General features: G+C 36.3%; 51 protein-coding genes (2 of these 51 only partly in view). 16 read left to right on the top strand and 35 right to left on the bottom strand.

Annotated elements, in window-relative coordinates; genetic code table 11:
* The 7 genes from H560_RS0104345 to H560_RS0104315 all read right to left on the bottom strand — a co-directional run.
* A protein-coding gene (locus tag H560_RS0104345; protein ID WP_228372413.1) for a C45 family autoproteolytic acyltransferase/hydolase crosses the window boundary here: on the bottom strand, nt 1–1,624 show its 5' portion. 143 nt of this gene lie to the left of the window's left edge; only the first 1,624 of its 1,767 coding nucleotides appear in the window; its start codon is at nt 1,622–1,624; its stop codon lies beyond the left edge, outside the window.
* Nucleotides 1,608–3,152 (bottom strand): phytoene desaturase family protein, encoded by a 1,545-nt coding sequence (locus H560_RS21065; RefSeq protein WP_034752174.1) that lies wholly within the window; start codon nt 3,150–3,152, stop codon nt 1,608–1,610. Before H560_RS21065 ends, H560_RS0104345 begins: the two co-directional genes overlap by 17 nt.
* Before the next feature lie 180 nt (nt 3,153–3,332).
* Nucleotides 3,333–4,217 carry an LpxL/LpxP family acyltransferase gene (locus H560_RS0104335; RefSeq protein ID WP_027378908.1) on the bottom strand — a complete coding sequence of 295 codons (885 nt, stop codon included), beginning with the start codon at nt 4,215–4,217 and terminating at the stop codon, nt 3,333–3,335.
* 120 nt (nt 4,218–4,337) lie between these two features.
* Nucleotides 4,338–4,592, bottom strand: coding sequence for an acyl carrier protein (locus H560_RS0104330; protein WP_027378907.1), 255 nt, complete (start codon nt 4,590–4,592; stop codon nt 4,338–4,340).
* A 4-nt stretch (nt 4,593–4,596) separates the two neighbouring features.
* The gene (locus H560_RS0104325) at nt 4,597–5,817 is read right to left on the bottom strand and encodes a beta-ketoacyl-[acyl-carrier-protein] synthase family protein (protein ID WP_027378906.1); all 1,221 of its coding nucleotides are present in this window, start codon (nt 5,815–5,817) and stop codon (nt 4,597–4,599) included.
* A gap of 96 nt (nt 5,818–5,913) precedes the next feature.
* Nucleotides 5,914–6,645: a 3-oxoacyl-ACP reductase FabG gene (gene fabG, locus H560_RS0104320; protein ID WP_027378905.1), complete on the bottom strand. Its 732-nt coding sequence runs from the start codon at nt 6,643–6,645 to the stop codon at nt 5,914–5,916.
* Nucleotides 6,646–6,714: 69 nt separating this feature from the next.
* Nucleotides 6,715–8,244 (bottom strand): HAL/PAL/TAL family ammonia-lyase, encoded by a 1,530-nt coding sequence (locus tag H560_RS0104315; protein ID WP_027378904.1) that lies wholly within the window; start codon nt 8,242–8,244, stop codon nt 6,715–6,717.
* A gap of 95 nt (nt 8,245–8,339) precedes the next feature.
* Here H560_RS0104315 and H560_RS0104310 point away from each other — a divergent pair, with 95 nt between their 5' ends.
* Nucleotides 8,340–9,587, top strand: coding sequence for an NAD(P)/FAD-dependent oxidoreductase (locus H560_RS0104310; RefSeq protein WP_027378903.1), 1,248 nt, complete (start codon nt 8,340–8,342; stop codon nt 9,585–9,587).
* 29 nt (nt 9,588–9,616) lie between these two features.
* On the opposite strand, the gene H560_RS0104305 is transcribed toward H560_RS0104310, so the two are convergent.
* The 3 genes from H560_RS0104305 to H560_RS0104295 form a co-directional block, all read right to left on the bottom strand.
* On the bottom strand, nt 9,617–10,231 hold the full coding sequence (locus tag H560_RS0104305; RefSeq protein WP_027378902.1) for a hypothetical protein: 615 nt from the start codon (nt 10,229–10,231) through the stop codon (nt 9,617–9,619).
* A gap of 92 nt (nt 10,232–10,323) precedes the next feature.
* A complete protein-coding gene (locus tag H560_RS0104300; protein WP_027378901.1) occupies nt 10,324–11,616 on the bottom strand; it encodes a phenylacetate--CoA ligase family protein in 1,293 nt (430 codons plus the stop codon).
* Nucleotides 11,617–11,906: 290 nt separating this feature from the next.
* Nucleotides 11,907–13,586, bottom strand: coding sequence for a M23 family metallopeptidase (locus H560_RS0104295; RefSeq protein WP_027378900.1), 1,680 nt, complete (start codon nt 13,584–13,586; stop codon nt 11,907–11,909).
* A gap of 537 nt (nt 13,587–14,123) precedes the next feature.
* Here H560_RS0104295 and ileS point away from each other — a divergent pair.
* The 7 genes from ileS to trpS all read left to right on the top strand — a co-directional run bounded on the left by ileS (nt 14,124) and on the right by trpS (nt 20,949).
* Nucleotides 14,124–17,525, top strand: a complete 3,402-nt coding sequence (gene ileS, locus H560_RS0104290; RefSeq protein ID WP_027378899.1) for an isoleucine--tRNA ligase — start codon at nt 14,124–14,126, stop codon at nt 17,523–17,525.
* Between the two features lie 59 nt (nt 17,526–17,584).
* Entirely contained in the window at nt 17,585–17,965 is a 381-nt protein-coding gene (locus H560_RS0104285; protein ID WP_027378898.1) for a TraR/DksA family transcriptional regulator, read from the top strand.
* Nucleotides 17,966–18,046: 81 nt separating this feature from the next.
* Nucleotides 18,047–18,292 carry a DUF6576 domain-containing protein gene (locus H560_RS0104280; RefSeq protein ID WP_027378897.1) on the top strand — a complete coding sequence of 82 codons (246 nt, stop codon included), beginning with the start codon at nt 18,047–18,049 and terminating at the stop codon, nt 18,290–18,292.
* Between the two features lie 15 nt (nt 18,293–18,307).
* Nucleotides 18,308–18,499, top strand: a complete 192-nt coding sequence (locus H560_RS0104275; RefSeq protein WP_027378896.1) for a DUF2683 family protein — start codon at nt 18,308–18,310, stop codon at nt 18,497–18,499.
* The gene (locus H560_RS0104270; RefSeq protein WP_027378895.1) at nt 18,499–19,137 is read left to right on the top strand and encodes a lipoprotein signal peptidase; all 639 of its coding nucleotides are present in this window, start codon (nt 18,499–18,501) and stop codon (nt 19,135–19,137) included. Before H560_RS0104275 ends, H560_RS0104270 begins: the two co-directional genes overlap by 1 nt.
* 15 nt (nt 19,138–19,152) lie before the next feature.
* A complete protein-coding gene (locus H560_RS0104265; RefSeq protein WP_027378894.1) occupies nt 19,153–19,797 on the top strand; it encodes a SanA/YdcF family protein in 645 nt (214 codons plus the stop codon).
* 183 nt (nt 19,798–19,980) lie between these two features.
* Nucleotides 19,981–20,949, top strand: coding sequence for a tryptophan--tRNA ligase (gene trpS / locus H560_RS0104260; RefSeq protein WP_027378893.1), 969 nt, complete (start codon nt 19,981–19,983; stop codon nt 20,947–20,949).
* A 14-nt stretch (nt 20,950–20,963) separates the two neighbouring features.
* Here the strand turns inward: trpS and H560_RS0104255 are convergent, their stop codons facing one another.
* From H560_RS0104255 to H560_RS0104210, 9 genes are all read right to left on the bottom strand, one after another.
* Nucleotides 20,964–22,247 (bottom strand): sensor histidine kinase, encoded by a 1,284-nt coding sequence (locus tag H560_RS0104255; RefSeq protein ID WP_027378892.1) that lies wholly within the window; start codon nt 22,245–22,247, stop codon nt 20,964–20,966.
* Nucleotides 22,247–22,918, bottom strand: a complete 672-nt coding sequence (locus H560_RS0104250) for a response regulator transcription factor (RefSeq protein ID WP_027378891.1) — start codon at nt 22,916–22,918, stop codon at nt 22,247–22,249. Before H560_RS0104250 ends, H560_RS0104255 begins: the two co-directional genes overlap by 1 nt.
* Before the next feature lie 92 nt (nt 22,919–23,010).
* Nucleotides 23,011–23,250 (bottom strand): hypothetical protein, encoded by a 240-nt coding sequence (locus H560_RS0104245; RefSeq protein WP_155844955.1) that lies wholly within the window; start codon nt 23,248–23,250, stop codon nt 23,011–23,013.
* Nucleotides 23,251–23,279: 29 nt separating this feature from the next.
* Complete coding sequence (locus H560_RS0104240) at nt 23,280–23,729, bottom strand: PepSY-like domain-containing protein (RefSeq protein WP_051289136.1); 450 nt, start codon at nt 23,727–23,729, stop codon at nt 23,280–23,282.
* A gap of 85 nt (nt 23,730–23,814) precedes the next feature.
* Nucleotides 23,815–24,510, bottom strand: coding sequence for a YjjG family noncanonical pyrimidine nucleotidase (locus tag H560_RS0104235; protein ID WP_027378888.1), 696 nt, complete (start codon nt 24,508–24,510; stop codon nt 23,815–23,817).
* A 200-nt stretch (nt 24,511–24,710) separates the two neighbouring features.
* Nucleotides 24,711–25,301 carry an RNA polymerase sigma factor gene (locus H560_RS0104225; RefSeq protein ID WP_027378887.1) on the bottom strand — a complete coding sequence of 197 codons (591 nt, stop codon included), beginning with the start codon at nt 25,299–25,301 and terminating at the stop codon, nt 24,711–24,713.
* A 197-nt stretch (nt 25,302–25,498) separates the two neighbouring features.
* Entirely contained in the window at nt 25,499–25,990 is a 492-nt protein-coding gene (locus H560_RS0104220; RefSeq protein ID WP_027378886.1) for a hypothetical protein, read from the bottom strand.
* A 104-nt stretch (nt 25,991–26,094) separates the two neighbouring features.
* On the bottom strand, nt 26,095–27,375 hold the full coding sequence (gene metK / locus H560_RS0104215; protein ID WP_027378885.1) for a methionine adenosyltransferase: 1,281 nt from the start codon (nt 27,373–27,375) through the stop codon (nt 26,095–26,097).
* Between the two features lie 233 nt (nt 27,376–27,608).
* Nucleotides 27,609–28,559 carry a LysR substrate-binding domain-containing protein gene (locus H560_RS0104210; RefSeq protein ID WP_027378884.1) on the bottom strand — a complete coding sequence of 317 codons (951 nt, stop codon included), beginning with the start codon at nt 28,557–28,559 and terminating at the stop codon, nt 27,609–27,611.
* A gap of 131 nt (nt 28,560–28,690) precedes the next feature.
* On the opposite strand from H560_RS0104210, the gene H560_RS0104205 reads away from it, so the two are divergent.
* The 5 genes from H560_RS0104205 (at nt 28,691) to H560_RS0104185 (ending at nt 32,955) form a co-directional block, all read left to right on the top strand.
* Nucleotides 28,691–30,178: a catalase gene (locus H560_RS0104205; protein ID WP_027378883.1), complete on the top strand. Its 1,488-nt coding sequence runs from the start codon at nt 28,691–28,693 to the stop codon at nt 30,176–30,178.
* A 109-nt stretch (nt 30,179–30,287) separates the two neighbouring features.
* Entirely contained in the window at nt 30,288–31,055 is a 768-nt protein-coding gene (locus H560_RS0104200) for an enoyl-CoA hydratase-related protein (protein ID WP_027378882.1), read from the top strand.
* Nucleotides 31,056–31,099: 44 nt separating this feature from the next.
* Entirely contained in the window at nt 31,100–31,522 is a 423-nt protein-coding gene (locus H560_RS0104195) for a deoxycytidylate deaminase (protein ID WP_027378881.1), read from the top strand.
* A gap of 6 nt (nt 31,523–31,528) precedes the next feature.
* Nucleotides 31,529–32,443: a site-specific tyrosine recombinase XerD gene (xerD, locus tag H560_RS0104190; RefSeq protein ID WP_027378880.1), complete on the top strand. Its 915-nt coding sequence runs from the start codon at nt 31,529–31,531 to the stop codon at nt 32,441–32,443.
* Nucleotides 32,440–32,955, top strand: coding sequence for an NUDIX hydrolase (locus H560_RS0104185; RefSeq protein ID WP_027378879.1), 516 nt, complete (start codon nt 32,440–32,442; stop codon nt 32,953–32,955). The genes xerD and H560_RS0104185 overlap by 4 nt, the downstream gene beginning before the upstream one ends.
* Nucleotides 32,956–33,082: 127 nt before the next feature.
* Here H560_RS0104185 and H560_RS0104180 read toward each other — a convergent pair whose 3' ends face one another.
* The 9 genes from H560_RS0104180 to H560_RS0104140 form a co-directional block, all read right to left on the bottom strand.
* On the bottom strand, nt 33,083–33,541 hold the full coding sequence (locus H560_RS0104180; protein WP_027378878.1) for a heme-binding domain-containing protein: 459 nt from the start codon (nt 33,539–33,541) through the stop codon (nt 33,083–33,085).
* Nucleotides 33,541–35,283 (bottom strand): Ig-like domain-containing protein, encoded by a 1,743-nt coding sequence (locus tag H560_RS0104175; protein WP_027378877.1) that lies wholly within the window; start codon nt 35,281–35,283, stop codon nt 33,541–33,543. The genes H560_RS0104180 and H560_RS0104175 overlap by 1 nt, the downstream gene beginning before the upstream one ends.
* 25 nt (nt 35,284–35,308) lie before the next feature.
* Nucleotides 35,309–36,571, bottom strand: a complete 1,263-nt coding sequence (locus tag H560_RS0104170) for a serine hydrolase domain-containing protein (RefSeq protein WP_027378876.1) — start codon at nt 36,569–36,571, stop codon at nt 35,309–35,311.
* A gap of 126 nt (nt 36,572–36,697) precedes the next feature.
* Entirely contained in the window at nt 36,698–37,630 is a 933-nt protein-coding gene (locus H560_RS0104165) for a 2-hydroxyacid dehydrogenase (protein ID WP_027378875.1), read from the bottom strand.
* Between the two features lie 46 nt (nt 37,631–37,676).
* Nucleotides 37,677–38,069 (bottom strand): GxxExxY protein, encoded by a 393-nt coding sequence (locus H560_RS0104160; RefSeq protein ID WP_228372412.1) that lies wholly within the window; start codon nt 38,067–38,069, stop codon nt 37,677–37,679.
* A gap of 101 nt (nt 38,070–38,170) precedes the next feature.
* Complete coding sequence (locus H560_RS0104155) at nt 38,171–38,695, bottom strand: acyl-CoA thioesterase (RefSeq protein ID WP_027378873.1); 525 nt, start codon at nt 38,693–38,695, stop codon at nt 38,171–38,173.
* Nucleotides 38,683–39,453, bottom strand: a complete 771-nt coding sequence (locus H560_RS0104150; RefSeq protein WP_027378872.1) for a hypothetical protein — start codon at nt 39,451–39,453, stop codon at nt 38,683–38,685. Before H560_RS0104150 ends, H560_RS0104155 begins: the two co-directional genes overlap by 13 nt.
* Nucleotides 39,454–39,684: 231 nt before the next feature.
* Nucleotides 39,685–41,787 (bottom strand): TonB-dependent receptor, encoded by a 2,103-nt coding sequence (locus H560_RS0104145; protein WP_027378871.1) that lies wholly within the window; start codon nt 41,785–41,787, stop codon nt 39,685–39,687.
* A gap of 323 nt (nt 41,788–42,110) precedes the next feature.
* Nucleotides 42,111–42,881, bottom strand: a complete 771-nt coding sequence (locus tag H560_RS0104140; RefSeq protein WP_155844954.1) for a WG repeat-containing protein — start codon at nt 42,879–42,881, stop codon at nt 42,111–42,113.
* Between the two features lie 305 nt (nt 42,882–43,186).
* Here H560_RS0104140 and H560_RS0104135 point away from each other — a divergent pair, with 305 nt between their 5' ends.
* From H560_RS0104135 to H560_RS0104125, 3 genes are all read left to right on the top strand, one after another.
* Entirely contained in the window at nt 43,187–45,958 is a 2,772-nt protein-coding gene (locus H560_RS0104135; protein WP_027378869.1) for a bifunctional aconitate hydratase 2/2-methylisocitrate dehydratase, read from the top strand.
* A gap of 60 nt (nt 45,959–46,018) precedes the next feature.
* Nucleotides 46,019–48,289, top strand: coding sequence for an aconitate hydratase (locus H560_RS0104130; protein WP_027378868.1), 2,271 nt, complete (start codon nt 46,019–46,021; stop codon nt 48,287–48,289).
* A 204-nt stretch (nt 48,290–48,493) separates the two neighbouring features.
* A complete protein-coding gene (locus H560_RS0104125) occupies nt 48,494–50,725 on the top strand; it encodes a TonB-dependent receptor domain-containing protein (protein ID WP_027378867.1) in 2,232 nt (743 codons plus the stop codon).
* 64 nt (nt 50,726–50,789) lie between these two features.
* On the opposite strand, the gene H560_RS0104120 is transcribed toward H560_RS0104125, so the two are convergent.
* From H560_RS0104120 to H560_RS0104090, 7 genes are all read right to left on the bottom strand, one after another.
* Nucleotides 50,790–52,748, bottom strand: a complete 1,959-nt coding sequence (locus H560_RS0104120; protein WP_027378866.1) for an Ig-like domain-containing protein — start codon at nt 52,746–52,748, stop codon at nt 50,790–50,792.
* 244 nt (nt 52,749–52,992) lie between these two features.
* Entirely contained in the window at nt 52,993–53,703 is a 711-nt protein-coding gene (locus tag H560_RS0104115) for a HesA/MoeB/ThiF family protein (protein WP_027378865.1), read from the bottom strand.
* 164 nt (nt 53,704–53,867) lie between these two features.
* Nucleotides 53,868–54,986 (bottom strand): 2-iminoacetate synthase ThiH, encoded by a 1,119-nt coding sequence (gene thiH, locus H560_RS0104110; RefSeq protein ID WP_027378864.1) that lies wholly within the window; start codon nt 54,984–54,986, stop codon nt 53,868–53,870.
* Nucleotides 54,987–54,998: 12 nt separating this feature from the next.
* Nucleotides 54,999–55,775, bottom strand: coding sequence for a thiazole synthase (locus H560_RS0104105; protein ID WP_027378863.1), 777 nt, complete (start codon nt 55,773–55,775; stop codon nt 54,999–55,001).
* Nucleotides 55,772–56,386 carry a thiamine phosphate synthase gene (locus H560_RS0104100; protein ID WP_027378862.1) on the bottom strand — a complete coding sequence of 205 codons (615 nt, stop codon included), beginning with the start codon at nt 56,384–56,386 and terminating at the stop codon, nt 55,772–55,774. The genes H560_RS0104105 and H560_RS0104100 overlap by 4 nt, the downstream gene beginning before the upstream one ends.
* 116 nt (nt 56,387–56,502) lie before the next feature.
* The gene (locus H560_RS0104095; protein ID WP_051289134.1) at nt 56,503–57,222 is read right to left on the bottom strand and encodes a hydroxymethylpyrimidine/phosphomethylpyrimidine kinase; all 720 of its coding nucleotides are present in this window, start codon (nt 57,220–57,222) and stop codon (nt 56,503–56,505) included.
* Nucleotides 57,222–57,671 carry the 3' portion of a thiamine phosphate synthase gene (locus H560_RS0104090; RefSeq protein WP_027378860.1) on the bottom strand. 135 nt of this gene lie beyond the right edge of the window, so the window shows 450 of its 585 coding nt (coding positions 136–585); its start codon lies off the right edge, out of view; its stop codon occupies nt 57,222–57,224. The genes H560_RS0104095 and H560_RS0104090 overlap by 1 nt, the downstream gene beginning before the upstream one ends.

Raw genomic sequence — 57,671 nt, 5'->3', positions numbered from 1 at the left:
CCTGATAATAAACCATCCAAAAATCAGGATTTAATGACTGATAAAGTGGCAGAAAATCATCTGTAATAGCAATTTCTCCGTCAATAGCTTTATTCACTTCAGAGCTCATCATTTTATATTCTTCATAATTTTCAAATTCCTGAGAATCTACAAATGGATCTTTAGCAATATTTAATTCTGATTTTGAAAATTTTCCACTTTTTAAGCGATCATCCGAAAAAATTTCATTCAGGTCATAGCAAACAAACTCGCCTAACTGATAGGGATTCGAAGAGACCCAAACCAACTTTTTCTGAGGCGAGAAGATTACCGCATGATGCGCCAATAATTGATTAATTGCCTTTTCATTTCCATAGCCAATCTTTTCATTTTTAAGTCCGGATTTATCTCTTAAAATCGCCGCCATTTTTTCCGGATTCAGCTTTTTATTTTCCTGTAACAGCTCCTGTAATTTTTCATACCGGTATTCGGAATGGCTTTCTTCAATATGTTTTTTATTTCGTTTATCATCTTTATAAGCTTCAGACTGAAAATGATTGGTGCAAAAAACCCTGCTCGTATTCTCTACTTTATATACTCCGAAATTATCCGGCGAAACTTCAATAATCACCGCGTTTTTGTCGTTCGCACTTCCCACCAAAATAGATTCCGACACGAAAATTTTTCGCTTTTTAGCAATAGCAATGGCTTCATCAATATTCTTTGCATATTGAAGGATTTCTCTGGTCACGAGAGAAATGGGGGTCTTTGCAGTCAGAGGAATCTTAGATTTTCCGGCATTGATTGTTACTGTAATTCCCTCTTTATTCATCCCCGAAACCACACCGATCATGCCCGGCCAGCTCACAGACAGGTAAGGAATTCCTTTATCAGGCTCTACAAATTCTATCAGCTTATTTTTTGCAAAATCGTCTCCCACGTAGAAATCAAAATTTCGCCCGATCAGCAGGTCACCGTCTTCCGTATTTTCTTCCCAGACCGCTAAGGAGGTACATCCTACCATCATCAGATCCTGCATAGCATGGCCAATGTCGTGTGCACCGTGCAGATATAAGCTTCGCAGATATTTAGGCGCAATAAAATCGTATTTATCTGATGAATATTGAGATAATCCATACAGCTCCGCCTGATAATCTTCACGGACATTCAGGTACATTTTTCTGTTGTACCATTTCAGAAAACTTCTCAATAATTTTTGCTTAAACTTTGACGGTACAAAACCTTCCACTTTTGAAAAGAAAATTTCTTCCTGCTTATGCATCAGATTCTGCGTTAAAGCCCCGTTATTATAGCCCAGTTGCAGAGGATTTCCTTTAATATACAATTCCCAGAGCTGCTGCTTGTTTTTGGTTAAATAATTATGATTAAAATTAAAGGTCGAGTCATTGATCTTATTGACTTTTGGAATTTCTAATGTATATTGTTTTACCTCAGGAACGTGTTTTATTGATTTTCTGATTCCGCAGGATGTAAGGTTCAGGATAAGGTTTAGACTAATAAATAGTAAGATCAAAAATCTGTCATTCTGACGATAGAAAGAATCTCTAGCAAGTAATTTAGGTTCTTCGTTAAATTTCGTCTCTTTCAAAATAAAAAATGACCGCATGTTATTTTCTTTCTCCACCTTTATTTTTATTAATCAATTGAGTTAATTTTTCATCAATAACGTCTTTTCCCAGGATTTCCGCACATGTGTTGAAAGCTCCAATGGTACATCCTAAAATCCCATGCATATTCACGGATTGGCCGGTAAGAAAGAGATTGTCAATCTTTGTTCTTGGTGAAACCATTGTTTTCAGAGGGTTTTCCGAGCTTTTAATATAACCATACATATTCCCGTTAAAGCTGCCGATGTAATCACGGTAAGACAAGGGTGAAGAGGTATAAATACGCTTGATGGACGCTCGAAGATCAGGGATTTTCTTTTCCAAGGCAGTGATCATTTTGTCTGCTTTTTCCCTTTTAAACTGATCGTAAAGTTCTCCCCTCTCATCCTCATCGGTTACCGTATTAAATGTATTTTCCCATTGTTTTACCTCATCAAAATCCATATATGAAATTGCAGTAATACTTTCTGCAAAATCCGGGTAATGCTTTGATTGCGTGAATGAAAGCATATAGGTTTCTGGCCAGTTTTTTTCGTCATATTGATAGGCATTCCAAACCAATTCTTCAGATGAGTAATGGTAAATATTGTAATTATAATTCGGGATGGTCTGAGATTTTAGAACAAGATAAACACTAAAACATGAGGAAACCGGTTCCCAGCTTAAAACCCTGTTTAAAAAAGACTTTTTCAAACGTTCCTCGCCGATCAGCCTGATCATGGAACGAACTTCGATGTTTGAAATAAACTGTTTTGAAAAATATTCTTTACCTGCCTTGGTTTTAACACCTGATAAACGATTTTTTTCATTAAAAATCAGTTCACTAACTTCAGAATGCTTGTGGACTTCCGCCCCGCGCTCACGGAGTTTTTTAATTAATAATTTTGAAATCTGGCTTCCTCCTTTTACGCACTTGTAAGCACTTTGAATGTAAGAATTTACCGTCAGGGCATGCACATAAAACGGTACATTTTCAGAATCTCCCGCATAAAGAAAATTAGAACCCAGTAAAACCGATTGTAATCTTTTATCTGAAGTAATAGATTCAATGAATCTTTTTGTATTTAAATGAAGAATTTCTTCGTTATAATAATCTTTTCCCACCACATTGTACCGCGGGAAATTATTGCAGACCCTTTGAATTTCTTCGCAATAATTTTCAAGGTTTTCTCTTTCTTCCGGAAAATAAACTGATAACTGCTCAACGAAATTTTTGTATCCCTGAGCGTGGGGATATTCTATCTCATCGTCTCCAAAAGTAATCTTATCATATCCGTTTTCATCCATCTTCTGAAGATCAAGATCATTCATAATTTCCAGATAAGAAAAATATTGATAAAGATTCTGCCCCTCCGAAAGACCACCTAAATAATGAACACCCGTATCAAAAATAAGCTTATCACGGGAAAATGTCTGCAGATTTCCTCCATACTGGTTATTTTTTTCCAGAACACAGACCTTCATGCCTTCCTTCGCCAAAATAAGCGCCGAAACAAGACCTCCCAATCCGCTGCCGATTACAAGTATGTCAAATTCTTTTTTCAAAGGAGAAAATTGCGTTAAATTAAATCAATATGATAGAGATACTTCAACTTCGCTCAGCATAACACCTAACGCTAACTGCTTATTGAACAGTACATTTGTAGCGACGTCAAGCTGAACGAAGTTGAAGCATCTTTTACAATTGATAATCATGGTTAATTTTAAGAACTAAAAGTAGGAAAATTAATCAATATCATCCCAAAAATCGAAATAATTGAACCATTGAAGAGGATATTTTTTAATCATAGACTCAAGATTTTGGGTGTATGAATTCAAAAGGCCCTGAGCATCGCGCTTTTTGATGTTTTGAGCCACTCGAGCATATAAATGATAGTGCAGTTTTTTTTCTTTCATAACGTACACATACACCACCGGAACACCCAATCGGGAAGCAATAAGGAAAGGGCCTGCAGGAAATTTTGCACTTTTACCGAGCAAATCGCCTTCAAGATATTTTGAACCTTCAAAATACCGGTCACCGGTAAAACAAATCAGTTCATTTTTTGACAAAGCTTCATTAATCTCGAAAATATGCGACATATCTTCTTTAACGTAAATGAATTTGATGTTGCTTTTTTTAACGGAAATACTTTCAAGGTATTCTTTAATCACCGTAACCTCCTGATCTGTTGTAACTAAACTAATCTGCGCATCAAAATCAATATCTGCAAAGAAATGTTCTGCAATTTCAAAATTCCCGATATGTGCGCTGATAAGAACCCCTCCCTTTTTTTCTGCCAGAAGGTTGCGCAGGTTTTCAATTCCGTCAAATTCGTAAGTAAATTTTTCTCTTAATCCCGCAGATATGGCAGTTTTATCAATCAAAGTCTGCCCAAATGTAAAATAGTTTCTGAATAATGAAACCTTAGTTTTCCAATATCCGTAGTTGAGTCTTTTTTGGAAATAATATCTGTAATATTTGTTGCTGTTTTTTTCAAATAAAAAATAGTAAAAAGCGACAAAATAAAGGACAAAATATGAGCTTCGGATCCCGATATTTCTAATGCACCAGACGAATATTTTGTATCCTAAAATCGTACCTTTAGACTTACCTTTCCATTTGTTCATAGTATTAATTTAGCAATGTATCAATTTAACAGTGTAACAATTTATCAGACTTAAAGTATTGGTAAACTGTTAAATTGGTATATTGTTATATTTAATTTAGAGTAAATTTTCAATCGATAATTATGCGTTTTTTTCAGCGATTTTATTTTCGATAGTTGAATAAAAGTCATCGAATGTGACCATTTTCTTGAAGTCTGCTTCACCTAATTTCACTCCGAAATTAGATTCAATCACTACCACCATATCAATATAATCCAGGCTGTCTAAGCCCAGCGTTTTTTTTAAGTTAGCATCATTGCTGATTTCATCGCCATCCACTTCAAACTCATTTATTAAAAAGTCGTTGACGATAGCAACAATTTTTTCCCTTTCCATGTTTTTATTCAAATTTTTTAACAATTAGTGCCGAATTTGTTCCCCCAAATCCGAAAGAATTCGACAAAAATACGTCAATTTTTTGACTTTTTGTTTCGGCGATCAAATTTATCTTTTTTGCCTCATCATCAGGATTTTCCAGATTGATGTTCGGAGCAACGAAATCATTCTGCATCATTAAGATGGAGTAAATAACTTCACTTGCACCAGCCATCCAGCATTCGTGGCCCGTCATGGATTTTGTGGAACTTACCGGAACTTCACTTCCGAAAATTTCGTAAATGGCTTTGGCTTCGTTTGCATCACCAATGGGCGTGGATGTTGCATGAGCATTAATATAATCAATATCTTTTGCCGCTAATCCGGATTGTTTCAAGGCTCTGTCCATGGCCATTGCCGGCCCGTCAACATTCGGTGTGGAAATATGCCCGCCGTTTGAAGAAAAACCGTAACCAACAATTTCAGCTAAAATGGTTGCACCTCTTTTTTGGGCAGATTCCAAACTTTCAACAATGAGAGTCGCAGCGCCGCCACTCGGAATTAAACCGTCTCTTCCCGAATCGAAAGGTCTTGAAGCTTTTGCCGGCTCATCTTCTCGTACTGAAAAAACACCCAATCCATCAAAGCTCGCCATAGAATATTTATTGGTTTCCTGAGCTCCTCCGCAGACAATCATATCCTGAAAACCGTTTTTAATCATCATATAAGCCAGTCCCAAAGAGTGGGAACCGCTTGCACAGGCTGCGCTGATGGTTAAATTAATTCCTCTTAATTTAAAAATAGTGGAAAGGTTCATCGTAACTGTGGAATTCATCGATTTGAAAATCGCTCCTGAACCCATTAAAGTAGTATCTTTTTTTTCTCTTGCAATGTCGATAGACTCTACCACCGCCTGAGAAACACTGTCGTTTCCGTATAAAATCCCGACTTCATGCTGGTCTAAAAATTCCTGGTCGATATTGGCCTGTTTGAGGGCATCCAGCGTTGCTATGTAAGCATATTCGCTTTCTTCACCCATGCTTACGCGTTGTCTGCGGTTTAAAAGATTTTTAAGATCCGGTTTCGGAACAACACCCGTTAATCCAGATCTGAATCCAAACTCTTTTCTTTCATCCACCAAAACAATTCCGGATTTTCCTTGATACAGGGATTCCTTCACCTCTTCCAAAGAAGTTCCGATGCAGGAATAAATTCCCATTCCGGTAATTACAACCCTATTTTCCATTTTAAAAAATTTAACAATGTATCAGTTTACCAATGTAACAATTTTTAAATGAGATTGATATTGGTAAATTGCTACATCGATAGATTGTTACATTCATTAAGAATAGATTCCTCCGTTAATATTAATCACTTCACCAGTAATGTACGATGATTTTTTGGAAGCCAAAAACGCAACTAAATCTGCCACTTCTTCTGCTTCACCGAATCTGTTGGCCGGAATCATTGCTTTTAATTCATCTTCATTGAATTCCTGAGTCATGTCTGTTTTAATGAATCCCGGTGCCACCGCATTTACTGTGATATTTCTTTTTGCCACTTCCTGTGCAAGAGCTTTTGTAGCTCCCACCAAGGCGCCTTTTGCTGCAGAATAATTGGTTTGTCCTGCTGTACCCTTCACTCCGGAAACAGAAACCATGTTGATAATTCTGCCGTATTTATTACGCAACAATTTTTGAATAAAGAAATTCGTTACGTTGAAAAAACCATTTAAACTTGTGTTAATCACAGCATTCCAATCTTCGCTCGGCATCCACATGAAAAGACCGTCTCTTGTAATTCCGGCATTATTTACGATTACCTCAACAACAGATTTAGGATTATTTTCCTGCCATTCCGTTAATATTCTTTGAGTTTCTTCGGCATTTCCTACATCGAATTTAAGAATTTCTCCGGTAGAGCCCAATTCTTCAACTTTAGCCAATGTTTCTTTTGCTGCAGCTTCGTTTGAAGTGTAATTAATTAAAATATGATAATTTTTTTCTTCTGCCAGTTTTATACAGATTGCTCTTCCAATTCCCCTTGAGCCTCCTGTGATGATTGCACATTTCATGTGTTCCTGTTTAATTAGTTTTAGTTTTTAAAAATATTTCTTCATCTTTAGTGTAAACAATTAATTAGATTAAATAATTACATTGTTTTTTAAATATTGTTTTACATTTTCCAGATATGGATACATCACCATATCATTTGAAAATGCAGGGATTATCTTTCTTATTTCATCATATAATTCTTTTGTGGATGATGAAACTTTATCCTGAAAACCAAGATATTCAATGGCCTGAACAATAGTGATTGCTTCAATCGTAAGTACTTCAAAAGCATTTTCAATCACTTTTCTGCAAATCACGGCAGCATTTGTTCCCATGCTTACAATATCCTGATTATCATTATTATTAGGTATACTGTGAACGTACATCGGGTTAGACAGCATCTGGCTCTCCGCCGTAGTAGAAGTTGCCGTAAACTGAACGCCTTGCATCCCGAAATTGAAACCTAATTTACCTAAATTTACAAAAGGAGGCAAGATTTCGTTGATTTTTGAATTTAAAAGATAGTTTAACTGTCTTTCTGCCAACATTGTAAGTTTGGTAACCACAATTTTCAGCTTATCCATTTCCAGAGAAATATAGTCTCCGTGGAAGTTTCCGCCGTGGTACACATGCTGATCTTCAACGTTAATGATTGGGTTATCATTCGCTGAATTGATTTCATTTTCCAAGACTTTCTCCGTATATTCCAATGTATCCAAAACAGGGCCCAAAATCTGCGGAACGCATCTTAAAGAATAATATTCCTGCACTTTTTCTTTGAAAACCTTTTCCTGCTCTTCAAAATGGGTATATAAATGATCTGCTCTTTTTCTGATTAATTTACTGTCCGATAAATGCTCACGCATTCTTGCAGCAATTTTTTGCTGGCCTGCGTGAAGCTTAGTTCCGTTTAACACTTCCGACAAGTGGTCATCGTAGGCCTGTACAATTTCGTTAATTGCACAAGATAATTTAATTGAAATATCAGTTAATTGATTCGCTTTATAAGCATTAACAACACCTATTCCTGACATCACAGAAGTTCCGTTCATTAAAGCTAAACCTTCACGTATCTCTACATGAATTGGTTCAAGATTTTCTATTTCAAAAACTTCTTTTGTGGATTTTCTTTTTCCTTTATAGAAAACTTCGCCCTCACCTATTAAAACTAAAGCCAAATGAGCCAGCTGAACAAGATCGCCACTCGCCCCAACACCTCCGTGCTCGAAGATCAGCGGTGTAATATCCCTGTTTATTAATTCTTTAAGTAAGTTTACAACTGAAACATGCACTCCTGAATTTCCAAGAGACAAAGTATTTAATCTTGCTAGCATACAAGCCTTAACTTCCGTGGAAGGAAGCGGATTTCCAATGCCTGAAGAATGGCTTCTTATTAAGTTATATTGAAGCTGATGCGTATCTTCATCACTTATTTTGAATTGTGCCATCGGACCGAAGCCCGTATTCACACCATAAATTACTTTATTTTTTGAAAATTCTTTTAAAAACTGAAAACTTTCATCCACTCTGGCTAAAAGTGCTGTATCCAGTTCTATATTTTCATTCTTAATAATGATTTTTTTAAAGTCGTTCAGTTCTAAAAAGTTATTTATTTTCATTTATTAAAGTAATAAAAGATAATTTTGTAATTATTAATTAATTGTCATTAATTTGCGGCAAAGATAGAAGTTATTATTAAAATAAAAAATCAAAGATGAGCAAAGAATTTGTTGACGTGCTTGTAATCGGCGCTGGACCTTCCGGATGCGTATCTTCTTCATACTTAAAGAAGAACAACGTCAACGTGAAAGTTGTCGAAAAGACAAAGTTTCCAAGATTGGTGGTTGGGGAAAGCCTGATCCCAAGAGTAATGGATCATTTTGATGAAGCCGGATTATTTCCCGCCCTGGACAAAATGGGCTTTGAAAAAAAGCTTGGCGCCCGCTTTCTTCGTGGTGATGAAGTATGCCTTTTTGATTTCAGTGATAAGTTCGGCGAAGGCTGGGACTGGACATGGCAGGTTCCGAGAGCTGATTTTGATAATACGCTGGCTCAGGAAGTCATTAATAAAGGAATTGACCTTGAATTTGAAACAGAAGTAATTGGTATTGAATTCAATGGAACAGATTCTGTGACAACCGTAAAAAATAAAAACGGAGAAACGAAGGAAATTCATGCGAAATTTGTGATTGATTCCAGCGGTTACGGAAGAGTTTTACCCCGTCTTTTAGATCTGGAAAAACCTTCAAAACTTTCTCCACATTCCGCTATTTTTGCTCATGTAGATGATATTAACAGAGAAGAAGGCACGGAGGGAACATTGATTTCTTTTGATATTATCGAAACTGAAGTATGGCTTTGGGTAATACCATTCTCTAATGGAAATACAAGCATAGGAATTGTAGGTCCTACTGAATATATCGACAAATTATCTGAAAACGGTAATACAACGGAAGCATTAAAAAAAGCAATCTCCCTTTCTGATTATTATGTAAAACGTTTCGGAAATGTAGATTTTCTTTTTGAACCAAAACATCTGAAAGATTATTCTTGTTCTGTTAAAAGCTTATTCGGGAACGGATTTGCTTTAACGGGTAATGCTTCTGAATTTCTGGATCCGGTTTTCTCTTCAGGAATGGCTTTTGCAACGGAATCCGGAATGCTGGCTGCAAAACTGGCCTTACGACAAATGAATGGCGAAACTATTGACTGGCAGAAGGAATACTCAGATTACATTTTATACGGAGTTGATGTTTTCACAACCTATGTAAAAGAATGGTACACCGGGAACCTTCAGGAATTATTTTTCCACCGTCCTGAAAATGAGGATGTAAAAAGAAAAATCTGTGCTGTCTTAGCCGGATATGTATGGAATAAAGACAATCCTTTTGTAAGAAAGCATGATACGGTTATTAAAAACCTTGCAAATCTTATTAAAACTGAAAAACTTAATCAACAATAATAGTTTCGGCGGCCTTTGGCCGCCGAAACTTATTTTAATGCTTTCTTAATTGCTTTACCTATCTCCTTCCCTGTAGCTTCATACGCTCCGGCAATTCTTCCGTATTCCATGACGAAATCTTTATTTTGCGGTTTTCCAAGAATTTTATCTCCCTGCAGCTTCATTATAATTTTTGAAGGATTTTCTGTTTCCACAAATATCATTTCAGATGTAAGCTTCGCTTCCTGCCCTATCAACCCGCCGTGCCATCCTGCATAGATCCACTTTGCATTGATGATCAGTGTATATTTTGTATTGGCTTCTTTTGTGAAAAGTATTGTTTTTGATTTACTGTTTGCTCCTTTTATAAAATAGTTCAGGTATTCCGTATCTTGAAACCTGTTCCATGCATCGTTCCACTTCAGCCAGTCGTTTTCTGTCTTTTTACGATTAGCCAGAACATCTTCTTTTCTTTTTTCAAGATACTGGGCTTCTGTGAAATTTTCTACCTGGTAAAGAGTATTATCAAACTTTAACTGAACATTTACTTCTGTCTGATCTTTTAGAAAGTTGAAAGTACCCTGTTGTATAACCAAGCTATTTTCAGTTTGAGCAAAAGATGTTGTTACAATTGCCAGAAACAACATCATCATTAGTTTTTTCATAGTTATTAATTTTAATAAGCCGCAAATATATTATAAAAAAACAGTCCTGAAGAACTGCTTAATTTATATTTTTTGTTAAATCTCTTGTAGGCCTATCTTAAATCTATAAAAGTGATTGGTTTTCTGCTGTTCGGGTTGTGAACTACTTTAGACAAAATATCGAAATCTACGATTTCAATTTTCGGGCTCACTCTTAATTTTGCGCGGAAATGGTCTCTTACTTCGTTTACAAAGCTTTCAGAATCGCTGTTTGTGCTTACTTTAATAATGATCTCATCTAACCCGATTTCATTTGACTGAATAACAATCTGATAACACAAAATGGAGGTAAAATCATTCAAAATATCATTCATTGCCGGCGGATACAATGTCGTTCCTTTATATTTTATCATCTGCTGTTTTCGTCCGATCACAGGACCTAAACGCATTGTATTTCTTCCGCATTGGCAAGGCTCGTAATGTGCTTTTACTATATCTCCGGTTTTGAATCTCAATAAAGGAAGAGCTTCTACGCCAAGCGTTGTAATAGTTAACTCTCCGCTTTCACCTTCTTTAACAGGATTTCCCTCGTCGTCAAGAATTTCTGTGATAATTAATTCCGGATGATGGTGCCCTCCGTGCTGGAATTCACACTCTGTAAAGGCGGTACTCATTTCTGTGGAAGCATAAGTTGAAAACAACTTAATATCCCATTTTTCTTTAATTTTCTGAGACAAAATATTATCCGTAAAATCCTGATTTTTGATACTTTCTCCGATGCATACTGCACCATAAACGCTGGAATTTTTATAATCAATCCCGTTTTTTTCTGCAAAATCAATCATTTTTAGTAAAAATGAAGGAACAGTGATCAGGTATTTTGGTTTATATCTAAAAATAGAATCCCATTGAAGCTCCGGAATTCCGGGTCCCATCCTTACAACACTCGCGCCCATTTTTCTTAGGCCTAGAAAATATGCAAGCCCGGCCATAAATCTTTTATCAATGGTTGTAATCATCTGCACAACGTCTCCTTTTTGAACTCCTGCACAGGCAAAAGAAATGGCTTCGTTGTAAGCCAGCCTTTCAAGATCATTATCAGACAATCCGAAAGTTACCGGATCGCCCAAAGTCCCTGAAGTGGTGCTGTAGTCTACAATTTTATCAGGAGTGATGCAGAAGAAATCATCATTGTTCTCCTGAATATCATTCTTAGTTGTCGTGGGAATTTTCTGTAAATCTTCCAACGTCCGGATATCCTGGATAATGATATTGTTTTCTCTGAATAATTTCTGATAAAAGGGAGAGTGAGCTTCAAGATAAGCTAAAAGCTCATGAAGTTTTTGCTCCTGAAACTTTTTTATTTCCTGAATATCTGCTTTTTCAATTGATGGATAGAATTCCAAGGGTTTTTATATTTTAGGAGACAAATTTATTTAAAATTAAAAAGATTTAATGATTAAAAGATTTAAAAATTAGACTCGTTATATATTTACTTTGTGAATATTTGTGTTATTTTTAAAAGCAAAGATTATTAAAATCTCTTATATTTAAGAAGGCAAAGGCAAATAAATTTGCTTCACGAAGCTCAAAAACACCGCTTCATTAAATCAACTGGTTGATTCTTCTTTACTCACTTAAAGCTTTTATTATTTAAATTAAAACTTTGCGTAAAAAACGTTTGTTTTAAAAATAATTATCGCTGAAAAGTAAAAGTCTGCGTATTTGTATTTCCAGCAGTATTGATAGTCGTAACTTTCAATGTGTGAGAGCCAGAACCCTTCGGGCATTTTTCATCAAATATGTAAACAAAATCATCCTTTATCCTTGCAAAACGAAGCCATTTCCCATCCAGCTCAGCCCGGAAAGATTCAATATCTCCTATTTTTGTTGATCCTTTTAATCTTAACGAGCTTCCACTTACTAATGAACCGTCTTTCCAGCTCGGAGACACGGAAGGCAGGCTGTTATCCAGCAATATTCTTGCAGTTCCAAGCCTGTTGAATTCCCCTTCTGCCCATTCGCCGCTCCATTTTGCCCTGATGATATTTTTGTCGCTTCCGTAATTAAGTTCTATAACCGTTTTATCCTTTTCCTGATTGAACAACTTTCTGTTAGGCTTAATTTTAAGCGTATAAAAATCATGAACCGGAATGTATGAATTATTCAAAATAACAGCATTTGAAACCGCTTCTCCATCAAGTTTTTCAGACATATTGAAGTTTACCGCATCATACAATGCATTTTTACTTAAAATAATTTCTGCATTTTCTGTTTTGATTGTTTTTGATTCGTTGGGAACAGCCGTTTTAGTATTTGAAGAAATTTTATCTGAAATACTGCTTAGCTGAACTTTCGTTGTCAGCCGGCTGGTATTTCCTTTTACATCCTTTAAAATAATTTCAATCGTGTGAATTTCATTATCTTTAAGGTTAATAATTCCGTCCGAACCTGAACTATAATCAGGCAGCCTCATTCCCGGTAATGCCGATAAATGCTGAATGCTCATTTTATCACGAACGAACTTCGGGTAATCAATACAGCCATTAAGATAGCGGGTATCATCATAATGAACTTTATCAATTTTAAAACTATACACCAATTTTCCATCCATCAGAAGTTCTGCTTCGTAAATTCCCAGATTAAAGCCCTGATTCGCTTTATCCACAGCTTTTACAGCAAAGCTTATCTGAGGAGAATTCACCTGAATAACATTTGAAATATACAAATTTCCCGTTTTTTTCACAGCAAATCCGTTCGCTCCAGGTTCATACGTGCTGAAACGGCGGTCATACCAGTACAATCCACTGATAATAGGAGCAACGCCATCAGGAATATTAAACCCGAAAAGCAGCGGATTAATGCATTCTTCCGTTTTTGTATCTCTGATTTCAAAATGAAGATGCGGTCCTGCCGAACCTCCCGTATTTCCGCTTAAAGCAATTAATTGCCCCTTAGCTACAGGAAACTGTTTGGGCGAAAAAGTAATATCCTGTTCCCATTTTTCATCTTTGTACTGCCTTTCTTTTACAAAATCATCCAGCTTATCGAAATATTTATTCAAATGAGCATAGACTGTGGTGTAGCCATTAGGATGAGTGACATAAACCGCATTTCCAAAACCGTAACGTTCCACTTTTATCCTGCTTACATAACCATCTGCTGCAGCAACGACCGGTAAATTTTCCTGACTGTTAGTTCGGATATCCAATCCCATATGGAAATGATTGGAACGAACGGCTCCAAAATTAGCAGCAAGATTAATGGGAATATTCAATGGGTTTCTAAAATAGCCTTGCGGATAACTATTTTGAGCAAATATTACTGTGTAGCTGATAAAACAAAAAAGTAATATCAATCGAGGAAAGATTTTCATACAGATGGTTTTAAGTGTGTTTTAAAATTACGAAATTTTGTTTTTATTTTCCACAGATGGTTGTGTTCAAAAAATTTAAAAGCAAAGATTTCAATTACTAAGTTTATTAATCAGAAAGCAAAAGCAAATAAATCTGCTGCGCGAAGCTTGAAAACAAACCTTGATCAAATCAACTTGTTGATTCTTCTTTGCTCACTAGATATTAATTATTATTAAATTAAAACTTTGCGTTAAAAATATATGCATGAGTAGAAATTTAAGTTTTGGCTAAAGCCAATGGAATTTGATTTAAATTGAAAACGGGCTAAAGCCCGCCCCTATTGATAAAAATCATTGAAAATTTCAAAAAAACTTCTTAAAATTAATTTAAAAGGTTGACTTATTCACCATTAACAATTCACATTTCAGACATCTCACCATTTATATTTCTGAAACAGAACTTTTTAATCCACAATATCAAAATAAAACATATATTATAAACCGACAAATTTTAGTAAATTTGCCAACTTAATTAATCAACGATATTGATATATTACAATGAGCCAATTTAAAGAATACAAAAACCTCAATCTTATTGACGTAGCAGAGAATGTAGCGGAATTTTGGAAACAAAATAAAACTTTCAATAAGAGTGTTGAGATTCGTGAGGGGCAGCCAGAATTTGTTTTTTATGAAGGTCCGCCTTCAGCAAATGGTATGCCCGGAATTCACCACGTTATGGCCAGAGCATTAAAGGATATTTTCTGTCGTTATCAGACCCAGAACGGGAAGCAGGTTTTCCGTAAAGCGGGTTGGGATACACACGGACTTCCTGTGGAGCTGGGCGTAGAAAAAGAATTAGGAATTACGAAAGAAGATATTGGCAAAAAAATTTCTATTGAAGATTACAACAAGGCTTGTCGTGAGGCAGTAATGCGCTATACAGACGTTTGGAATAACCTTACCGAAAAAATAGGGTATTGGGTAGATCTTGAAGATCCGTATATCACGTACAAGTCAAAATATATGGAAACGGTTTGGTGGCTGTTAAAACAATTGTATGATAAAGGATTATTGTACAAAGGATACACCATTCAGCCTTATTCTCCGAAAGCAGGAACAGGATTATCTTCACACGAGGTAAACCAGCCCGGAGCTTACCGAGATGTTTCTGACACAACAATTGTAGCCCAGTTTAAGACACTTCCGGAAACATTGCCTTCATTTTTACAAGGTTTTGGAGACGTGCATTTCTTAGCCTGGACGACAACACCTTGGACGTTGCCTTCCAACACGGCATTGACTGTCGGACCAAAAATCGATTATGTTTTAGTTAAAACTTTCAACCAGTATACTTTTGAGCCTATCAATATTGTTTTGGCTAAAGCTTTGGTTGGAAAACAGTTCGGGAAAAAATTTGCAGAAGGAACAGATGAAGATTTTGCTAATTATACTTCTGAAACAAAAACTATCCCTTTCAAAATTCTGACAGAATTCAAAGGTGCTGATTTGGTTGGCATTAAATACGAGCAGTTATTGCCTTACGCTTTACCATATCAGAATCCGGAAAATGCTTTCAGAGTAATTTCCGGAGATTTCGTAACGACAGAAGACGGAACGGGTATCGTTCATACGGCGCCGACTTTTGGTGCAGATGATGCGAAAGTAGCGAAAGAAGCTACACCTGAAGTTCCACCAATGCTGGTTTTAAACGAACACGGAAATCCGGTTCCTTTAGTGGATCTACAGGGAAGATTCACTTCTCACATGGGAGATTTTGCCGGCAAATATGTTAAAAATGAATATTATGATGCAGGAACAGCCCCTGAAAAGTCTGTGGATGTAGAAATTGCTATTCGTTTAAAAGAGGAAAATAAAGCCTTTAAGGTTGAAAAATATGTTCACAGCTACCCGCATAGCTGGAGAACAGATGAACCGTTGTTATACTACCCGTTGGATTCATGGTTTGTGAAAATGACTGCCGTAAAAGACAGACTGGTAGATTTAAACAAAGAAATCAACTGGAAGCCAAAATCAACTGGAGAAGGCCGTTTTGCCAACTGGCTGGAAAATATAAACGACTGGAATCTTTCCCGTTCAAGATATTGGGGAATACCTTTGCCGATCTGGAGAACAGATCCTTCCACAGGCTTAGGACAGGCAGAAGAAAAAATCATCGGTTCTGTAGAAGAATTATACAATGAGATCGAAAAGTCAATCGCAGCAGGAGTTATGAAAGAAAATCCATTCAAAGGCTTCGAGATTGGAAATATGTCTGAAGAAAACTATGCTTTGGTAGATTTACATAAAAACATTGTAGACCAGGTAATTTTAGTTTCAGATTCAGGAAGAGAAATGAGACGTGAGAGTGATCTGATCGACGTTTGGTTTGATTCCGGGTCGATGCCTTATGCACAGCTGCATTATCCTTTTGAGAATAAAGAATTAATCGACAGCAATAAAGCATTCCCTGCTGATTTTATTGCAGAGGGGGTTGATCAGACGCGTGGCTGGTTCTATACGCTGCATGCGATCGGAACAGCAGTCTTTGATTCAGTTGCTTATAAAAATGTAATGAGTAACGGGCTTGTTTTGGATAAAACCGGACAGAAAATGTCAAAATCCAAAGGAAATGCTGTTGATCCATTTGAAACTATTTCAATCTACGGACCGGATGCAACGCGCTGGTACATGATTTCGAATGCAAATCCTTGGGAAAACCTGAAATTCGATATCGAAGGAATTGATGAGATCAGAAGAAAGTTCTTCGGGACACTTTATAACACGTATTCATTCTTTGCTTTGTACGCGAATGTGGACGGATTTAATTATTCTGAAAAAGATATTCAAAACCGTCCGGAAATCGACAGATGGATTTTGTCTGAATTAAATTTATTAATCAAAGAAGTAAAAGCATTCTACGAAGATTACGAGCCCACAAGAGTTGCAAGGTCGATCAATACATTCGTAAACGACAACTTAAGTAACTGGTACGTAAGATTATGCAGAAGACGTTTCTGGAAAGGAGATTATTCCGATGATAAAATCTCTGCTTACCAGACTTTATATACTTGTCTTGAGGTTGTTGCAAAATTATCCGCACCGATTGCGCCGTTCTTTATGGACCAGCTGTATCAGGATTTAAATAAAGTAACAGGAAAAGAAAATGCTGAATCTATTCACCTGACAGATTTCCCTGTTGCAGATGAGAGCTTAATAGATCAGGATCTGGTTGAAAAAACGCATTTGGCGCAGAGCATTACAAGCATGGTTTTCTCTTTAAGAAAAAAAGAAAACGTAAAAGTTCGTCAGCCGTTACAGAAAGTATTAATCCCTGTTTTGGATTCAAAAACGGAAGAGCAGATTTCTGCGGTTTCTGAATTAATCAAGCAGGAAGTAAATGTTAAAGAAATTCAATTAATCAATGCGGAAGAAGCATCACATTTAATTGTAAAACAAATAAAAGCGAACTTCAAAGCGCTTGGTCCTAAGCTGGGGAAAGACATGAAAACGGTTGGAGGAGAAATTGCAAATCTTGATGCAGAGCAGATTTCAAAATTAGAAAAAGAAGGAAAATTAGACATTCAGGGATATGAAATTATAACTGATGATGTAGAAATTTCCACAAAAGATATTCCGGGATGGACGGTAACTTCTGATGGTAAAACAACTGTGGCATTAGATTTGACGTTAACAGACGAGTTAAAATCTGAAGGAATTGCAAGAGAGTTTATTAACAGGATTCAGAACCTGAGAAAAGATAAAGATTTCGATTTAACGGACAGAATTAACATCTTTGTGGAAGAATCTTCACCATTCTTACATGATATTAAGAAAAATGAAGAATATATTTCATCAGAGGTCTTGTCAAATAAAATAGAAATTGTATCTTCACTTTCAAATTTTAACGAAATCGAAATAGATGAGGTTAATTTCAAGATAAATGTTGAAAAAAATTAACATATAGTTATTGTTTTTCAAATTCCATTTCATAATTTTATTAAAAAAGAGAAAAGAACATGTCAGACGAAAGAGTACGATACAGCGATGCTGATCTGCAGGAATTTAAGGCTATTATTAAAGAAAAAATAGAAAAAGCTGAAAATGATTTGAAACTGATTAGAGAAAGTTTCATCAATGATCAGAATAACGGGACTGATGATACTTCCCCAACGTTCAAGGCATTTGAAGAAGGTGCTGAAACGTTGAGCAAGGAGCAAAATTCTATTTTGGCAGGAAGACAGGAAAAATTTGTACGTGATCTTAAAAATGCTTTAATAAGAATTGAAAATAAAACATACGGCGTTTGCAGAGTAACGGGTAAGCTGATCCCTAAAGAAAGGCTTCTGGCAGTTCCTCACGCTACGCTGAGCATTGAAGCGAAAAATATGCAGAAATAACCGTAAGGTTAGTTAAAATAAATTTGGGTTTATATCGTATTTCATGAAATACTTTATAAACCTAATTTTTAATTTATATCCATGAGCGAATTCTTAATTTTATTAATTATCATCGTTGTCATTTTAGGATTTTTCAACAGAGAATGGATCAGGAACAGATTTTTTTCTTCTCCACAAAAAAATTATACAATTGATGATCAGTTTAATTCTGATAAGCGCGAGAGGGAAAAAGAAATCGACAAGCTTTTAAGCAAAATGGGCAAGAACGGAGTCAATGATTTGTCTCCAAAAGACAGAAAAAGGCTTGATGAGTTGTCTAAAAAATGAAAAATTACAGTAAAAATGGAATCCATAATCGTCCACACCAAAAATGCAATGGAATTGAATGCACTGAAAAGTGTATTGAAAGAAATGAATATCAAATTTGAGAAGTTCCATACCAAGAATACACATCATAATGAGAAAACGATCAAAAAAATCGTTGAGAAAAAAAACGAAAAAATAGGAAAACCGTCAAAACCAAAAGGATTGTAATGAAAAAAATAGTATTGGTAACTTTTCTTATTTTATTAATAGATCAGGCTTCAAAAATCTACATTAAAACACATTTCAATCTGGATGACAGCATTTCCGTATTGCCGGGATTCAAGCTGACTTTCGTGGAAAATCCGGGAATGGCTTACGGGCTTCATTTCGGTGGTGTAATCGGGAAATATTTCCTTGTAATTGTAAGGATTTTCCTTATTGGAGGAATGATTTATTTATTTAAAAAATGGCTGCAGCGCGGAGAATCCAATTATCTGCTGATCCCTATGGCCATGATTTTTGCCGGTGCAATAGGCAACCTGATTGACGGTATGTTCTACGGATTGATTTTCGACAGCGGAACGGTATATGACCCAAGCATTGACCGGTGGATCGGATACGGCGGAGTTTCCAAATTCGTTCCCTTCGGTGAAGGCTATTCTTCTTTCATGAGAGGCTGCGTTGTGGATATGCTCCACTTCCCTCTTGTTGACTGGAACGTCCCTGAAAGCTGGCCTTTAATAGGAGGAAAACATATTGAATTTTTCAAATATATATTCAATGTTGCAGATTCTGCCATCACTGTAGGAGCTGTATTATTGTTGCTGTTCAGAAAAAAAGCATTCCCGAACGGCCTCGAATTTTAGAATATTTTACACCTGATGAAAAGATTAATTAAAAATATTTTTAAAATTTTCCTGCTTCTATTGGTTGCAGGAATTATTTTTATTGCCTGGGCGAATTATTCCATCAAAAAAGATACTGAAGCTTATATCTTTTACAACATTTCAGATATTCCGGAAACAAAGACAGCCCTGCTTCTGGGAACCAGTAAAAATCTGAACAGCGGGCTTCCGAATGCTTATTTTTATAACAGAATTCAGGCAGCCGTGGACTTGTACAAAAGCGGAAAAATAAAATACATCATCGTAAGCGGAGACAACAGCACGAAGGATTATAATGAGCCGGAAGATATGCTCTTGACTTTAAATAAATATGGCATTCCCCAGGACAGAATTTTTCTGGATCATGCAGGTTTCAGAACACTGGATTCTGTAGTGAGGGCTAAAGAAATTTTCGGGCAGACAAAACTGATTATTATTTCACAGAAGTTTCATAATGAAAGAGCTGTATTTTTGGCTAAGCATAATGGAATTGACGCCTTTGGCTACAATGCTAAAGATGTCAATAAATATGCGGGCTTTAAAACTAATATCAGGGAATACCTGGCTAAAGCAAAGGCCTATTATGATTTGCTTGTGGGCGTTGAGCCGAAGTTCGGAGGGGAGAAAATTCTGATTCCTTAATTAAAATATTTTTTAACCACAGATTAGCATAAATTTTCACAGATGTTTATGTTCTAATTCATTTTAAAAAATATGCGCAGTCATCTGTGAAAATTTATGCTAATCTGTGGTATAACTTTATTATACATTGAATCGATTCTCTTAAATTTGCAATTCATTAATTTTAAATATAAACTTTAAACAATGTCAAGAATTCTTACCGGCATTCAAGCCACCGGAACACCGCACCTTGGTAATTTACTGGGTGCAATTATTCCTGCAATTGAGCTATCAAAACAGGAAGGAAATGAATCTTTTTTATTTATCGCAAACCTGCATTCTTTAACACAGATAAAAAATGCAGCCGAACTTAGACAAAATACCTACGAGATTGCTGCGGCTTGGCTTGCTTGTGGGCTGGATACAGAAAAAACATTTTTTTACAGACAGAGTGATATCCCTGAAACCTGTGAACTTTCTTGGCATTTATCATGTTTTTTTCCTTACCAGAGATTAACGCTTGCACACTCTTTTAAAGATAAGGCAGACAGGCTCCAAGATGTGAATGCAGGATTATTTACCTACCCGATATTAATGGCTGCTGATATTTTACTGTATGATGCAGAGATTGTTCCTGTAGGAAAAGACCAGCTTCAGCATTTGGAAATTGCCCGCGATGTCGCTTCAAGATTTAATAATCAGATGGGTGAAGTATTGGTATTGCCACAGGCTGAGCTTCAGGAAAACACAAAATATGTACCCGGAATTGACGGTCACAAAATGTCTAAATCCAGAGGAAATATCATTAATATTTTCCTGCCTGAAAAGGAGCTGAAAAAGCAGGTAATGAGCATTGAAACAGATTCCAAATCACTGGAAGAGCCTAAAGATCCTGAAACGGATAAGGTTTTTGCCATCTATCAGCTGATTGCAACTCCTGAACAGACAGAAGAATTAAGAGCAAAATACCTTGCCGGGAATTTCGGTTACGGGCATGCTAAGAAAGAGCTTTTAGACTTAATTCTTACAAGGTTCGAAAAGGAAAGGGAAGCATTCAGTTATTACATGAATAATCTTGATGAGCTGGAAGCAAAACTTCAGGAAGGAGCTGCAAAAACACGTGTAATTGCCCTTGAAACTATTAAAAGGGTAAGAGAAAGCTTAGGAATTTAATACAAAGCGGCCTGCTATTTTTCTTTTTTAAGAATAAAATAATGCATTCCGCCTTCAAACTCATAAACAATATCCCAGCCGGGATATTGTTTTATTATGGTCTTGATGATAGACAGCCCCAAACCTGTTGAATTCTGGTCTGCTCCCTGCTTATAAAAACGGTTAAAGATCTGAAATTTGTCCAGCGAAGCCTCCGAGCCGGTATTTTGAAAGATCAGCCTTCTTTTTTCCGTAATGATATTTATAAAACCTTTCGGATTGGTATATTTTACTGCATTTTTAAGTAAATTCGAAAGTAAAATATTAGCCAGATCAGGATCAAAAACAGCCTCAAAATTTTCTTTTTCAACAATATTTACATCGATCTTTTTAAATTCAATAAAATCTTCGTAGCTTTTAACCAGTTCGGAAATCAATGAATTAAAATTTAGGCTTGATGCTTTATTGTATTGATTATTCTCAATCTTAGAGAGCATTAACAAAGATTTATTTAGTCCTGCCATTCTTCTCAGGTCATTCTTAATTTCGGTGAGAAAATTCATATTTTTTTTATCCAGATTTTCATTCTGAATAGAAAGATCAATTTTATTGATTGCAATAGCTAAAGGAGTCTGCAATTCATGAGAAGCATTTTCTATGAACTGTTTTTGCTGATGAAAAACAAGCTCATTTCGCTCAATCATTTCATCTATTTCCATATTCAGCTCTTCAAATTCTGTGATGGAATAATTTTGAGGAGCGAGCGAAGAATCCGGCACACCGAACTGATATTTTTTAAGCTTATCCAAAATCGAATAAAAAGGACGCATAGCTTTGTTCAACAAAAAACCATTGACCGCAATAATACTGATAACCAACATGATATAAAGCACAACCAAAGCTGTTGTAAGGTCATACACAAGTTCATCCTCTTCTACCGTAGAAGCTCTGATTTCCAGTTTCTGATGCTTCCCAAACTGATCAATAAAATCCGTTTCCAGGACACGGTATGGCTGATCCTGATCGTCATACTCCATGTAGAAGAATTTGTTGTAAAATTTATTTTTATCTTTATAATCAGAAGGGGAAACCGGAGTTATCTTAAATTCATTAAATCCAAACTCATCACTTTTTAATAGCTTTTCATCTAGATAAACGGCCTTTACAATTTGTATCTTTCTGTCTTTCAGCCCGTCATCCACATTGTCATAGACTTCATCCAGAATATAAGCATAAAAAATCGCGGCCCAAACGGCAATAATCAAAAGGAGAATTCCGACAAGGTATTTTAATGTATAATATTTAAGTGAGACTTTCATTAAATAAATTTATAACCAATTCCGTAGACAGCCTGAAAATCAGCCTCCGAGTTAGATGATTTTAATTTTTTCCGAAGGTTTTTGATCTGTGAATAAATAAAATCCAGACTGTCTGCCTGATCAATATAATCTCCCCAGATTGCTTCTGCAAGCATGGTTTTCTGTAGTGTTTTTTCCGGATGAATAACAAAATAGTATAAAAGGTCGTATTCTTTCCTGTTAAGTATCAATTCATTATCATTAATTTTTACAACTCTGCTTTCAGGATCAATGGAAATATTTTTATAGCTGATAATATTCTCACCATCCTGATTTTTTCTTCTGATAACAGATTTTATCCTCGCCATAAGCTCAGCAAGGTGAAAAGGTTTTGCAAGATAATCGTCAGCTCCTATTTCGAGGCCGTTTACTTTATCGTCCACAGAATCTTTAGCCGACAAAATGATCACCGGATCTTTTTTATGCATGCTTTTAATTTCCTTTAGAAGTTCCATTCCGTTTCCGTCGGGCAGCATAATATCCAAAAGAATACAGTCATACTCATAAGAAATGATTTTATCCAGCCCGGAATTGAAATCTTCGGCATACTCTACTATAAAATGTTCTGATTCAAGAAAATCCTGAACAACATTACGTATTTCCGGTTCATCTTCAATAATTAAAATCTTCATACCCTAACTTTTGCATTTCCTCTTCAGAAAATATTACCTTATTCAAATATATAAAAAAACAACCCCTGCTTAGAGAAGGCTGTTTTTAAGCTTTATATGCTCTTTTTTAAATACTGACCATTTTTATCAAAGAAAAGGCTTAAACCATTCATAAAATTGATTTTATATGCATTAAATTTTTCTTCGATAGAATCTACTACACTACCCGAATGATTTCTTGTAATATAACTAAGGATATTTTGTCTTACATTTCTGTTTATTGTGTTCCAGTTTACCATGACCTTTGATTTTATTTTGTGATAAGCGTGCTTACGCTTCCAGATAATTTTCATAATATTCATTATTTCAGTTAATAATTTTCCTAATCATCAATTCTTTTAAATCTCCCTTTACTATCAAATTCTAGATCAATCCCGTTTGACAATTCTGCCTTATAAGACCATCTTTCTTTTTCTATTTTAGTAATGTAGGTATTTGGAAAGCTTTTGCTAACGTAATTTTTAATGGGTGCCGGAATGAAAGCATTAGGAATTTTCTGATGCTCACCGTTCACTTCTTTCCAGTTTCCTTTACTGTCGAAGTCTACTTTCACACCATTTCCAAGTCTTACTTTATATTCATCTACACCATAAAATTCTTTGTCTTCTATTACCGTACCGATCGCAACACCTTTAAAGTTTGAAACTAAAAATGTTTTTGCCGTTCCCGGTAGCTGGTTTTGACTGATCACACGATCCTGTCCATAAGCTTTCCCGGCAATTAGCGATAACGCTAAAGCCAACCCGACTGTGATTGTTGTCTTCTTTTCCATAATTTTTATTTTGGTAATTATTATGGAGCAAAGTTCTATATCAAATTGGGAAAGAATTAGGAAAGATGAAAATCCTGGAATATTTTTATAAGAAATCCTTTATCTGCAAAAGATGTTTGATAACCTTAAGCCCCTCCTCTACGCGGTTTTCGTTCAAAGCATCAAAGAAAATAACGTCCATTCCGAAACTTTGAGCTCCGATAACATCAGCGATCCAATCGTCACCGATGAGGATACTGTTTTCTTTTGGGGCGTTGGAAAGGTTTAAAGAATATTCAAAAATTTCAGGTCTCGGTTTTCTTACCCCTACTGAATCTGCACTGGTGATAGTTTGAAAATATTTTGCAATTCCCGATAAGATGCATTTTCTTTCCGTTACTTCTTTAAAACCGTTGGAAATTATATGCAAAATGTAGTTTTTAGCTTTAAGATATTCTAAAATATATTCTGCTCCTTCTACAAGTTCATTGTAATTTAAAATTTTATCAAGAAAATGTTCTTCAAAATACATGGAAAGAGATTCATCATCCACCCCAAAATGGTAAAACGTATCATAAAAACGATGCTTTCTCAAATATTCTTTATCAATAATGCCGTCACGGATTTTTTCCCAAAGGGTTTCATTGATCTCATGATAAACAGAATGAAATTCTTCAAAATCAATAGGATACTTTAAGCCGATTTCTTCTTTTTCAAAAAGGTCTTTAATGGTAAGATAGGCATTTCTGCGGTGATCCCAAAGCGTATTGTCCAGGTCAAAAAAAATGTGCTGAATTTTCATACAGCACAAAATTAATTTTAATTTTTGGAAATCGGGTAATTCTTACTCTTGGTTTTCATAACCTCCAGATTCTTTGAAAAATTGAGCAAAAACTCAATGGTTTCTTTTTTAGGATTCAAAGTTGTCACTTTTAGGGAATCATTTTTTCTCATAGGCGATAAATGTTTTTCCTTAAAACGAGAATTTCCCGAAATTATTATCTATCTGGTCAAGATAATATTATTTTCATCCATGATTTTTCTCAGGTTGATCAAAGCGTACCGTACCCTTCCCAACGTGGTATTGATACTCATATCTGTATGATCTGCTATTTCTTTAAAGCTTAACCCGTCAAAAAACCTAAGTTTAATCACCTCCTGCTGGTTTAGCGGCAGGAATTGAAGCATTCTCAGAAGATCTTCCTGGATTTGGTTTGTTACCAGCTGATCCTCGATATTTTCCGAAGGCTCTCTCAACAGATCAAAAATAGAATATTCATCTGTTTCGAAAGTAGTTTCCGAAACTTTAATGTTTTTTGATTTTGATCTGAAATGGTCTATAATAAGATTGTGGGCGATTCTTTTTGCCCAAAGAATGAACTTTCCTTCTTCGTTGTAGCGTCCTTCTTTCAGCATTACAATGATCTTCATAAATGTATCCTGAAATACATCGTTGGCAAGATCTTCATCATTAATTTTGTAAAAAATGAATGTAAACAGTTCTCTCTGATGACGATGAATGAGGGCTGACAATGCCTCTTCGTCTCCTTTCTGATAAAGGGAAATTAGTAAACTATCCGATTTTGATTTCATAACTTTCTTCTCAATAAATATTTTTGTTGACAATCATACATCCAGATATTTTATCTGGCTATTACTGTAAATACAAAACAATTCTTCAGAGTAAAGTCTAATCAATAGGCGGCACAATTTTTATAGGTGTAAATATAATAAATTTTTAATAACTGTTAACCATTTATTAATTTTTTACAACAAAAATTTAAAAAAAATCAATTAAACATGTCGTGAATGAATACAGTAGGAATATTTAGTGTAAAATTAACATTCAGGCCTTTCAGCTCTTTTCCGTTTATTCCGCTGTTTCCGATAGGGAATGCATATCCTCCGGTAAGGTCTAAAATACCAAAAAGCGTTACCCCGATCTTCGGAGCCACATATTTATTTGTTCCCTCCGCTCCTATCAAAAAATAATAGGAATGATAAAAATCTACATCTTTTTGGAAGTTCAGCAATACATCTGCAGAAACTTTAGGCATGATCGCAAACTTGGAATTTGCAGACCCCATTAAGGCGGAAGCTCCCAAACGGTAAATAACATCATCATTTTTTAAGAAAAGTAATTTCCCTCCTACTTCCCCGAAGCTTTGGTTTTGATAGGTATATCCCACCGTTACCATCTTATGCACTGTATATTGCGCTTTTGCGAACGTGGTCAGAAAAAATAGGCAAAGGATTGCTATAACTGATCTTGCGTTAATCATCTTCAATTTATTTATATGTAAAATTAAAAAAAACTGCCTTACCGAAAGATAAAGCAGTCATTTATTATTAAGAACTTGTTTAAATTATTTTAAAATTTAAAAAATTAAATTCCAAAAGCGGCTTTAATTTCCTCTACTTTATCAAGTTTTTCCCATGTAAAAAACTCAAGACCTTTCAATGTAAGCTCATTTTTCTGTCCTTTATTAAAGGTTTTATCAGCCACATAGCTTTCTCTTCCCATGTGTCCATAAGAAGCCGTATCCTGATAGATTGGGTTTCTTAACTTTAAGTTCTGTTCAATAGCATAAGGTCTTAAATCGAAAATTGTAGAAACTTTTTTAGCGATTTCACCATCATGAAGATCAACTTTTGCAGTTCCGTATGTATTGATATATAAGCCACAAGGCTCAGCAACACCGATAGCGTAAGAAACCTGTACCAAAACCTCATCCGCAACACCTGCAGCCACTAAATTTTTAGCGATATGTCTCGTAGCATAAGCAGCACTTCTGTCTACTTTTGAAGGATCTTTTCCAGAGAAAGCACCACCACCGTGAGCTCCTTTTCCTCCGTAGGTATCTACGATGATTTTTCTTCCCGTAAGACCTGTATCTCCGTGAGGACCCCCGATTACAAATTTTCCTGTAGGGTTGATATGATATTTGATCTGATCGTTAAACAACGCTTTAATTTCCTCTGTCTGCTGAGCAACAACTCTTGGAATCAAAATATTTTTGATGTCTTCTCTGATTTTGTTCAGCATCTCTTCTTCTGCAGCAAAATCATCATGCTGTGTAGAAACTACGATAGAATCTATTCTGATAGGCTTATGATCGTCAGAATATTCAATAGTTACCTGGCTTTTTGCATCCGGACGAAGATATTTAATATCAGAGTTTTCTCTTCTGATTGCAGAAAGCTCTTTAAGAATAGTATGCGCAAGGTCTAATGCTAAAGGCATATAGTTCGCAGTTTCGTTGGTTGCATATCCGAACATCATTCCTTGATCACCAGCACCTTGTGCGTTTGCTTTAGCTTCGAAAGATTCATCAGTTACCACTCTGTCAACACCCTGATTGATGTCCGGAGACTGTTCGTGGATAGCAGAAATAACACCGCAAGAATCACCGTTGAACATATATTCCCCTTTAGTATAACCAATCCCGTTGATCACCTCTCTTGCAATGGTCTGTACATCAAGGTAAGCGTCAGACTTCACTTCACCTGCCAAAACTACCTGCCCTGTTGTAACAAGAGTTTCACAGGCAACTTTTGAAGTTTTGTCGTATGCTAAAAAATGGTCGATTAATGCGTCGGAAATCTGATCGGCAATTTTATCCGGATGTCCTTCTGAAACTGATTCAGATGTAAATAAATAAGACATATTATTCTTTGTTTTAAATTAAAATTAAAAGAAGAAAAATAAGAATAAATTGCCAGGATGCCTAAAAAGAATACTGTTTTAGCATTTTTTTATAGAGGTTGCAATCAGGTCAAATTTTTCCTCGTTCGTAAACGTTGGCAAATTTAAGTACTATTTTTTAATACTCAAAATTTTTGTTTACTAATTATAAAAATCTTTAAATTAACTATTTATCAAACCTTTATCCATGAAAACTACTGAGGTTTCACGCTGATAAATTCTTTAGGATTTTCATGATAATTAAGCTTTTTCTCTAATGAAGTTCTTATAGAGTGAGATAATTCATCAATAATTTTCTGCTTAAACGTTGGTTTGTAGTAAATTATGCTTATTTCTCTGTACGGAAAAGGTTTCTTAAATCTGAATACATTTTCTTTCTGAACTTCCGAAAGCTGGCTCAATGCGAGCTCTGGTAAAATGCTGATTCCCCCTACTTTATCCACCATGTGAACCAAAGTCTGGATATTGGAAGCAAGGAAGTCAAGGTTTTTAGGCTTTAATGTATTTTCCTTAAGATGACAGATATTTTCGAACTGATTTCTCAGGCAGTTTCCTTCTTCAAGAAGCCACACTTTTTCTGCATTCAGCTCTTCGGGAACTACGTAAGAGTTCTTTTTATTCGCTTCGGTATCCGAACTGTAAATCATCAGCTCTTCATTAAACAGGAAATCCTGATAAAATTCATCTGCTGTATCATAAGGTGTGGAAATAATTCCGGCATCAAGCTCACCTGCTTTCAGGGCTTTGATGATGTTGTCCGTAGTCATTTCCTTTACATTCATCTGAATTTTAGGATTTTCTTCAAGGAACTTGAAAATTTCCGTTGGTAAAATAAAAGAAGAAACTGTAGGGATAATTCCCAGATTAATAGTACCTCCTAAGATATTATTTAAAAGATTGGCTTTATTTTTCAGCTCATTGACAGATTCTATAATCACCTTAGCCTGATCTATGATCTGAAGCCCTACATCTGTGGTACGGATAGGGTGCGTAGTTCTGTCGAAAACCTTTACATCCAGTTCGTCCTCAAATTTCTGTATCATCGCACTTAGCGTGGGTTGTGTAATGAAGCATGCCTGTGCTGCTTTCCCAAAATGTTTGTACTTATCTACGGCGATAAGGTACTCCAGTTGCTGAATGTTCATCTGATTAATATTATCTATTACAAAGATATGATGTTTTTGTGATTGGCAATTAAAAATTCAAGTAAATTTGAGATTTAGTACCTTTACATAATTCAACAATAAAACAAATCAATTAGACTAATCATAACCTTATGGATTCTAAGAAATTAACACTAAGCAGCGGCGCTCCATACTACGAACATCAGGACTCCCAAACCGTAGGCCCGAGAGGTCCGGTTTTGCTGCAGGATTTCATACTTCAGGAAAATCTTGCTCACTTTGTGAGAGAAAGAATCCCGGAAAGAATTGTTCACGCAAAAGGAAGCGGAGCTTATGGAAAGTTTACCGTAACACACGATATCAGCCAATATACAAAAGCAAAATTATTTTCAAAAGTTGGGAACTCTTGCAGGATGTTTGCCCGTTTTTCTACCGTAGGCGGAGAGAAAGGAAGCGCAGATACCGCAAGGGATCCGAGAGGTTTTGCCTTAAAATTTTATACAGAAGACGGAAACTGGGATCTGGTAGGTAATAATACACCTGTTTTCTTTATTAAGGATGCCAAAAAATTCCCGGATTTTATTCACACCCAAAAAAGAGTTCCGAAAACAAACCTGAAAAGCGCAACAATGATGTGGGATTTCTGGAGCTTAAATCCTGAATCTCTTCATCAGGTTCTCATTTTGATGTCAGACAGAGGAACGCCTTACGGATACCGTCACATGCATGGTTTTGGATCCCATACCTACTCCATGATTAATGATAAAAATGAAAGAGTATGGGTAAAGTTCCACTTTATTACAAAACAGGGAATTAAAAATTTCTCCAATGAAGAAGCAGTAAAAATGGCCGGAGAAAATCCGGATTTTGCACAGGAAGATCTTTGCAACGCCATTGAAGAAGGTAATTTTCCCAAATGGACAATGTACATCCAGGTAATGACTGAAGAGCAGGCCAGAGACTTCCGATGGAATCCGTTTGACATTACAAAAGTTTGGTTCCATGAAGATTTCCCGATGATTGAAGTAGGTGAAATGGAATTGAATGAAATTCCTGTCAATTATTTTGCACACGTAGAGCAATCTACCTTTTCACCAAGTAATTTAATCAACGGAATCAGCTTTTCTCCTGATAAAATGCTTCAGGGCAGATTATTTTCTTATCCGGATGCCCACAGATACAGAGTAGGAGTAAACGCTCATCAACTGGAAGTGAACAGGTGTCCTTTTGCCGTAAATAACTATCAGAGAGACGGATTTATGGCAGACTCCAGCCAGTATCAGGACAAACCCAATTATCACCCGAACAGCTTTGATGACATCAAACCAGACCCTTCATACAAAAATTATGAATACGAATTGGACAGCGCCCATGTTGCCAATTACAACAGGAATGAAAATGATGATGACCATTACACACAGCCCGGATTATTGTACTCAAAAGCGATGAGCCCGGAAGACAGACAAAATCTTGTAAATAATATTATAGCAAGCATGAAAGGCATTACAGGCCCCAAAAAAGATGAAATCATCAACCGCCAGCTGTGCCATTTTTTCAGAGCCAATATTGAACTTGGCATGAAAGTGGCTTCTCAACTGAATGTCGTTATCGACGCCAATATGATGAACCATTCCAAATAATTACATTAAAAGAATAATTTTAATTAAAAGGAAAAAATATAAAACTTTTTTCCTTTTTTTTGCAAAAAATTTATAATTTGCGGGAAGGTAATATTTTTTAAAGGGAAAAATGAATTACGAAAATATATTATTAAATAAAGAAGATAAAGTAACTACTATTACTATAAACAGACCCGAAAGTTTGAATGCATTAAATGCTCAAACGATTAAGGAAATCAGTTCCGCATTGGACGAATTAAATGCCGACAGTACCTGCAGGGTAATCATTATTACCGGAAGCGGAGAAAAATCTTTCGTTGCCGGGGCAGATATTAAGGAATTCAGTGATTTCGGACAAGAGAAAGCAGAAGAACTTGCGAGAAACGGACAAAATATTTTATTTAATAAAATTGAAAATATGACCAAGCCAGTAATTGCAGCCATAAACGGCTTTGCATTAGGTGGTGGTCTTGAGCTGGCTATGGCATGCCACATCAGATATGCATCAGAAAATGCTAAGCTGGGGCTTCCTGAAGTTACTCTGGGATTAATTCCGGGTTACGGAGGTACACAAAGGCTTCCAAAGCTAGTAGGAAAAGGTATTGCCAATGAAATGATCTTCTCTGCCAAAATGGTTCCTGCCCAAAGAGCAAAGGAAACCGGACTGGTAAACGAGGTCTACCCTATTGAAGAATTATTAGCAAAAACAAAGGAATTAGCAAACGTAATTGCCCACAACTCACCAATGGCAATTTCCAAGGCAATTCAGGCAGTGAACTTATCGGATACGGATAAAGGTTTTGAAACTGAAATAAAATATTTCGGTGAAGTTTTTGAACTTGAAGATAAGAAAGAAGGAGTTTCAGCGTTTTTAGAAAAAAGAAAACCGAATTTCTAGACCTTAATAAATACAAATTATTTCGAAAACAACAATGACGCGGTATGAATAAGTTTGACAAAGCTTATCTAAAAATGGCTCAGGAATGGGCAAAACTATCCTACTGTAAACGAAAGCAGGTAGGAGCTCTTATCGTAAAAGATAGGATGATTATTTCAGATGGTTATAACGGTACTCCTTCAGGGTTTGAAAACTGCTGCGAGGATAATGAAGGGAAAACACACTGGTACGTGCTGCATGCAGAAGCTAATGCAATTTTAAAATTAGCCGCTTCCACACAGTCTGCAAAAGGTGCTACCTTATATCTCACACTTTCACCCTGTAAAGAATGCAGCAAGCTGATTCTCCAAGCCGGTATTACAAGGCTGGTGTATATCAATGAGTATTCGGATGACGACGGGATATCGTTTTTAAGAAACCATAATATTGAAATAGAACAAATTTCGGATAGTGAATTAAAAAAATAACACAACATGACTTGGGATGAAAAAATTAAGGATTTTGAAATCTTTCTTCGTTTCGAAAGGAATTTTTCAGAAAACACACTCGACGCCTACGTACGAGACATCAAAAAATTAAAAGAATACGCACAGGAGGACCTGGAAAACATAGGTCCGGATGCTATTGAGTACGAAAACCTGCAGGAATACATCTTCAACCTTTCCAAACAAAAGTTCAGCGAAAGGTCTCAGGCAAGATGGATCTCTTCCATCAAAGCATTCTTTAAATTCTTACTTGAAGACGAATATCGTGAAGATAATCCGGCTTCTTTATTGGAAGGGCCAAAGTTGGGATTGTATCTTCCGGATACCTTAAGCCTTCCGGATATCAACAAAATTATCAGCGCCATTGAAGTAAATTCTGATCTCGGAAAGAGAAACCAGTGCATCATTGAAGTGCTGTACGGATGCGGGCTGCGTGTTTCGGAACTTATTGATCTTAAAATTTCCAATATTAATTTTAAAGAACAGTACATCAAAGTAAACGGAAAAGGAAATAAAACCCGTTTCGTTCCTTTGGCAGACTATACCGCAGAATTGCTCGCAGGGTACATCAAAGAGGTGCGTTCTAAAAACAAAATCAATAAAAAATACGAAGATACTCTATTCCTGAACAGCAGAGGAACTTCCATGTCCAGGGTAATTGTATTTTTAATTATAAAAGAATTAACAGATAAAGCGGGGGTAAGCAAGAAAATATCACCACACACCTTCAGGCACTCATTTGCCACCCATTTGCTTCAGAATGGTGCAGATCTTCGTTATATCCAGGAAATGCTGGGACATTCCAGTATTACCACAACGGAAATCTATACGCATTTGAAAACAGAAGAGCTTCGTGATGTGATTTTAAGCTACCATCCGAGAAATATGAATGTAACTCAATGAAAATATTGAAATACTGCCCAAGCTGCGGCAAAGAATCTCTACAATGGGACGGCGAAAAAAAATGGAGCTGTCCCAACTGTAGTTTCACTTTATACAACAATGTGGCCGGTGCAGTAGCCGTAGTCATAAGGCATAAGGATGAAATCTACCTTACCAGGAGAAACAGAGACCCGAAAAAGGGCAAACTGGATCTTGCGGGAGGATTTGTTGATCCCAAAGAAAGTGCGGAAGAAACATGTAAAAGAGAGCTTTTTGAAGAATTACAGCTTGACGTGGATATTTCAAATTTAAAATACTTAACCAGCCTTCCGAATGTTTACCAATACAAAGAGATTGATTACAATACCATTGATCTTTTTTACGAGTATAATGTTCCGGAAAAGTTTGAGGTGAATCTGGAACTTTCTGAAATCTCAGAAGCGGTATGGATTCCTTTGAAAAAGCTGAATTTAGAAGATCTTGCTTTTGATTCTCAGAAGAAGTTCTTTGAAGAGTATTTGAGAAATATTTAATCTGGTTTAGAATACACTTACCACGGATCCCACAGATTTTCACAGATGCTTATGTTTAACTGTCTTTAAAATGGTTATGCGTAGTCATCTGTGAAAATCTGTAAAATCCGTGGTCTTTTTATTTAAACTAATAAGCTTTTGATTTCAGCATCTCATCAAAGTATTTCACCAATAAAGTTCTTTCCGCTTCGGAAAGATTGGCTTCTTTGTGATACACAATATACCCCGGCATCGGCATTGTTTTATTCTGAATGGTCTGTATAGATTTATTCAGCATGCTTTCCTTTAAATCTTTATTATAGGTTTCCCAGACGGAAAAATTCAGATGTTCCCGGCCTTCATTGATATGACTTTTCACCGACCATGAAATTGGGGCAATATAGGCGTATTTCGGGTAAACTGTCTCATCGGAATGACAGTCGTAGCAGGCATTTTTTATCAATCCTGATATCTTTTGCGGTGTTTTTTTAGCATCTACAAAATTTACTTTATGATCTACCGGTTTGTTCGTTTTATCTGTAGGAATAAATTGGATCAATGCAAAGCCTAATAAACTCCAGAAAAGTATTTTTTTAAAAGTTTTCATTACCTCGTTGGTGTCAATACAGCTTTATCAGTCTGCAATTCTTTTGTTTTTAGGTCTTGTTTCGGCTGTTGGGAATCTGTTTTCGGAACGCTCAGCTTTGATGTATCCAAAACTCTTGTATCTTTCAGATCCCATGCTTCATTGCTGTCCCAAAGCGGCCTTACAACCACCATTTTATAATAAGTATAGGAATCTTCCGCAAAAACACCATTCAGGAAGTCTGCTTCGTCCCAATATTTATTTTCATTGTTATCTACAAGAATTCTTACAATATATTCTCCCGGTTTAAGTAAGTTAAATTTAACTTCATCACCTTTCGTATACTGCTGGAAAAGAACTTTATCCGAGCTGTCTACCAACTGAATCCAGTAGCTGGAAGTTGGTGCATTTTGCAGCTTGAAGGTTAAGCTTCCAAAATTCTCCACTTTATCAATCTCAAAATCAAAACGTTTCGACTGGCTGTTTCTTGCATAAAAAGATGAAACGGTTTCTTTAGGAACGGTAAGCTGATATTTTTTCCCCGAAATAAAATCAGATTTCACCAAAATCTGGTAAGGATTAGTTTCAGAGATTTTCGCAGTAAAAGGGACGGAATTGATGGAATCTCCTTCCGTTCTCAATGTCCATTTGTCTGTATTGATTTTATCTAAATAATAATTTGAGCTCATTTTAAAATCAGCTTTCGGAGCCAGCATTCCGCCTCCATTATCACTGTTAATGTCCATTGTACTTTTTGTATTGTACTTATAAAACAGCGAGGCATTGTAAAGAGTATCTTTTTTTACCCCTGCATTATATCCGAATTTCAAATTTTCCGTTGCCGTTTGCCCAACGTCACTTTTCACAGGATCAAACCAGATTCTCACCGTATCTGATTTAGGTGTGTGTGTAACTTTAAAATCCTTGATTTTTTCATTTAAAGGCTGAACTTTTACCTCATCAGGCTTTCCTTCGAACGTCATAATAACTCCGCCCGGCGCTTCTTTCATCTCAAGATATTTTACCGGTTTTTTTGATGGAAATAATTTTAGATTCAACCCGGAAACTGATTTTTCAACATCCACGGATTCCTTTTGAAAACCTACTTTTTCTTTTCCTGGATCATATATTGAATTACCGTTTTCATCTTCAAAGGCAATGATTTTGTATTTTCCGGGAGCCAGGTAATTTAATTCATAATAAGCGTCATCATCTACTTTTGTGATATAATATGGCTTTTGCTTATAGTCAATAGTATCTTTTACCTGATATAAACCTACTACAAACTTATTTTCGCCCGGTTTTTTAATAGACAAAGCATCTTTAACTTCCCCGCTGATATACAGATCATCCAATTTTTCTCCCGTAGAAAATGCAAAATTAAAGTAACGTAAAACATTCGCTTCATTATTATCTGCTATGGCATTCCCGAAATTGAAATTATAAGTAGTATTGGCCTTTAAAGTATCACTCCACTGGATCAGAATAAACTTATTGGCAATATTGGAAGGAATGATCCGGGTAATGTTTTTAATGGGAGGTGAGATGCTTAAATTTTTATTGACATCTTTCAATGTTACATATTCATCAAAATCGATTCGCAATTCTTTAATATCCCGGGGAACATTAATCCTTGCACTATCAATATTTGAACTCAAAAATTTCGGAGCCAGCGTATCTTTTGCCCCGCCTACAGGCGAACCAACTCTTGCACATGATTGCAAAAGAAAACCGATAACGAATAAAAGAAGAAGTCTTTTCATGAATATGTTTAAGCAAAAATAAACATTATTCTCCATAAACTTCACTATGACCGCTCAATGTGTCTTTTTCATCGCTCATAATGCTGTGAAGCTTGTCTTTCTGTGCCGGAAAATCCTCGAATAAACCTGATAAAGCCAAAGCAGTATATACCCTGTTTGAATATTTATTTCCGATAGCAACAATAGTAACCTTAGATTTCAGCAAATGTGCAAAAACGGAATTCGTCCCGTGCCACCAGCCATTGTGATAGGTCAGCTTTTCTCCATTATCAAAAATTTTCATCCTGAAGCCTAGACCATAATTATTAACTCCAAATTTTTCATTGCTGTAGGGAGTGAAAACCATTTCCTTCAAATCCTGATTTAAAAAATCCTTAGAAAACATAGCTTTTGAGAAATTATATAAATCTCTTGGCGTTGTATAGACATTTTTATCTCCATAAATAAGATCCAGCCTGTCTAAAGGATACAGCCTGTTCCCTCCATAATAAAAAGACTGGGAAGCTGTAGGAATATCTTTTTCCTGAAAAATAAAGGTGTTTTTCATTTTTAATGGCTCAAAAACCATTTCTTTCATAGCTTGCGGAAAAGGCTTTTTAGTTATTTTTTCTATCAATAAAGCCAGTAGGGCATAATTTGTATTGCAGTACATAAAGCCTGTATCAGTTTCCCTTGCGAGCTCAGGCTTATATTTAATAATCATATTTAATACATCCTGGTTCGTAATGAACGTCTTTGAGAGCTCCGCGGGAGCCGGCTGTATCTTTGTGATGAAGTATTCGTATTTTGGAAGACCACTTCTCTGGTCCAGTAAAGTTTTAACGGTAACATTCGGGTAAGGAAAACCCGGGAAAAAGTTTGTTAAATGATCTGACAGTTTTATTTTTCCTGCTTCTACCAATTTCAATATCGCCATCGCAGTTAATGTTTTAGAAACAGAAGCTACATGAAGCGGTGTGTTTTTATCAATTGATTTCTGATTATCTTCTCTGGCAAAACCTCTGTAGTTTTCATAAAGAATTTCGTCTCCTTTTGCTACCAAAATTCCACCGCTAAGATTGCTCCCTTCCCAGACCCTCTTATAATACTGGTCTATATACCTTACTAAAGTAGATTTATCCGAAATTTCACTATCCGCTTTTGTGAAAACGTTTTTAAGATCTACGTTTCCATAATTGGGAAGATCAGTGCTGCTTTCAGCAACAGTTTCTTTGTTTTCAGATTTATTTTTACAGGAAAAAAGGAATAAAAAGGCAGTTAAAACAAATACAAAATTACGCTTCTTCATGAGTTTCGAAAATGAGCGGCAATTTAATAAAACTGAAAATAAATAATATATTTTGAGTAGGAATTATGAATTATTTAACACAAAAAGAAATGGCTGGAAAGCAAACAAGTTGATCAGACTATCTTCTTATTTGCTGAATAAAGCTACAATTTTATCTACAATCACCTGCGCCAGCTTTTCTTTACTCTGAACCGTCCAGCCCGCAATATGTGGTGTCACAATTACTTTTTCAGACTCCAGAAGATATTTTAAATCCTCATTCTCTGTTTCCAGATTTTCGAATGATGATTTCTCGTATTCCAGAACATCGAGGCAGGCTCCTTTTACTTTCCCGAATTTTATTGCTTCAACTAAAGCTTTCGTTTCAACATTTTTTCCTCTTGCCGTGTTTATGAAATAGAAATCGTTTTTCATATCAGAAATAAAAGGCCCGTCAACAAGATAATAAGATTCTTCTGTCAAAGGAATGTGCAGACTTAATACTTCTGCCTGTTCTTTTAATTCATGCAAACTTACCTGGGCAGCATATTCATCAGAAAGATCAGGCAAAATATCATAAAAAATAACCTTACAGCCAAATCCGGAAAGCCTTTTCGCCGTTGCCTTTCCCATATTCCCATAACCGATGAGGCCAACGGTTTTGCCCATTAATTCATCGCCGCGGTTTTCTTCGCGCAGCCAGATTCCGTTTTTCACTTCCTGAGAGGCAATGAAAAGTCGGTTCATTAAAATTAAAAGCATCCCAACAACGTGCTCTGCAACAGAATCACGGTTTCCTTCGGGAGAATTGATCAGTTGAATTCCTAATTTTTCTGCGGTCGGAATATCAATATTTTCCATTCCGGCCCCTACTCTTGCAATGAATTTCAGGTTTTTTGCTTTTTCTAAGAAGTTTTTATCCAAAGGAATTCTGCTTCGGATTATAACACCGTCATATTTTTCTATTTTGCTGCAAACCTCATCGTAAGAAGACGTAAAATCTTCTTCCAGAATAAAGTTTTTTGCTAAAAGCTGCTCGGTGATTAATGGATGGTTTTTATCTAAAAGGAGGATTTTCATATTATTTAAACACTAATGACACAAATATTTCACAAATGACACAAAACTATAGCTTTCCGTTTATTACCCTTTTTACTCCATCTTTAAATTGATACGTATTAAAGTTTATTAACATCCCAAGTTTTGAATTACTTAATCGAAGATAGGTAAGAATCTGAGCTAAGTGCAAGTCATTTAATAATTCAACTGATTTTATTTCAACTATAAATTTATTTTCAATAAATAAATCCAGCCGATAACCAACATCTAATTTTATATCTTCATAAAATAAAGGCATTTGTTTTTGTTTTTCCACAAAAAGCCCCTGTTTTTGCAGTTCATAAAACATACATTCTTCGTAAGCACTTTCTAAAAGTCCCGGACCTAAAACTTTATGAACAAGATATCCTGATTCATAAACAATTTTAGATATATCATTTTCTGAAATATCTGTTTTCATCTTTGTGTTTTTATTTTAAACACAAATTACACTAATTTTCTCACTAATAACACTTTAAATTATTTGAGAAAATTCGTGTAAATCATTTGTGTTTTTTGTGTTTAATTACCTGGTTCCTGGAAAAGTTTTTTCAGTTCCACAGACTCCAGAGGCTTCATTCTTCCGGAAAGAATAAGTGACAGTTCTTTTCTTCTGAAAGCAGCTGCAAATCTTTCTTTTTCTTCATCTGTTTCCGGGATCATTTCAGGAATCGGGATTGGCCTGTTAAACTCATCAACCGCCACGAATGTATAAATTCCTGCATTGGTATGAACTTTCGTCTGATTGATAGGATCATCCAGCCAAACGTCCACATAAACTTCCATGGAGGTAGAAAAGGCTCTGGAAACTTTGGATTCTAACACTACTACTCCTCCTTCCGGAATCGGATGATTGAAAGAAACATGATTTACGGATGCGGTTACCACTCTTCTTTCGCAGTGTCTTGCCGCAGAAATTGATGCGCAACGATCCATTTTTGCAAGAAGCTCTCCCCCGAAAAGGTTCCTTAAAGAATTGGTTTCGTTCGGAAGAACAATATTGGTCATGATGGTCAGAGATTCTGACGCCTTTTTTATTTTTGCCATTTAGTCTTAGTGTTGTTTGTGTTTACGGGACTTTTGACATCATTTTGTGCTGCCGGCTGAGTCGGTTTTTGCTTCACCAGAGAGTCTTTTTTTAAAGAATCTGCTGCCGGAGGGACATGAGCCTGAACTTTCACCGTATCTTTTTCTATTCTGTGGGTCTTCGTCTGTACGGAGATATTCGCTTTATCAAAGGATTTTTTCCCGAAAAGAAGCTCCTGCTGTGTATAAGCAACATAAAGTATTCCCAAAACAGGAATAATAATGAGGAAAGCCCAAAGAATGGATTTATTAAATTTATAATCTTTCTCTACATTTACGGAAACATTGGGCTTCAGATTTTTATTATTGATATCCGAAATTTTTATTTCTTCCAGACCATAAAAGTCAGGATGGTCAGACTGCAGTCTGTTTCCTTTGAAATGAGTTACTCCGTCTTCAATAAAAATAGTTCCTAAACCCTGGATTTCCAACGTCTGGTCCGCCTGCAGTTTTTTCTTCCAAAAATCCGTCTGAATCTGAAGATCTGTATTGGATGCTTCCAAAGACATCTGCTTCTGACCGGCTATAAATGCAGATAATTCCTCAGAACGCACCTGATAATCCGGTGTGTAGACGATCTTGCTGGCCGGGGGAAGAATGCTCCCATTTTCGGAATTGATAATTGCTTTGGAATTTTCAAGAGAAAACACACCAAAACCGGGAACCGTAACAGTTCCAAACTGTTTCAAATATTCTAAAATGTAAGCTGAAATATTCATTTGGTGGCAAATTTATGACTTTTTCATGACTTTTGGTGAGATTTATTTTTTGAAAAAAGGACAAAATTCTTTGGAAGCCTATGAGCCTTGTCAAGGTTTAAAACCTTGTCAAGGCTTTATAAAGAAAAGATTTAGAAGGAAATAGCCCAGATAAAAAAAGACTGCCGGAGCAGCCTTAAAAATCTAACTTTTACTTTTTACTATAATTTATTTTAAATATAGCCTGATTGATTACTGAATTTTCCAGCTGATCCCGAACATGAAATTGGTTCCGGCCTGGGAAAAATAGTAAGGAGCTCCATCATAAACTGCCCCGTTGTTCACATATTTTTTGTTGAAAATATTATTCACCAAAAGCTTTAATGCGATGTCATTATTTTTGATTTTAAATTGATATTGCGCATTAAAATCTGTCAAAAGATAGTCTTTCAATTGTAAATCTTCATTCTCAGAATTGTCAAGATACTGCTTTCCGACATATTGATTCATTAAAGCAAACTGGAAATTTTTAGTAGGATTAAATTTCAATCCCAGGTTTGCGATAACATCCGGCGAGAAAGAAATCTGCGTATTACCTAAATCTTTAGTTGATTCGTTATTTTCTACTTTAAAATCTAAATTTCTGTTGTTGCTGAAGCTCACATTTCCGTTAATCTCCCATTGTTTCGAAAGTTTTGCCAGTGCTCCCACTTCAATTCCGCTTCGGTAGCTTTTTCCTGAATTGGTTCTAATGAAGGCGCCTACATTATTAAGTTCACCATTCAAAACCAGCTGGTTGACATAATACATATAATATAAGTTCGCAGTAAATGAAACTACACCGAATTGTCTTTCAAAACCCGCTTCAAAATCATGAAGTTTTTCTGCTTTCACATCGTTGTTTGCCAGCAAATCATCTCTGTTGGGCTCACGATGGGCATGTGCATAGGAGAAGAAAATTTTCCCTTGTGGAATCTGATAATTAACGCCCGCTTTTGGATTGAAAAACAGCCAGTTTTTATCAAGATCAGCCCCTTCATCGTCTCCGGCAGCAAGAATTTTTGTATCATAATCTATATTACGCAGCTGTAAGTCTCCGAAGAATTCAAATTTATTAATCCTGATTAGGGCTTTTGCAAAACCGGCCACCTCATTTTTCACGGAACGGTTTCGGTAGTATTCATGCTCGTTGATCTGTGGCAGGAAAACTCCGGTCACATTCCCGAAATGTCTTCCGTAATATTGGTTTCCAACAACCCCGAAATTAAGATCAAGATTGTTAAATTTTCCGTACAACGTAGAAACTATCCCGTAAAAATCATTATCCAGCCATTTTTTTCTGATAAAGTCTGAATATTCTTCACCATTTACATCAGCTAAGTTGTATCGTGCAAAAGGGTCTCCCTGCTTGTAATTTTCGTAATACCCTTTTCCTTTTGTGTAGTGTAAGGTTGTTTCTAAATTCCATCTGTCATTAAACTTCTGTTCCCAAAGTAACTGATAATGATTTTGCCTGTAATTATCCGTTTCGTTGTCATAAAACCCTACAATATTTTCCCAGTTTGCATTGTAAATCGCTCCGGAATAATTGAATTTCGGGTCTGTTTCCCAGGTTTTTCTGTCGATTCCGTTCCATGCCTGATACGTTTTTTCCTTACCTCCGAAAGCCATTAAACGAATTCTGGTTTTTCCTTCTTCAAATAAGGCTGTAAAGTTGTATGAATGTAATTTTGAAAAAGCCCTGTCAATATATCCGTCAGAATTAATGTGTGTATATCGGCCCATTACGGAAAGACGGTTCCCACAGAACTTTCCGGAACCTATTTCTGCAGAATATTTGTAAGTATTGAACGAGCCGTAACTGTCATCTGTTTTAAGATAAAACTTTTCTTCCGGATCTTTGGAAAGCACATTGATGCTGGCTCCAAAAGCGGCTCTATTATTGGAAGTTCCCACCCCTCTTTGAATCACAATTTGTGACGCAGAGCTGGTAAGATCCGGCACATTTACAAAAAACGTTCCCTGGCTTTCGGAATCATTGTATGGAACACCATTCATCATTACATTTATCGCGTTTCCGGCAATCCCACGAATTCTGAAACCTGTATAGCCAACACCATTCCCCGCATCGGAAGTAGAAATAATGGATGTCTGATTTTTAAGCAAGATGGGTAAATCCTGCCCTAAATTCCGGCTGTCAATATCTTTTGCAACATTAATGATTTCTTTGGCGACAGGAAGTCTTTTGGTAAAACTAACGGCTTCTATTTCCCTTATTTTCAGGGAATCGGTATTTTGCGCCTGTAAAAACGCAGCAGAGCCAACGGTAAGCCCTAAAAAAAATAATCCTTTCATTCTATAAATCTTAAAATTTAATGAATAAAAGGGGCGGATTAAATAATGTAGCAATTTATAAATCTAACAGTCTAGCAATGATTGGTATATTGATACACTGTTCCATCGGTACATTTTAAATTCCCTAAACAGCATTACCCGTTCCAGGTTCATTGGGTATAATCTCAGCTTGTTACAGCACCCCTTTATTTCAGGGGCAAAATTACTAAAATTTTATTAATTCTATAAATGCGCCTTTAGGATTAAAATATTTTTGAATTTAAAAGACATTAATTAAAATAATTTAATTTTATCTGGATGCTTTGATTTCTTCGTATTCACAATTAATACGTTTTATTATTTGAATCTACATAATAATAGTTTTTGCCGTCTTTGGAGACATCGAACATTTTCCCTAATTTCCAACTGAAATTCCTTTTTATATCCGAATATTCAAAAGGTATAATCACATTATTATTTACATCAATAACTCCGAAAGTATTGTTTTTTGAGGCAATAATCATAGGATTGGCCACATCATCCCCTTCCAGAATATAGAGATAATCATACTGTGGATAAATTTTAAAATCTCTGTAATCTTGCGCATTTTTAAAAGCAGATTTTTCTATAATCCCGAAAAAGCCGTTCATTGTGTACGCCTGGAACAATTGCTGTATATATTCCTTGTGCGCACATTGTGCAATATCTTCTTTCTTAAACTGATAGACTCTTTTTCCCTTTTTGTCAATCCTGTAAGAAATTTCATCTTTTTCTACCGTTGCATAATCTGCCGTCCCGAATTTTCTCACTTTTTCATTTGGAGAATTTAAAAGATTACAGTCCTCATAAAAGAAAACGGCAATATGATATTCCGGCTTGATAATGAATTTTCCTTTCTGGTTTACATACCCGAAATTATCACCTTCCTTTTTTGGAATCAAAAGTGGAAGCTCCGGATTTATAACAGGCAGTTCCGGAGTTTTTTTTGTTGTGCCTGATACTTTTTTTATGGTAGTTTTCGGAGCATTTTTTACAGGCAATTTCTTCACAGATTTAGCCTGGGAAAAAACAAAAACCGAAATAAAAACGAACAAAAATGGAGCTACATTTTTCATAATCATCATTTGGCTGCAAAAATACGACCAAAAATAGAAAATATAAAATTCATATTTATAAAGAATCTAAATAATTTCAGACTTAAAAAATAGTAGAATTTCGTAAATTTGGGAACATTTTAAGTGTTTGATCATCTAAAACGTCTTGAAAGAAGTGATTTTTGACATCAAAGTTATTAAAAACCGTCTTCTTTGCAGGTGGAATAAATAATCAATCAAATTATAAAATGGAACAAATTATAAAGGTTTATTGAATTATTAAAAATTTATAGTCTACATTTAAGATTGAAAAGACTTCTATTATTATGAATATTTATCAGGATTACATCCAAGAAATTGAAGAAAGAAAAAACCAGGGGCTTCACCCAAAGCCAATTGACAGCGCAGCATTATTAAGCGAAATCATTGCACAAATTAAAGATACAGCTAATGAATACAGGGCTGATTCTCTAAAATTTTTCATTTACAATACATTACCGGGAACTACAAGCGCGGCGGGTGTAAAAGCTAAATTTTTAAAAGAGATTATCTTAGGTGAATCCGTAGTAGAAGAAATAACGCCAGCTTTTGCCTTTGAACTTTTATCACACATGAAGGGAGGCCCTTCTATCGGGGTGTTACTAGATCTGGCTCTTGGTGATGATTTATCCATAGCTAAAGAAGCAGCAAATGTACTTAAAACACAGGTTTTCCTTTATGATGCGGATACAGACCGCCTGAAGGAAGCTTTTAAAAATAACAATCCTATTGCAAGAGAAATTCTTGAAAGCTATGCAAAAGCAGAATTTTTCACAAAATTACCTGAAGTTGCAGAAGAAATAAAAGTAGTTACTTTCATCGCAGGTGAAGGTGATATTTCAACAGATTTACTTTCTCCGGGAAATCAGGCTCACTCAAGATCAGACCGTGAACTTCACGGTAAATGCATGATCACTCCTGAAGCGCAGGCAGAAATTAAAGCGCTGCAGGCACAGCATCCTGATAAAAGCGTAATGCTTATTGCAGAAAAAGGAACAATGGGTGTTGGTTCATCCAGAATGTCCGGAGTAAACAACGTAGCACTTTGGACCGGAAAACAGGCAAGCCCTTACATTCCTTTCGTAAATATTGCCCCGATTGTAGGAGGAACTAACGGTATCTCCCCTATTTTCCTTACAACAGTAGATGTAACGGGAGGTATCGGGCTGGATCTTAAAAATTGGGTGAAAAAACTGGACGAAAACGGAAACCCTGTTCGTAACGAAGCAGGAGAAGTAATCCTTGAAGAAGCCTATTCTGTAGCTACAGGAACCGTTCTTACTATTAATACAAAAACCAAAAAACTATACAACGGCGATAAAGAATTAATTGATATTTCTAAAGCTTTCACTCCTCAGAAAATGGAATTTATCCGTGCGGGTGGATCTTACGCTATCGTATTTGGTAAAAAAATACAGACTATTGCAGCTAATATCCTGGGAATTGATATCCCTCCGGTTTTTGCTCCGTCAAAAGAAGTTTCTATTGAAGGGCAAGGCCTTACTGCTGTAGAAAAAATATTCAACAGGAATGCAGTTGGTTTACCTCAGGGTAAAGTTTTACATGCAGGTTCAGACGTTCGTGTGGAGGTAAACATTGTTGGTTCTCAGGACACAACAGGTTTAATGACCGCCCAGGAACTTGAATCCATGGCTGCAACCGTGATTTCTCCGATTGTTGACGGAGCTTACCAATCAGGTTGTCACACCGCATCTGTTTGGGATAAAAAAGCGCAGGCTAATATCCCTAAATTAATGAAATTCATGAACGATTTCGGTTTGATCACAGCACGTGACCCGAAAGGTGAATATCATGCAATGACAGACGTTATTCACAAAGTTCTTAACGATATTACAGTAGACGAATGGGCCATCATCATCGGTGGGGATTCTCACACGAGAATGTCTAAAGGTGTAGCTTTCGGAGCTGACTCCGGAACTGTTGCTCTTGCATTGGCTACAGGTGAAGCTTCCATGCCAATTCCTGAATCCGTAAAAGTAACTTTCAAAGGAGAAATGAAAGAATATATGGACTTCCGTGATGTTGTTCATGCTACACAGGCTCAGATGCTGAAGCAATTTGGCGGGGAAAACGTATTCCAGGGAAGAATCATTGAGGTTCACATCGGAACACTTCCTGCTGACCAGGCATTTACATTCACAGACTGGACAGCTGAGATGAAGGCAAAAGCTTCCATCAATATTTCAGAAGATGATACTTTAATTGAATCACTGGAAATCGCAAAAGGAAGAATCCAGATCATGATTGATAAAGGTATGGATAACCATAATCAGGTTCTACAGGGATTAATCAACAAGGCTGATAAGAGAATCGCTGAAATTAAATCCGGTGAAAAGCCTGCTTTAACTCCTGATGCCAATGCCAAGTATTATGCTGAAGTAGAGGTAGATCTGGACGCAATTGCAGAACCTATGATTGCGGATCCGGATGTAAATAACGAAGATGTTTCAAAAAGATATACTCATGATACCATCAGAGGACTTTCTTATTATGGAGGTGATAAAAAAGTAGATCTTGGGTTTGTAGGATCTTGTATGGTTCACAAAGGAGATTTGAAAATTTTATCTCAAATGCTTAGAAATATAGAAAAGCAGCAGGGTAAAGTAGAATTCAATGCTCCGCTTGTGGTTGCAGCTCCTACTTACAATATTATTGACGAACTTAAAAATGAAGGAGACTGGGATGTTTTACAAAAATATTCTGGCTTCGAATTTGATGATAATGCTCCTAAAGGCGAAGCCCGTGTTGAATACAAAAACATGATGTACCTTGAGCGTCCCGGATGTAACCTTTGTATGGGTAACCAAGAAAAAGCAGCTAAAGGAGATACGGTAATGGCTACTTCCACCCGTCTTTTCCAGGGAAGAGTAGTTGAAGATTCTGAACGTAAAAAAGGAGAATCTTTATTAGCTTCTACCCCTGTAGTTGTTTTATCAGCAATCATCGGACGTATTCCGAATATAGAAGAATATAAAGCTGCCGTTGAAGGTATTGACCTTACTAAATTTGCTCCTCCTGTAAAGGAACTGGTAAAATAATTTAGTCATTGATCCCGGCCTTCAATACATTGTAAAATAATAACATTAATTTAAAAAGATATGACATTTGATATTGATATGATTAAAAAAGTGTACGAGCGCTACCCAGAGAGAATTGCTGCGGCAAGACAGATCGTGGGGAAACCTCTTACACTGTCAGAAAAAATATTATACGCTCACCTTTGGGAAGGTAACGCTACAAAAGCCTATGAAAGAGGAAACTCCTATGTAGATTTCGCTCCGGACAGAGTAGCAATGCAGGACGCAACGGCGCAGATGGCTCTTTTGCAATTCATGCAGGCTGGTAAGGCTAAAGTAGCTGTTCCATCAACTGCTCACGCAGATCACCTGATTCAGGCGAGAATAGGCGCAGAGGCTGATTTACAGGAAGGTATCAATAAAAACTCTGAGGTTTTCAATTTCTTAAGCTCAGTTTGTGATAAATACGGAATCGGTTTCTGGAAGCCGGGAGCCGGGATCATCCACCAGGTTGTATTGGAAAATTATGCATTCCCTGGAGGAATGATGATCGGTACAGACTCTCACACAGTAAATGCAGGAGGATTAGGAATGGTAGCCATAGGTGTAGGAGGTGCAGATGCAGTGGACGTAATGGCAGGAATGGCCTGGGAGCTTAAAATGCCAAAATTAATTGGTGTAAAACTTACCGGAAAAATGAACGGATGGACTTCTGCAAAAGATGTTATCCTGAAAGTTGCCGGAATTCTTACCGTAAAAGGAGGAACAGGATGCATCGTAGAATATTTCGGGGAAGGAGCAGAATCTCTTTCAGCAACAGGTAAAGGAACTATCTGTAACATGGGTGCTGAAATCGGGGCTACCACTTCTACTTTTGGGTATGACGATTCTATGAGAAGATATCTGGCTGCTACAGGTAGACAGGACGTAGTGGATGCAGCGGATAAAATTGCAGAACATTTAACAGGTGATGCTGAAGTATACGCAGATCCTAAACAATATTTTGATCAGTTAATTGAAATTAATCTTTCTGAACTTACTCCTCACCTAAACGGACCTTTCACTCCGGATTTAGCGACTCCTGTTGCAGAATTCAGAGCAAAAGCAGAAGCTAACGGATGGCCGCTGGAAGTAGAATGGGCATTAATCGGGTCTTGCACCAACTCTTCTTACGAAGATTTATCAAGAGCCGCTTCTATCGTAGAAGATGCTGTTGCTAAAGGAGTTAAACCTAAAGCAATCCTGGGAATCAACCCTGGTTCCGAGCAGGTAAAATTCACGGCAGAAAGAGACGGATTCTTAGATTCTTTCAGAAAATTTGAAAATGCAAGAATCTTTACTAATGCTTGTGGACCATGTATCGGACAATGGGACAGAGAAGGCGCTGAAAAAGGAGAGAAAAACTCAATTATTCACTCTTTTAACAGAAACTTTGCAAAAAGAGCAGATGGTAACCCAAATACACACGCATTTGTAGCTTCCCCGGAAATGGTAGCAGCAGTTGCCATCTCAGGAAGATTAGATTTTAACCCTATTACAGATACTTTAACCGCAGAAAACGGTGATCAGGTAAAACTTGACGAGCCAAAAGGTTTTGAATTACCTGCAAAAGGTTTCGATGTTGGAGACAACGGATATCAGGCTCCATCTGAAGATGGTTCTTCTGTTGTGGTAAACGTGAGCCCTACTTCAGACAGACTTCAGTTATTGGAAGAATTCCCTGCCTGGGACGGTAAAAATATTACAGGAGCCAAAGTTTTAATTAAAGCTTTCGGAAAATGTACTACCGACCACATTTCTATGGCAGGACCTTGGTTGAAATACAGAGGACACCTTGATAATATTTCGAACAATATGTTGATAGGAGCGGTAAATGCTTACAACATGGATACCAATAAAGTTAAAAACCAACTGACTGGTGAATACGGTGAAGTTCCTGCTGTACAAAGAGCTTACAAAGCTGCAGGAATCCCTTCCATTGTTGTAGGAGACCAGAACTATGGTGAAGGTTCTTCAAGAGAGCATGCCGCCATGGAACCAAGACATCTTGGGGTAAAAGCAGTATTGGTAAAATCATTCGCAAGAATCCATGAAACCAACCTTAAAAAACAAGGTATGCTTGGATTAACTTTTGCAAATGAAGCTGATTATGATAAAATCCAGGAAGATGACACTGTAAATTTCTTAGATCTTGATCAGTTTGCTCCGGGAAAACAACTGACTTTAGAGTTTGTTCATGCAGACGGAACTAAAGATATCATCATGGCAAATCATACTTATAACGATCAACAAATTGATTGGTTCAAAGCTGGTTCTGCCCTGAATCTAATCAAGCAACAAGAGACGAAATAATTGTTAGATTTAATTAATCATAGGTAAAGCAGCTTCACTTGGAGCTGCTTTTTTAATTTAACGTTATTCCAAAAGCTAATTCAAAAATCCCTCGACTGCTTTCTAGTCATCAATCTAAAGATAGAGAAGACTAACTTTAAAATCAATATTGTAACAAAAAAACTTTTTCAGCGTCTAACCTATTAGAAGAAGTAGAAAAACATTATGAAAAAAACTATTATTGCGTCACTTTTCCTAGGATCAATAGTTACCTATGCCCAGGAAAAACCTAATAGCCAGACCAAAGAAAAACAGATTGAAGGCGTAACAATCACAAAAACTAAAAAAGCCGTTGAACAAAAGGCAGACCGTACAATCTTTGATTTTTCGGAACAGCCTCAGCTTAATAACGGAAATGTTTTGGAGGGAATCAAAAAACTGCCGGGCCTTGTTTCCACCGACATTGCAGGAATGATGTATCAGGGAAAAGTTCTCGATGTTTATTTAAACGGCAGACCATTAAATATCACTTCAAATGAATTGAATTCTTTCCTTGAAGGAATGCCTGCCAATTCCGTAGACAGAATCGAGGTTATTACCCAACCGGGCGCTGAATTTCCTGCAACCTCAGGAGGTGCCATCATGAATATCATCACGAATAAGAATGCCAATAAATATTTAACCGCAACGTATTCCGGGAATTATTCATTTACCAATTATGATAAATTCAGAAGCAGAACAAGTAATTCATTAAACCTGAATGCCAGAAATAAACTTTTCGGATGGCAATTAAATATCGGGCAGAATTATCGCGAAAGTATGCTCACCACGAATCAGAATGATTTATTAAGAAGCAATACAGACAGATACGGCCGCGGGTATTTTGCAAAATCCGGCCTGACCTTTGATCTTGGTGATGATCGATTGTTATTAAACTACGATATTTATCACAACAATAATGATAATTATACACTGAGTGACGGAGACGGAGCAGAAAGATTAAAAATACCTAATTCAAATCCTGAACAGTTTTATTACAGAGATTTTACCTTCAATGCCTCAGATGTTGCTCATACCCTTAACACGCGTCAGGAAGCTGTAGTAACTTATCAGAAAAGATTTGATGATAAAGCCCAAAAGCTGGATTTCCAGTTTGGATATACAAAATCTGACAGTAAATTTGATCAGGATAATATTTTCAGAACAGGTAAATTTTTCAATCCAGAACAGCCCTTTTCTTTTTCATTAGGAAATGTTTTAAGTAACAAATCTGACATGAAAATTGCCAACTTCAAGGTAGATTATTCCCAACCCTTAAAAATTCTTGACGGAGGAAAAGTAAGTCTCGGAGGTTTATATGAAAATCAGGATTTTGACACGGAAAACAAGGGCTTAAAAAACCTTGAATACAAAAGGCAGACAACGGCAACCTATCTGGAATTTCAGGCAAAGCTGAAAAAGTTTGACTTTATTTTAGGAACACGTGCAGAAAATTATGATATTTCGGGAGTTACAAGAGTTGTTGACAGTACGGATACTGTTGTTCAGAAAGATTTAATTCCTTTTAATAAATTTAAATTATTCCCGAATGCAAGCGTTCAGTACAACCTGATGAATCAGGTATATGTAGCGGCAAACTATAATAAAAAGATCAATTTACCAAGTATTTCAGCCTTAAACCCGAACAATACCACTTTCCAGAGCCCGAACACTCAGGTAACAGGTAACCCAAATCTTCAGCCCACGATTTTTGATAATTATGAATTAAAAATTTCAGCCTTCGATTATGCATTTATCGGTTATAGTGTAAGTTCGGCGAAAAATCAGGTGGCACAGATCATCAGGAAAGACGGTAAAAACCTTTTCAATGAGCAGGTGAATATCTCCAATATGAGGATTCATAACTTCAATGTGGGACTTCCTGTCCCATTCATGATTTTCAGTAAACCAATCAGCGAGATTATGAAATTTAATTTTAATCCTGATAAAATTAACTTCATGTATTTATACGCAGGTTATCAGAAACATGATATTGATAATTTGAACAATAAAGGTTTCTGGATATTCAACATCATGACCCAGTTGATTTTACCAAAAGAAATAAAATTAACCGCAAATTACAGTTATCTGACTCCAAAAGCAGGTTATTTTTACTTCACGGCAGAAAAACCGTTTAACAATTCACTGGATATTACGCTGACCAAAAAGTTTATGGATAACCGTCTTACAGTTTCTGTCTTTGCAAATGATATTTTCAATGGACAGATCATGCAGGTGCGTTCCAATCCGCCTTCAGGAGAAGCTGTTTATATGAGGAACAAATATGATACGAGAAATTTCGGACTATCCATTAATTATAAAATTCCTACTAAAAACAAACTGGCAAAAGAAGACGCGAATATTTTAAATCAAACTAAAAAAGAAGAGAACGGTGGTGTCATACAGCCTGGACAATAATTTCAAGTATAAAAAAAAGGCTCTTTAATCAGAGCCTTTTTCTTTTATAGATAAAATATAAAAATTATTTCTTAATCACTTTAACGGACTGTCTGGTTCCGTCTTTCATATCAAGAACTAAAATATACATTCCGTTTGTGAGGTCATCAAGTCTTACGGCAGACTCCGGCTTGATATTATTTTTAATCAATTTTCCTGAAGCATCCGTTACCTGGATAGATTTTACCATTTCAGGTCTGTCGATATTAATAACATCCGTGAAAGGATTAGGATATATTTTCATTAAATCTTTAGCTTTCACTTCTGAAGTGGAAAGGCAATTTACATCCACAGTTGCAGTTACTGTAGTTCTTGCAGATTCACACCCTGAATTTACTTTAAGATTATACATAAAATAATATGAATTGGAAGCTACATTAGATCCTGTAGTAATACTGAAATTAGGAATTGAATAAGGGAAAGCCGCATTACTCTGGTAATTTCTGTAATAATCTCCACCGGACATTCTCATTCTGTAGGTTCCGGGTGTCAACAGCATATTGATGGGAACGGTTTGAGGTGTTGTTCCGTCACTGGCAATGGTGGAGGTGAAAGGAATCGTATTAACAACACTAAATGTAGTCGGCCCCTGTAGAATTTCCAGTGTGGTGCTCTGTCCTGCCGCTTCCGGGAAAACATCCACAGAAACCAAAGTAACAGGTTGATTTGTCACTTCAAACTGGATATAATAAGTGGTAATTGCTCCCGTTAATGCTCCTGCTGTAAGTGAATTCGGGTTTACGGGACCTACGGACATTGAAGTTCCGTTAGAAGCAGAAACATAATAAGGTGTTGTTGTCGTTAACGCCGGAGTTGTAAAAGTAGCCCCTGTTCCTACTACATTTCCTCCCGTACTGGCATCATACCATGTTAATACAGCTGCCGGATCTGTTGTAGATGCCGTTAATGTAGCAGAACTTCCCGGACAAACCGTAGCTCCTGCGGTACCTGCTATTACCGGAGGCTGACATTGTGTTGTAAATTGTGTTGGCAATAGAGACCATTCACTGGTATTACCTGATCCACAGTTTGATCTTACCCAAACATAATAGGTAGTGGCAGCAGTAAGTGGTGATAATGTTGCTGATGTACCTGTAAAGTTGGGCATCGAAGGCGGTGTGGCCGATGTTGGCGGTGTGCTTGAAGTGCTGTAATAAATATCATAGCTTGTAGGTACTTGTGCTGGTGCCGTCCAGCTTATACTTGCTGAATTGGTAGCAGTTGACACTACAGTTAATGATTGCGGAACCCAGCATGTTGGCGGAGTCCAGGTATAAGTGAAGCCGGATGTAGGCATTCCCGGTGTTGCATTTGCGGTATTAAAATTCTGTGTGCTGGAGTTTGCGGTTCCCGGCGTGGAGTTAATAAATTCCAGGGAAGTTGCATTCAGCCTGTTATTAAAATCGGCATTGGATGTCCCGCGCAGGCCAATTTGTACTGTTCCGGAAACCGTTGTGTTGCCTACTACATAATTTCCAGAATCATATACTGTATTAATAACATTAGTAGTTTCATGCAGTCTTATCTGAAAGGTAAAAGCATAGGCTGCTGTTGTAGAAGTGCTGCTGTTTGGGCGGAAGTTTCTCCATTGAACAACAACTTCACGGTTTGGAGCTGTCCCTACGGTTTCCCAACTGATGCTTCCGGTAGTTCCGTTAATATCAAACATACTGCTGATATCCCTCCCGAAAGCAGAAATAGCTCCCTCAAAAGCCACTGTGCTGGAAATAGGAGCCGTGGTTGTAGTTGCCGGTGCGGTAGCCCCGAAAGTCACGTAACCATTGGTAGATACGTTCATAGAGCCATAAGAAACTCCATTAAATACAAAATTAAAAGGCAGGGTAACCGGATAAACATTACTGTTAAGGTTGGTTGTAGAAGTATTACCTGTTGCCGTATCCAAAGTAGTTCCGCTAATAGAAGAAAATGTTCCGGTCGACTGACTAAAGGTGTAAGTGCTTACTTGTGCATTAACGGCTTGCATCCCTAGCAATAAGGTTAAAGCAGATGCTGCACGCCTAAAAAATGTCCTCCGCGTCATTCGCGAGAATTTCGTGTAAAAATGTTTCATGTGGATATGGATTAAATTCGTTATAAATATACATTTTTAACAAATAACAACCAAAACAAACATCAAATTCGAAACAATTATATTTATTTTTTAACTAAAATAATATAAAATTCAAATTATGATACCACATTTTAAAATTAATATTTTTAGACTATAGTCAAAAATCGATCACCTCAAAATGCCAGCTTAAGGTATCAATTACTGTTATCTGATTTATAGTTAATGGTAAATCCGTCATAATTTTCAAAGCCTGATTGGCCATCATGCATCCCATAATTCCCGGCAAAGCACCTAAGACACCCAGACTGTCGCAATCCGGAAGATTTTCATCAAATGGCGGTTCCGGGAAAATATCCCTCAAGTTTTTACTCCCTTTATAATTAAAAACAGCAACCTGCCCTGAAAACCCCAAAATACTTCCATAAACTAAGGGTTTTTCCAACTTTACACAAACGTCATTAACTAAATACCGTGTTTTAAAATTATCAGAACCGTCAATAATTATATCAAATTGGGCAAGAATTTCTTCCGCGTTGGATTCATTAATTTTATTTTCAATTCCTATGAAATTAACCTGATAATTAAGGTTTTTTACAAATTGCTCTGCACTTTTTACTTTAGAAAATCCTATAGAATTCTCATTATGAATGATTTGTCGGTTTAAATTATGCAATTCCACCTCATCAAAATCCGCAACACCCAAAGTTCCAACTCCCGCCGCCGCCAAATACTGAATCACAGGACTTCCCAATCCGCCAGCTCCAATCACAAGAACTTTTGAACTCATTATTTTTCTTTGACCTTCCAAACCGATTTCTTCAATAAAAATCTGCCGGCTGTATCTGGCAAACCTGTCTTCGTTTTTCATTATACTATTTTAAGTTTCAACCATTAAGATTTTATTAAGGAGTTAAGAAAAATTAAGTATTCGCAAGCGAATAAAATAAGCTTGGATGCTAAAAAAATATTTTTAAATATTTCCTTAATTAAAACTTAACTCCTTAATAAAATCTTAATGGTTCAAAATTCTCTTTAAATTCCACTATACACAGCGTCCCAATCTTTCATTATCGGATCGTAACCTGCTTTTTTAATGATACTTTTGATCTCATCCATACTTCTTTCATCACTTGTTTCAAATTGTTCCAAGGACTCTTTATCCACCGCATAACCACCCGGATTGGTTTTTGAAGCCGCGCTCATCGCTGTTGCTCCCAGTGAAATGATATTATCTCTGAATTTTTCATTTTCCCTTGTTGAAATGGAAATTTCTAAATCCTCATTCCAGATTCGGTACGCACAGATTAATTGAAGCAAATCTTTGTCGGACATAATAAAATTTGGCTCAATAATTCCCTCTGCAGGCCGAAGACGTGGAAATGAAACAGAAAACTTACTTTTCCAATATTGTCTTTGAAGATAATCGATGTGCAGCGCATTGAAAAAACTGTCAACCCGCCAATCTTCCAAACCGAGCAAAACACCCAATCCCATTTTATGAATTCCGGCTTTTCCAATCCTGTCGGGTGTTTCCAGACGAAAATTGAAATTTGACTTTTTCCCTTTCGGATGATATTCTTTATAAACTTCCTGATGATAGGTTTCCTGATAGACCAAAACAGCATTGACACCCGCTTCATGCAGCTGTCGATATTCCTTCTCAGACAAAGGCTGAACTTCAATTGAAATATTTGCAAAATGAGATTTCAACAACCGAACAGCATTCAAAAAATAGTCAATTCCCACCGTCTTATTCGCTTCTCCGCTTACCAGCAGCACATGATTGACACCCATTGATTTTAAAACTGTTGCTTCAATCATCAATTCCGTATCAGAAAGTGTTTTTCTTTTAATGGAATTATCCAAACTGAAACCGCAGTAAGTACAGATATTCTGACATTCATTGCTCAGATACAACGGCGCGTATAATTGAATGGTTTTCCCGAATCGTTTTTGAGTAAGCTGCTGTGTCATTCTTGCCATTACCTCCAATTTCTGAGCAGCAACAGGCGAAAGAAAATTCAGGAAATCTTCTATTGTTTTATTCTTTTTTTGAAGGCTTTTTTCAACATCGGATAACGTCACTTTTTCAAGTTGGGTTTTCACTTCATCCCATTTATATTTTTCAAAAAAATCTTTAAAACACTTCATATTATTACGTTTTTAATCAAACAAAAAAGAAGTCAGCGGACTTGATGCTTCCGCATGATTTGAAACAGCTCCCAAACCTGCTTCAAAAGCTCTTCTTCCAGCAATTACGCCCTCTTTAAAAGCTAATGCAATATTCACAGGATTTCTCGCAACAGCAATGGCTGTATTCACTAAAACTGCATCAGCCCCCATCTCCATTGCTTTTGCTGCATCGGAAGGCGCACCAATTCCTGCATCTACAACAACAGGAACATTACTTTGGGCTATAATTATTTCTAAAAAGTCCAAAGTTCTAAGACCTTTATTCGTTCCGATGGGCGCTCCTAAAGGCATTACAACTGCTGTTCCCGCATCTTCCAGTCGTTTACATAAAACAGGATCCGCATGGATGTAAGGCATAACGATAAATCCTAGTTTCGCTAATTCTTCGGTTGCATATAGTGTTTCAATAGGGTCTGGCAATAAATATTTCGGGTCGGGATGAATTTCCAGTTTCACCCAGTTAGTTTCCAACGCCTCTCTTGCCAATTGTGCTGCCAAAACTGCTTCTTTCGCTGTTCTTGCGCCTGAAGTGTTCGGCAAAAGGTGAGATTTTGTTGGTTTTAATGCATTTAAAATATCATCATCTGAAGATTGAGAATCAATTCTTTTTAGCGCCATTGTTACCAATTCGCTTTCTGAAGCGATGATGGAATCGGTCATTTCTGAAAGATTTCCGAATTTCCCTGTTCCTAAAAACAATCTCGATTCGAAAGTTCTGCCGGCTATTATTAATGGTTGATTTTTCATTGTAAAACATTTTTAAATTGATTAATAACAAAAGGCTGATTCGTGATTTGCCCCGAAACCGCCACTCCGTAAATTCCTATTTGTTGTAGTAATTCAATGTCACTTAGAACTACTCCTCCGATGGCAAATATTTTTGGAATTTCCAATGATTTTTTTTTTAAATACTGAATGATCTTTTCATATCCTTCAAAACCTAAAATCGGACTTAACTGTTCTTTGGTTGATGTAAATCTCAATGGTCCCAAACCAATATAATCACAAGGTTCATTCATCCTTTGAAGAACATCTGAAATGGTGTTTGCTGTTCCTCCGATGATTTTGCTGTCGCCTAAAACATATCTCGCGATTTCTATCGAAGTATCTTTTAATCCTAAATGAACGCCGTCTGCATCAATCTCTTTTGCAATTTGAACATGATCGTTGATGATACAAACCACCTTATTATCCGAGCATAATTTTTTTGAGATTTCACAAAGCTTGATGAATTCACTTTCCGGCGCATTTTTCCAGCGAACCTGAATCCATTTTATTCCTTCATCTAAAGCTTTTCGAATATTCAGTTCTTGGTCCTCTATGGTGAAACCTTGAGATATATACTGTAATTTTTCCATTTTTAAATTTTTATTTTAACGCAAAGCGCGCAAAGATTTTTTTAACTACTAATTGTTTTTAAGCTCGCGAAGGCGTTGACACTTAACAAAGACCACGAATTTCAAAATCACAATTTTTAAGAATGAAATCCTAATAAAGTCGAATTGCTTGTTAAAAATTTTTCGATGTACAATTTTCCTTTTCTACAGGCATTTTCCAAATTTTCTCCTTTGGCTAAATGACTTGCAATGGCGGAAGAAAGCACACAACCAGAACCATGTTTTGGATAAAAAACCGGAGTTTCATCAATTGGATAAATTGAAATTTTTTTTCCATTCTCTATTAAAATATCTGTTCCTATTTGATCTTCACGATGACCGCCTTTTATTAAAACTGAACATCGGTTTTCGAGATTCTTAAAAAGATAATTTTCTTTTAAAACTTTATATTCATTGTAATTTGGTGTTATTAAATCAATTTGTTGTAAAATATTTTCCAACTCAGAGATTGTGTTCAAATCAAAAAAAGAAAATTCGGAAGTGCTCTTCAAAACGGGATCCCAAACAATTTTCACTTCAGAATTAATAGATTTAATTTTTTCTACAATTTGAGTTAAAAATTGAGCATCTTTTACTACTCCAATTTTCACTGCTTCAACATGATAATTTTTCATTAAAACATCAATTGCAGATAAAATTTCTTCCAAAGACTGCCAATTCAGACTTAAACATTGAAATTCCGTTTGTAAAGTCATTGCCGTACAAACTCCCAATCCCTGAACTTTCAATTGTTCAAATGTTTTGATATCCGCCAACAAACCCGCTCCGCCACTTGGATCGTAGCCTGCAATGCTCATCACGAAAGGACGTTCTGTCTGCATTTTTTGAAAACATTTAATGGTTCATCACTCTCCCAAATTGCGCCTAACAAAGCCACTCCGTCAACATCTTTATCAAAAACTTCGCTGATATTTTTTTCATTGATTCCTCCCAAAGCAATCAGCTTTACATTTGAATGAGTTCGTTTTTTAATATCATTTAAAATCATTGAGTTTTCTCCGTATCCCTTTTTCGAAATACTTTGAAAAATCGGACTGATAAAAGCATATTCCCAATTTTCACTCAATTCATTATAGGTTTCAATATCATGAACAGAAGTTGAAATCGTTTTATATGTAAAAGATTTATGCAAATTATTCTGCCTGTCAATTTCTCTGAAATGAAATCTGGAAATATTAAAATTTTTCGCCAAATGATAATGACTATGTAAAACCAATTGATGATGAAATCTTGAATCTATCTTTTG

It is taken from the genome of Chryseobacterium daeguense DSM 19388 (genome assembly GCF_000430825.1).
GTDB lineage: Bacteria > Bacteroidota > Bacteroidia > Flavobacteriales > Weeksellaceae > Chryseobacterium > Chryseobacterium daeguense.
The sequence above is the reverse complement of the archived record's forward strand: the minus strand, read 5'-3'. Positions and strand labels throughout refer to the sequence as shown.

Bases quoted from the DNA above. Each gene is read 5' to 3' on its own strand.
- H560_RS0104150 (WP_027378872.1), bottom strand. From the start codon at position 39,453: ATGAATATTTCAGCTTACATTTTAGAATATTTGAAACAGTTTGGAACT.
- H560_RS0104140 (WP_155844954.1), bottom strand. From the start codon at position 42,881: ATGAAAAATGTAGCTCCATTTTTGTTCGTTTTTATTTCGGTTTTTGTT.
- H560_RS0104270 (WP_027378895.1), top strand. From the start codon at position 18,499: ATGAAAAAAATAGTATTGGTAACTTTTCTTATTTTATTAATAGATCAG.
- H560_RS0104220 (WP_027378886.1), bottom strand. From the start codon at position 25,990: ATGATTAACGCAAGATCAGTTATAGCAATCCTTTGCCTATTTTTTCTG.
- H560_RS0104325 (WP_027378906.1), bottom strand. From the start codon at position 5,817: ATGGAAAATAGGGTTGTAATTACCGGAATGGGAATTTATTCCTGCATC.
- H560_RS0104115 (WP_027378865.1), bottom strand. From the start codon at position 53,703: ATGAAAAACGAAGACAGGTTTGCCAGATACAGCCGGCAGATTTTTATT.
- H560_RS0104235 (WP_027378888.1), bottom strand. From the start codon at position 24,510: ATGAAAATTCAGCACATTTTTTTTGACCTGGACAATACGCTTTGGGAT.
- H560_RS0104285 (WP_027378898.1), top strand. From the start codon at position 17,585: ATGTCAGACGAAAGAGTACGATACAGCGATGCTGATCTGCAGGAATTT.
- H560_RS0104205 (WP_027378883.1), top strand. From the start codon at position 28,691: ATGGATTCTAAGAAATTAACACTAAGCAGCGGCGCTCCATACTACGAA.
- H560_RS0104155 (WP_027378873.1), bottom strand. From the start codon at position 38,695: ATGGCAAAAATAAAAAAGGCGTCAGAATCTCTGACCATCATGACCAAT.
- H560_RS0104135 (WP_027378869.1), top strand. From the start codon at position 43,187: ATGAATATTTATCAGGATTACATCCAAGAAATTGAAGAAAGAAAAAAC.
- H560_RS0104180 (WP_027378878.1), bottom strand. From the start codon at position 33,541: ATGAAAACTTTTAAAAAAATACTTTTCTGGAGTTTATTAGGCTTTGCA.
- H560_RS0104240 (WP_051289136.1), bottom strand. From the start codon at position 23,729: ATGGAAAAGAAGACAACAATCACAGTCGGGTTGGCTTTAGCGTTATCG.
- xerD (WP_027378880.1), top strand. From the start codon at position 31,529: ATGACTTGGGATGAAAAAATTAAGGATTTTGAAATCTTTCTTCGTTTC.
- H560_RS0104295 (WP_027378900.1), bottom strand. From the start codon at position 13,586: ATGAAAATCTTTCCTCGATTGATATTACTTTTTTGTTTTATCAGCTAC.
- H560_RS0104280 (WP_027378897.1), top strand. From the start codon at position 18,047: ATGAGCGAATTCTTAATTTTATTAATTATCATCGTTGTCATTTTAGGA.
- H560_RS0104305 (WP_027378902.1), bottom strand. From the start codon at position 10,231: ATGAAAAAACTAATGATGATGTTGTTTCTGGCAATTGTAACAACATCT.
- H560_RS0104330 (WP_027378907.1), bottom strand. From the start codon at position 4,592: ATGGAAAGGGAAAAAATTGTTGCTATCGTCAACGACTTTTTAATAAAT.
- H560_RS0104200 (WP_027378882.1), top strand. From the start codon at position 30,288: ATGAATTACGAAAATATATTATTAAATAAAGAAGATAAAGTAACTACT.
- H560_RS0104175 (WP_027378877.1), bottom strand. From the start codon at position 35,283: ATGAAAAGACTTCTTCTTTTATTCGTTATCGGTTTTCTTTTGCAATCA.
- H560_RS0104095 (WP_051289134.1), bottom strand. From the start codon at position 57,222: ATGAGCATTGCAGGCTACGATCCAAGTGGCGGAGCGGGTTTGTTGGCG.
- thiH (WP_027378864.1), bottom strand. From the start codon at position 54,986: ATGAAGTGTTTTAAAGATTTTTTTGAAAAATATAAATGGGATGAAGTG.
- H560_RS0104210 (WP_027378884.1), bottom strand. From the start codon at position 28,559: ATGAACATTCAGCAACTGGAGTACCTTATCGCCGTAGATAAGTACAAA.
- trpS (WP_027378893.1), top strand. From the start codon at position 19,981: ATGTCAAGAATTCTTACCGGCATTCAAGCCACCGGAACACCGCACCTT.
- H560_RS0104225 (WP_027378887.1), bottom strand. From the start codon at position 25,301: ATGAAATCAAAATCGGATAGTTTACTAATTTCCCTTTATCAGAAAGGA.
- H560_RS0104250 (WP_027378891.1), bottom strand. From the start codon at position 22,918: ATGAAGATTTTAATTATTGAAGATGAACCGGAAATACGTAATGTTGTT.
- H560_RS0104315 (WP_027378904.1), bottom strand. From the start codon at position 8,244: ATGAAAATAAATAACTTTTTAGAACTGAACGACTTTAAAAAAATCATT.
- H560_RS0104265 (WP_027378894.1), top strand. From the start codon at position 19,153: ATGAAAAGATTAATTAAAAATATTTTTAAAATTTTCCTGCTTCTATTG.
- H560_RS0104100 (WP_027378862.1), bottom strand. From the start codon at position 56,386: ATGGAAAAATTACAGTATATATCTCAAGGTTTCACCATAGAGGACCAA.
- H560_RS0104275 (WP_027378896.1), top strand. From the start codon at position 18,308: ATGGAATCCATAATCGTCCACACCAAAAATGCAATGGAATTGAATGCA.
- H560_RS0104255 (WP_027378892.1), bottom strand. From the start codon at position 22,247: ATGAAAGTCTCACTTAAATATTATACATTAAAATACCTTGTCGGAATT.
- H560_RS0104165 (WP_027378875.1), bottom strand. From the start codon at position 37,630: ATGAAAATCCTCCTTTTAGATAAAAACCATCCATTAATCACCGAGCAG.
- ileS (WP_027378899.1), top strand. From the start codon at position 14,124: ATGAGCCAATTTAAAGAATACAAAAACCTCAATCTTATTGACGTAGCA.
- H560_RS0104245 (WP_155844955.1), bottom strand. From the start codon at position 23,250: ATGAAAATTATCTGGAAGCGTAAGCACGCTTATCACAAAATAAAATCA.
- H560_RS0104170 (WP_027378876.1), bottom strand. From the start codon at position 36,571: ATGAAGAAGCGTAATTTTGTATTTGTTTTAACTGCCTTTTTATTCCTT.
- fabG (WP_027378905.1), bottom strand. From the start codon at position 6,645: ATGAAATGTGCAATCATCACAGGAGGCTCAAGGGGAATTGGAAGAGCA.
- H560_RS0104335 (WP_027378908.1), bottom strand. From the start codon at position 4,217: ATGAACAAATGGAAAGGTAAGTCTAAAGGTACGATTTTAGGATACAAA.
- H560_RS0104120 (WP_027378866.1), bottom strand. From the start codon at position 52,748: ATGCAAGCCGTTAATGCACAAGTAAGCACTTACACCTTTAGTCAGTCG.
- H560_RS0104130 (WP_027378868.1), top strand. From the start codon at position 46,019: ATGACATTTGATATTGATATGATTAAAAAAGTGTACGAGCGCTACCCA.
- H560_RS0104310 (WP_027378903.1), top strand. From the start codon at position 8,340: ATGAGCAAAGAATTTGTTGACGTGCTTGTAATCGGCGCTGGACCTTCC.
- H560_RS0104125 (WP_027378867.1), top strand. From the start codon at position 48,494: ATGAAAAAAACTATTATTGCGTCACTTTTCCTAGGATCAATAGTTACC.
- metK (WP_027378885.1), bottom strand. From the start codon at position 27,375: ATGTCTTATTTATTTACATCTGAATCAGTTTCAGAAGGACATCCGGAT.
- H560_RS0104160 (WP_228372412.1), bottom strand. From the start codon at position 38,069: ATGAAAACAGATATTTCAGAAAATGATATATCTAAAATTGTTTATGAA.
- H560_RS0104195 (WP_027378881.1), top strand. From the start codon at position 31,100: ATGAATAAGTTTGACAAAGCTTATCTAAAAATGGCTCAGGAATGGGCA.
- H560_RS0104145 (WP_027378871.1), bottom strand. From the start codon at position 41,787: ATGAAAGGATTATTTTTTTTAGGGCTTACCGTTGGCTCTGCTGCGTTT.
- H560_RS0104105 (WP_027378863.1), bottom strand. From the start codon at position 55,775: ATGAAAAATCAACCATTAATAATAGCCGGCAGAACTTTCGAATCGAGA.
- H560_RS0104185 (WP_027378879.1), top strand. From the start codon at position 32,440: ATGAAAATATTGAAATACTGCCCAAGCTGCGGCAAAGAATCTCTACAA.